Origin of the sequence: Paracoccus sp. S-4012, from assembly GCF_009674885.1 — a bacterium.
GTDB lineage: Bacteria > Pseudomonadota > Alphaproteobacteria > Rhodobacterales > Rhodobacteraceae > Paracoccus.
Map to the genome: position 1 here is coordinate 1 of NZ_WKKA01000014.1, position 57,352 is coordinate 57,352.

A 57,352-nucleotide genomic window follows, 5' to 3' on the forward strand; every position below is an offset into this window, starting at 1 on the left:
ATGGTCGAGGCCTTCGCCCAGATCGACAAGGAGGAGATCGACCCCATCCTCAGCATCACGGCCAAGGCCGCCTGATCATGATCTCAGGCCATCTCACGATTTACACCACGTTGACGGACGTGACCTCAGATATTTGTGGACGTCGCCCAGGATGTCGTCGTCATTTGCGCGATCCCTCGAGAAATTAAACTCTTCCCGGCTGAAGATGTTGATGAGCGGGGTGGGCGTACTGACCATCTTCTGCCCGCGCCCGAACTTTTCAGGATCGTTGAAGAAGGCACGATCGATGACGCCACTGAGGTCGTTTTCCTCGGCGACGCGGGCGACGATGATGTCCATCCCCTCGCCGATGTTCATCGATCCGCGCCGCCTTCATGTCTGTAAAGGAAGCGCCGGCAGGCACCTCGATCAACGCGTCCGCTGGCCGGAGCGGTCGGACACAAACTTCACGAACAGAAGGGTGAGGATGTAGTCCTTGTAGAGCCAGGCATCCATGCCGCCCCGCAGCTGATCACAGCTCTCCCACATCGACCGGTAGATGTCGCTGTTCTTATGGCCATCAGCCGCCGTTCCAAATCGTGCCTTCCCCTGCGTTCACCAGGTCTCCTGGTGAACTCAGGCGGCGTGGCTTCTCACATACAGCCCGGGTGTTCGCTGAAATCGAGCACGAGGAAAAGCCTCGCTGGTCCTGATCGACAACATGCGATGGTGGGGGGCATGCAGTTCGGGCAAGGTGCCCCGCGCGGCGGCGCGCCGCTTGCGCAGTCCTGAAAACGCCGCAGCATCGCGGACCAGCTCCTCCGGGGTGAGTGAGAAAAATCCGGCGGTCTGCTCTTCTCATCGGAAAGTCTTGACAGCTCACGTTTTCGGCATGAACGTTCAGACCTGTCGGCTGGGTGCTGGGCGAGGACGTGCGGGAGGTATTCGACAAGCTTGACCGCAGACTCTCCCGGATCTTGTCCGAGGACGGCGACGCTTCGGTTAACGCACTGGCGTCGCGGCTTCAGATCAGTCCGCCGACAGTCCGCGCTCGGATGAAATCGCTTGTCGAAGGCAACCTGCTCAAGATCGTCGGTGTGCTGAACGTCTCGGAACGGCCGGAACTGATCAGCGCCATCATCGGTATCCATGCCAACGGCCGCGGCAGGTTGAGCGAGATCGCGCAGCGAATGTCGGAACTGCCGTTCGTGACCTCTGTCGGCATCGTCACCGGGCGCTACGACATCATCGCCGAGGTGCTGGTTGAGGGCGACATGGAGGAGCTTTACCGCGTCACCAGCGAGCTTCTGCCGGGGGTCGCCGAGCCGGGCGTGATTCATGGCAGCGAGACCTTCGTGGTGATGAAATCGCACAACCGGTGGCTCGGCGTGCCGAAAGGCGTCTGGGAGGAGGACGCCTGCGTGCCGGGTCCCGGCAAGAGCGGCAAGGGCAGCCGAGTCCGGTCCGCAGGAAGACAGGAGGGCGGAGCGTCTCCGGCCCTCGCAACAGGGGAGGAAGGAAGAAGATGACAAGCCTCAATGCGCTCGCGGGGGCCGCGATCGTCGCGGGCATGGCGGCGGTGGCGACGCCGGCCGCGGCGGGAACGCTTGACGACATTCTCGCGCGCGGCGAGTTGCGCGTGGCGGTGCAGACACAGGGCCCTCCGTTCTCGTTCATGGACAAGAACGGCCAGCGGACCGGCAGCGCCATCGAGCTGACCACGCTGATGGCCGAAGAAATGGGCGTGAAGGTCGTCTATCTCGATTTCGACTGGGACGGGCTTCTGCCGGCGCTGATGTCGGGCAAGGCCGACATTCTGGCAGCCGACATGACGCCGACACTTGCCCGCGCCACCAAGGTCGCCTTCACCAAGCCGTTCATGTATGTCGGCGCCGTCGCCTTCGCCAAGCAGGGCGGCGATATTGCTTCAGTCGATGATTGCCGCAAGCCCGGTGCAACCGTCGCGGTCCTGCTGGGTTCCACCGGCGAGAAGCTTGCGCCCACCGTGTTCCCCGAGGCCGAGATCAAGTCCTACAAGGGCGGCGGCACGCTGCTTCTGGACGCGGTTGCCTCGGGTCAGGCGAACTGCGGGCTGAACGACAACTCGGCGGTGAAGGCGCAGGCAGCCGCCTATCCCGAGGGCACCTTCACCATCTTCGAGGAATTGCTGTCCAAGGAGCCGCTGGCCTATGCGGTCCGCTATGACTCGATGGACCTGCTGACCTGGGGGAATCTGTTCATCGACACCGTCGAACTCGATGGCCGGCTCGAGGCCAACCTCGACTACTGGGTGAACTCGGACGCCTGGAAGGCCGATCACTGATCCTCGGGCGGCACCGCGGGCAGTCGTTTGCGGTGCCACCCCTTTCGGCAAGCCACGGTGAGCGATGCTGGGCGGACTGAACACGCGCGTGATGATGGAATACCTGCCCGAGATCTGGCAGGGATTCCTCGCGACGCTGTTCCTGTCGACCGTCGGCTTCGTCGGTGCGATGGCTTTGGGCGTGCTGGCCTGCGCGCTGACGATCCAGCCGCTGCGCTGGCTGCGCGCGCCGGCGGTGATCTATGTCGATACGATCCGGGCAACGCCGCTGCTGGCACAGCTCTACTTTCTCTATTTCGGGCTGCCCCGGCTGGGAATCGTCCTGCCCGAGATGCTGATCGGCATCATCGCGCTGTCGCTGAACTCGGGCGCTTACATGGCCGAGATCATCCGCTCGGGCATCCTGTCGATCCCGCGCGGCCAGGTCGAGGCGGGGATGAGCACGGGGCTGAGCTACATGCAGCGGATGCGCCTGATCGTGCTGCCACAGGCCTTGCGAACCACGGTGTCGCCGCTGATCGGGCAGGCCATCGTTCTGGTGAAGGATAGCTCGCTTCTGTCGCTGATCTCCGTGGTGGAACTGACGCGGGCAGGCCAGCGGATCGCCATAGACCGCTTCATGCCCGTCGAGGGGCTAGTGGCGACGGCGCTGGGGTATCTGATGCTATATTACGCGCTGAAATCGGCGGCCGGCGCATGGCAGGCGCGCAACAGCATTCCGGGCCGGGGATAGGCGCATGGTCTGGTTCTATCTCGAACGCATCTTCGGCTACTGGCCGGTCCTGCTGAAGGGCATGGGCATGACCATCGGGCTGTCGCTGCTGTCGCTGGTGATCGGGGTAGTGATCGGCTTCGGCTTCGGCATAATCCGCGCGGGTCACAACCGCTGGCTGTCCCGCGTCCTTGGTCTTTACATCGACTTCTTCCGCGGTACGCCCTTCCTGGTGCAGGTCTTCATCGCCTTCTTCATCCTGCCGGTGATCGGGATCGAGCTTTCGGCTTTCGCCGCTGGGGTGGTCGCGCTGTCGAACATGGCCGCCTGCTTCATCGGCGAGATCGTGGCGGCGGGGCTGAAGGCGGTGCCCTCCGGCCAGTCCGAAGCGGCGATCGCGTCCGGCATGACCCGCGCCCAGCAGATGCGGCTGGTGGTGATGCCGCAAGCGGTGCGGATCATCACCCCGTCGCTGGTCGGGCAGTTCGTGCTGCTCATCAAGGATTCCTCGGTCGTCTCAGCCATCGGGCTTCTCGACCTCACCCGCGCGGGCTGGCTGATCGTGCAGTCGGTGCCGAACGGCCTTTTGGTCTTCGGCATCGTAGGGCTTGGCTATTTCATCATCTGCTATCCGCTGATCCACTTGTCGCGGCGGCTCGAGCGGCGCAGTCAGGCCGCCTTCCTGTGACCTTGGGAAAAACGCACGCATGATCGAATTCTCCGGCGTCAACAAATGGTTCGGCTCGCTGCATGTCCTGCAGGACATCAGCCTGACCGTTGCCAAGGGCGAGGTGGTCGTGGTCTGTGGCCCCTCGGGTTCCGGCAAGAGCACGCTCATCCGCTGCATCAACGGGCTGGAGCCGTTCGAGTCCGGCCGGCTGCTGGTCGATGGCACTGACCTGTCGAACCGCAAGGCGCTTCTGAAGCTGCGGTCTGAGGTCGGCTTCGTCTTCCAGAGCTTCAATCTCTATCCCCACAAGACGGCGCTGGAGAACGTGACGCTGGCGCCCATCCACGTGCGGCGGCTGGGCCGGGCGCAGGCCGAGGAACGGGGCAGGGCGCTGCTGGAGAAGGTCGGGCTGGCCGACAAGATGGGCAGCTATCCGCATCAGCTTTCGGGCGGCCAGCAGCAGCGTGTGGCGATCGCGCGATCCTTGTGCATGCAACCAAAGATCATGCTCTTCGACGAGCCGACCTCGGCGCTGGACCCCGAGATGATCAACGAGGTGCTGGACGTGATGGTGGGCCTCGCGCGCGAGGGGATGACGATGATGGTCGTCACGCACGAGATGGGCTTTGCCCGCAAGGTCGCCGACCGGGTCATCTTCATGGACCGGGGCGCCATCGTGGAAACCGCGCCGCCGGAGCGCTTCTTCACCGCGCCCGCCCATGCCCGCACTCGAGACTTCCTAAGCAAGATACTGCAGCACTGAACGAAATGGTAAACCACGCCCCTGCGCCGCAGGACATCGCTGTGATCGGCGCGGGGCTCGTGGGCTCGGCCTGCGCGTTGGCGCTGGCGGAGGATGGCCACCGGGTCACGCTGTTCGATCCCGACCCGCCGGGCGCGGGCACCTCGTCCGGCAACGCGGGCGGGATCGTGACCGGGGCGGTAGTGCCGACGGCGACGTCGCAGGTTCTGCGGGCGCTGCCGTCCTATGTTCTGGACCGCAACGGCCCGGCCGTCCTTCGGCTTCGCCATGCCCTGCATGCGTTGCCGTGGCTGTGGCGGTTCGTCCGCGCTGGCCGCCCCGCCGAGGTCGCGCGGATCGCGGCGGCGCTGTGGCCGCTCGTGGAGGGCAGCCTCACGGCGCATCGGCAACTTGCCCGGCTGGCGGGTGCAGACGGCATGATCACCGACGAGGGCTGGCTGAAGGTCTATGCCTCCGACGCCGAGTTCGCCGCCACCGCGCCCGACCGGCTGCTGATGGACCGCTGCGGTGTGCGCTATCAGGTCCTCGATCAGGCCGAGGTGATGGCGCTGGAGCCGGGCCTGAATCCCGATCTCGCCCGGATCGGGATGCACCAGCCGGAAAGCGGCTTCGTGCGCGATCCGCGCGGACTGGCTCAGTCCTACGCCGATGCGGCCCTGTCCCGCGGCGCGCGGCATCTGTGCCAGCGGGTGCGCGGGCTGGTCCGCCGTCCAGGCGGCGTGACGATTCATGCCGACGCCGGGCCGCAGGATTTCGACCGGCTGGTGATCGCGGCGGGGGCTTGGTCGGCAACGCTCGCGCGGCAGCTGGGCGATCGGGTCAGCCTCGATACCGAGCGCGGCTATCACCTCGGCTTCGGGGCCCAGACCGCCGGCCTGCTTCGACGTCCCGTCGGGCTGCCGGCCTTGGGAATGGTGCTGTCGCCCATGCAGGGCGGGTTGCGACTTGTCAGCGGCGACGAACTGGCCGGGCTGACGGCTCCGCCGGATTTCCGTCGCATCCGAGGGCTGGTGCCGCAGGCGCGACGCGCGGTGCCGGGACTGAGCGAGCAGCCGGTGACAAGCGAATGGATGGGGTTCCGTCCCTCGACACCCGACTCGCTGCCGGTGATCGGGGTCTCGCCGCATGGGCCCGAGGTGATCCACGCCTTCGGCCACGGCCATCTGGGGCTGACGCTCGCGGCGATCACCGCGCTGATGGTGGCCGATGCCGTCGCGGGGCGTCCACCGCGTGTCGAGCCCCGCCCTTACGTTATCGGCAGGTTCCGATGAGCGGCTTCCCGATCACGCTTGCCACGCCGCGAGAACATCATGGTCCTATGCCGGAGGCGGTGGACGTGACCGTGATCGGCGGCGGCATCGTCGGCCTGATGGCGGCCTGGGCGTTGGCGCGCGAAGGGCAGACGGTCCTTCTGTGCGAGAAGGGCCGGATGGCGGGCGAGCAGTCGGGCCGCAACTGGGGCTGGGTGCGCCAGCAGGGCCGCGATCTGGCCGAGCTGCCGATGATGATCGAAGCGCTGCGGCTCTGGCGTGACCTGCCGTCGAGCCTGCGCGCGGCGACGGGCTTCCGCCAGACCGGCATCACCTACCTGGCCCGAACCGAGGTCCAGCTTGCCGCTTACCAGCGCTGGCTGGAGGGCGCCCGGCGATACGGCGTCGACACCGTGCTGCTGTCGCGCCGGCAGACCGAGGCGATGCTGCCGAATGCCGCAGGCTGGATCGGCGCGCTGCACACGCCCTCGGACGGACAGGCCGAGCCCCTGGCCGCCGTTCCGGCGCTGGCTCGCGCCGCCGCTGCCGATGGCGTCATCCTTCGCGAAGCCTGCGCCGTTCGCGGCCTGCACCTCACGGCGGGACATGTCGCCGGGGTGGAGACCGAAGCCGGTCCGGTGCGCTGCACGCGGGTGATCCTCGCCGCTGGCGCCTGGTCGGCGCTCTTTCTCGGCGCGCATGGCGTCAGCCTGCCGCAGCTTTCGGTGACCTCCAGCGTCAGTATCACCGAGGCGCTGCCAGAGCTGCTGCCCGGCGCTGCCGCCGACGACCGCTTCGCCCTCCGCAGGCGCAGCGACGGCGGCTACACGCTGACGCCGTGGTCGCGGCACGAGTTCTTCATCGGTCCTGCCGCCTTCCGCCACCTGCCGCCCTTCCTGCCGCAATTGCTGGCCGACCCTGGCAGCACCCGTTTCCGGCTGGCGGCGCCCACGGGCTACCCCGACGCATGGCGCACCGCGCGCCATTGGCGCGTCTCGTCCGTCAGTCCCTTCGAGACCTGCCGCATCCTCGACCCGCGGCCCGACACCCGCGAACTGACCAGGATCCGCCACCACTTCGCCCGCGCGTTCCCTGAGATCGGTCTGCCTCCGATCAGCCGGACCTGGGCCGGGATGATCGACGTCACACCAGACTCGCTGCCGGTGATCGATCATGCGCCGATCCCGGGGTTGGTCGTCGCGACCGGGATGAGCGGCCACGGGTTCGGCCTGGGCCCTGGCGTTGCCGGTCCATTGGCCGACCTGGCGATGGGCCGGGCGCCGCGCCACGAACTTTCGGCTTTCCGCTTCGGCAGGTTCCGACGGTTTCGTCAACGCCCAACGTCGGCGATCTGAAGCGGCCAGCTGTCGCAGGACACGGGTAGCCCGGGAATTGGACGGAGCGTCGATCAAGGTCGCGTCCGTCAAGCTGGTGTAAATTCTCGGGTGGCCTGAGGGCATGATCAAACGGCTTTTGTGGTTATGCTGAGAATGGGATCGATCGCCTCGGTGTCGATCTGGGCGAAGGCCTCGACCATCATGTAGCGGCTGGAGGTCAGCCAGTCGTCGTTCTGCTCGAACAGCACGGCGCCGATCAGGCGCATGATGGAGGCCTCGTTCGGGAAGATTCCGACGGCGTCAGCGCGTCGCTTCACCTCCTTGTTCAGGCGCTCGATCGAATTTGTGCTGTGAAGCTTCGTACAACGAGGAACGCCCTGCTCTGACCCCCGACCTTCATCCAGCTGAAACCAGAGCCGGCGGGTGACAATCGCCCGCTTGCGCGGAGGGAGCAATGGACGGTCGGCGGAACGTTTCCATCGCGTGTAGCCGATCGCTCCTTGCGGCGAGCTGGGCGGCGTAGGCTGCGGGGGTCTGGTAGCCGAGTACCGAATGGGCCGGGCCGCGTCATAGTCGGCCACCCAACTGGCGACGATGCGGCGGGCCTGATCGAGACCGAAGAACAGCGTCTCGTTCATCAGCTCGTCCCGCATCTTCGAGTTGAACGCTTCGCAGATGCCATTCTGCATGGGCTTGCCCGGGGCGATGAAATGCCAGGACACGGCGGCCTCCTCGCACCAGGCCGGCATGGCGTTCGAAGTGCACTCGGTCCCATGATCGCTGACGATCAGGCCTGGCTTGGCCCGCACGGGCGATCAGAGCCGTCAACTCGCGCGCGACACGACGCCCCGAGATCGAGGTGTCGACCACGGCGGCGAGGCATTCCTTCGTCACGTCGTCGATCACGTTGAAGATCCGGAACCGGCGGCCGTGGGCGAACTGGTCGTGGACGAAGTCGACCGACCAGCGTGCGTTCGGCACCGCCACCGTCAGCAGTAGTGCTCGGGTGCCGATCGCCTTCTTCCGTCCCCGCCGCCTGCGCACTGACAAGCCTTCCTCCCGGTAGAGCCGCTGGGTCTTCTTGCGGTTCACGGATGGCCCTCCCGCCTGAGCAGAACGTGCAGCCGCCGGTAACCGAAGCGGCGGCGCTCGGATGCCAGCGCCCGCAGGCGCTCGCGCAGAGCGTGATCGTCGGGGCGTCGGCTGCGGTAGCGGATCGAGGTCCGCTCTGCGCCGCCAGGCGTTCTCATCCTCGAGCGCCTTCAGCCGCTTTGCGTCGGACACGTCCATGCCGCCGAACCTGGCTTTCGAGGCATACAAGGCCGCGCTGCTGATCCCGTGCCGGCGGCAGACCTCCGCCGTCTTCGCTCCGGCTTCCTGCTCGCGCAGGATCCCGATCACCTGCTCCTCGCTGAACTTCGATCTCTTCATGGTCCGGTCCTCTCGTTGGGCCAGACTCTACCGTCAGGTGGAGGACTTATCGGAGGTCAGAGCACCTCGTCGAGGTCGCGGGCTCGGCTCCCGCGCCAGCTGGACGAACGGCGCCGGCGCTACAGCGGACGAGGAGAAGGGGCGGCCTTCATCGAGGGAAGCCCTTCGAAGGTGTCAGAGCTTGATGTCGGCGGGCGCGGCTGGTTCCTTCGGCGCCGGCGCCCACAAGGGGTCGGACAAGGTGCGAGCCATCAGGTTCATGTCCGTCAGCCACACGCCGAGCCGATAGTGTCCGTTCTTGTCATCGGTGATCCGGGTCGCGATCATGGGGCCGCAACCAGCCGCCAGTTCCGGCCGGAGAGGGTCCGGTGGATTGTCTGGCCAGAAGAGGCCGTCGACCAGGCTTCGATGGTCCAGCAGAGCTCCTGCGCCTGTGGGCGAGGTCTCCGGGATCCGCAACTGAGGCGGCTGTCCCATCCAGCTGAATCCCGCCATGCAGGCGTCGTCCGACGAGGTCATTGTCCACCGCAAGGCACCCGGATCATTGTCGGAACGTTCGGTGGGCTCGCCGTATTTCCGGACGAGAGCGGATACGATCGACTCGAGGCTGGTCTGCTCTTGGGTTACCACGAGCCGGCGATAGAGCGCCAGGACAGGGCCGTCAGGACGTCCGGGTGGATGCACGGCCAGAATGGTCTGGCTGTTATCCGAACTGATGTAGCCCGATACGGTTCCGAACCTGAGGTCGAGGTCTGGGTTTGGCACCTCCAGCCGCAAGCTGGTGCCGGGCTTGAAGAGACCCTCGGCTCCGGCCAGGAACGCGTCCGACGTCATCCCGAGCCGGAGGCCCGCGACGTCGACGTCTGCAGGTGGAACGACAGGCTCGCTCGACGGTTCGGCCAGGGCGTCCGGCTCACGCTCCGGCACTGCGTCGGAGGAAGTCGCCTCCTCCGCCCCGCTGTCCGACTCCACGTCCGGCGCGGGGCTCGGCGCCTCCGCAAGGGCTGCCGGTTCGGACAGGGCAGGTGCCTGCGCCGCACCGGTCCAGAGAACCGATTCCGGGTCATCGACGGGGTGAAGGCGGAGCGGAGCCTCCGCCACCCAGTCGAGCACCAGGATGTTCGGCCGATCCTCGGGAATCCTTCCGCTCAGAGTGGCATCAAAGGACATCAGGACGGAGCGCGAATCCGGGTCACGAGGCGTGGCCACTCGATCGAGAAGGGCCTCCCCCTCCGCGGGAGGCATCACGAAGGCGCCCGGCAGGGCCGACATGTCCACGTTGTACTCCGTGTCGCCGAATATACGGAGGTTGAGGCCGGCCAGCGGGCAACTCCGGTCACCCAGGGGAAAGCCTCCGGCGTCCATGTCGTAGCGGGACAGAGTGATCTGGCAGAAGATTCTGACCTGGAGAAGCTTCAGCGTTCCCTCGGCCTCGACCAGCGACGGCAGCCGGGTCCTCACCAGGTCTGTCAGCCGGGCGATGTCGAACTCGCTCAGCCGGCGCCCGAGTTCACTTGCGACACTCTGGCCGCCAGGCTGCATGACCCCATAGTCGGAGTAGTTCGGTTCGGAGCGCGTAGCCTCCGCTACGAGGTCGGCACGGTCCCGTCCGGGAAAGAGGGCCAGGGCTTCCAGGGCTTTGCGCTCGTCCGCGAGCCAGTCCGGCCTGTTCTTGATGGCGGCCAGGGCAGCGACGGCGGCGAGAGCCTGCTCTGTTGCGGTCGCATCGACCAGCGGAAGGCCGGTTTCCTTCCGCACGGGTATGTTCCCCGACACGAACACCGGGATTCGGCCGTCCAGTAGCGTCGTGCCGCGGGGTCCTTCCGACAGGTTCGAGGCGACGGCCGGGCCGGCGTCCGGATAGGTGTGGAGAACCCGGTCGAGATGGCCCGGAAGGTGAAGGCGCCAGTGGTGGACGTCCCGGAAGCTCAGCTTGAAGCCGCTGTTCAGAGTCCTCGGCGCGTCCCCGGCGATCTCCAGCTTCGCGCGGAAGGAGACGAGGAGCACGAGCCCCGAAGGGGGCTGCGAGCCTGCAGATGCAGCTCGAACTTCGGCCTCCAGGGCTTCGGCCGCTTCTGGCGCCAGCGGCAGCTCCGCCGGGAAGCCGGGCAGGCCACCTTCGACCCTGCCCGCCCGCCGGCCAAGTTGCACCGAGCGACAATCCTGGACATGGCTCGCAACATTCGGGTCAGGAAACGCCTGCGCCGCGAAATCGTACTCCTCGAAGTGAATCCGGCAGACCACCTGCACGTCGAGCGGACCGGCTGGCACATCTGCCAGGAGGTCCGGAAGCCGGGCCCGGACCTCCCCCATGATCCGCTGACGCTCAAAGCTCGAAATCAGGTTCGTGAGCGGGTAGAGGAGGAGACCGACGTCGCCGCCTTCCCGGAACCCAGCGACCATGTTGCGGCTCGTTTCGTCGACGGCCGCATCCATCAGCGATGCAGCGAAGTCCGGGTCGAGCGCGGCAAGGACCGACATCGCTTCCTCGTCATTCGAGGTCAGCTCCGGTATGGCGACCGCCGCTCTCAGCAGGACTTGCTTGTCCGCTTCCTCGATCAGGCGCGCCTGCTCGGGAACGGCGTCTCTGAGCTTGTCGCCGAAGAGGATGACCTCAGCGGCCGGCCCCTCGTCGAGGGCCAACTCGTTCTGGCCCCGGTCCACACCTGCCGGCTCCTGGGGTGAGGCCAGCGATCCCGGCCCAACCTGCGCCGTCAGTGCCACGCGGCCCGCACCGGCACCGGCCGCCGATGGCGATCCAGAGCCTGGCTGACCAGTGGCGATCTGGTCGATGCGAGCGGCCATGCTGCTTCCGAGGCAGCCGGGATCACTGCCGCAGGCGTCGCGCGACAGGATCCAGGTGCGCTGCTGCGACAGCAGTGCTTCGGCCTGCGCACCCGATGCCCCCTGCCGCGCGGCACGGAAGCGCGCGGACATCTCGCGATCCAGGGCAGCGAGCTCGTCCGACGCGCAGATCGCGAGTTCGGACGGTTCTCGAGCCTGCACACAATCGAAGCTTGGGCCCTGCCGAAGCCTTGAGTCGTTCGACGAAGGAAGCGGATCGGCGGGTCTGGCCGCATGCGCCGCGGCGAGCCGGTCGAGGGTAGCCCGATCGAGCCTGCCGGTGGACGGCAGGCCAGCCTGGGCCTGGAACCGCGCGATCTCCTTGCGTGTTCTGGGTCCCGGATCGCCGTCGGGAGCGCCTGGCGAATATCCCAGGTCGGCCAGCATCCGCTGGACGTCGGCAACACTGGTTCGCGAGGAGGGTTCCTCGGCCTGGTCGAGGCCCTGAAGCCCGCGTCCAATGGCCAGCAACGCGTCCGCCGCGTCAGGCAACTCGAGCGCCTGCGAGATGGCAGGCTGCGCTGACATCAGGGGCAGAAAACTTGCAGCGAAGATCGAGGCGAAGAGCGCAGGACGCGAGGCCATCACGAACTCCACGCAGGAACGTGGCCAACAATGATAGCTTACGCTGCGGAAAGTGGCCGGTCAACGCGCGCTGGATCGTTGGCCCGTCTGGAGGTCGAGTGCGGGAGCGGGTCTGCCTCGAACGATCCGGCCCGGGATCGTGGGCGACCGATGCGGAGCCAGCGCTGATCTGATAGCCCTGAGGCAACGGCCATTTGACCCTGCCGCCCGGCGCAGGAGTTTTGGTGCTGTTGCCCGCACTGCCACGGGCGGCCCTGGCGATAACCTCAGTGTCGGCGACGGGGGAATCCGCGGCAGAAAGGAATTCAGTCTCGGGTTTGACCTTGTGGTCGGCCATAAGGTCGAACTTATCATCGGTGGCGAAATCCCGTCAGACGGCCACCGCCGGAGGCTTACGATTGGGCAGCGCAGCCACACGACCTTGAGGCGGCGGCCGTGAAGATGGTCATTTGCCAGGCCGAGCGGTCGCTCAGAGCCTGCGGGCAACAATCTCTGCCGAGGAGCCGCCGCGAGCTCTCGCGGCGGTCTGTTGGTTTTTGGGCCGGCACTCACTTCGTGTCCTACAGCGGAGAATGCGTCAGGAGTCCTCCCAGCCGTGGAGGGAGAGGTTAAGACGGAGCAGGCTCCGAGGCGCGACTCGCATCACGCGGGATCAGGAGTTCTGGAGCTACGCGGGCCCGTGGTCCACCTCTACGATAACTCATTGATCTGTATCGCTCGGTTGCGCTGAAGCGTGGTCCATAACGGTTCTGATTTCATTTGGTTTTCTTGCGGGTTAGTAGCCCCCTACGGGCTGCCCAGCTTCTTGCCAGAACGGTGTTTTCATTGCGTTGTTGGTGGAAAGTGTTTCACAAGTTTGAGTGTGCGGGGACACCTGGGTTCGGACGTGCCTTCTCGACCCGGCTCGGAGCCCGACAGCACAAGGCCCGCCCGCTCCACGTCTTGGCGTTGGGCGCGCTCGACTTGACGTCGGAAGGCGAAGCGCGCGGCGACCTCGAACACGCTTGCTCCGGCCTTGGCCAGCTCGTGCGCGGAGGCTTTGCGGATGCCGTGCTGCGAACGCACGGCTGTGGCCTGCAGCCGGTTTCGTGGACGCCCGGTTACGGTAGCCCGGCGCGAGCCTCGAACTGAATCGGGCTGAGGTAGCCCAGTTTCGAGTGGCCGCTTTGGATTGTAGAACCTCTCGATGTAGTCGAACACCTCGGCCCTTGCGGCATCGCGGGTGCGGTAGGTCTTGCGGGCCGAGCGCTCGGTCTTGAGCGAAGAGAAGAAGCTCTCCATGGCCGAATTGTCCCAGCGTCTCCCGACCGGCTCATCGAGCAGGTCTATTGGCTGCCCTGGTCCGCATGATGCAGCAGCACGTCCGCGCCGCCACACTGCCACCATGAGGGCATCCATGACGAGCGATGCGTCGCGCTCGGCCTTCATCGACCAGCCCACGATGTGGCGTGAGAACAGGTCCAGCACGGCGGCCAGCCCCCGGCTGTCCAGAAGGAGGTGCAATCGGCCAGCCGCTTCTGGTTGGGTCTGTCCGCCTGGAAGTTCCGATCGAGGAGGGTGTCGGCGATGACGGACTGGTCTTTCGGCAGGCCGCGACGGCGAGGCCGCGCCTTGAAGCCATTCGTCTGCATCAGCCGCTCGATGCGGTGGAGGCCGTGACCTGCCACGGGATTTTTCCTCCACAGCGATTAGAGTCCGGCCAACGATGCTCTGCCTCCTGAGAACTGGACCGTTTGAAGCTGTAGTTATCGGCTACGCTTTCCCGGCTGGGCGAGGAGCTGAGAACGATGAAGGCATCGAGGTTCACGGAGGCGCAGAAGGCGTTCATCCTGAAGCAGGGCGAGGCAGGCACGCCGGTCGCCGAGATCTGCCGCAAGGCAGGGATCGGGCAGTCGACCTACTTCGCCTGGAAGAAGAAGTATGGCGGCCTGCTGCCGGACGAGATGCGGCGGCTGAAGCAGCTTGAGGACGAGAACGCGCGGCTGAAGCGGATCTTGGCGGACCTGACGCTGGACCGAGAAATGCTCCAGGATGTCGTCCGCCGAAAGCTTTGAAGCCGGAGCGGAAGCGCGAACTGGTCGGCGGGATGTGCGCAGACTGGGCGGTCTCGATCCGCAGGGCGTGTGGGGCCCTGCGGTTCGACCGCTCGAGCTACCACTACAAGTCCGGCCGCACCGATCCGGCAGAACTGAAGCGGCGGATCAAGGAGATCTTCGAAACCCGCGTGCGGCTCACGGCTATCGCCGCGTTCACGTCATCCTCAAACGCGAAGGTCACCCGGGACTTCTCGCGGCTCGGCAAGCCCACCGACAACGGCTTCATCGAGGCGTTCAACAGCAAGCTCAGGCCCGAATGCCTGAACGCCCACTGGTTCATGAGCCTTGCTGATGCGGTCGAAAAGCTGGAGAATTAGCGCAGACACTACAATGACGATCGAACCCATAGCGCCATCGATTAAAAAGCCCCAAGCGCACTGCACTTTCCCGACGGCGCCACCGGCTTGGATGACGTCGGCGCTGCGCGGACACACCGATGCGACGGTCTCGATGGCGAGGATCGCGTCGATCACCTCCTCGCCCTGGCCGCCGTGCTCCTCGGGAATCGCGATTCCCAGAAGTCCATTCTTGGCCATCAGTTTCGCGACGTCGTAGGGATAGGAGTCGGTCTGCGCGCGTATCAGCGCCCCGTCCGCCAAATGGCGTCGACTAACTTTTCGACCGCATCCCTGGACTGATTCTGTTCCTCGCTCAGCGAAAAGCTCATGTCGAACCTCTTTATCGTGCCATGGTACTTTCAACCAGCGCGAGCGTCGTGCAAAATGTCATTCCGTTACCCCGCTTCAACGCAGTGTCGATCCTTCGAGTGATCAGAGCGTGGTGCGGTCGCCGGTGAAATCGCGCGCGACATACATCGCTCCGTGGAACTGGCGTTCCATCTCCGGTTCATCCTCGGGTTTCATGCGCGAGAGGAGCGCCAGCGCCCGCGGCATGAAGAACCGTGTGGGCGAGGTGCAGATCTGTCCCGCATTGCGGAACTTTGCCGTTACTGCCAGCGCTGCGGCGGCTTCAGGGTGGGCGTCGTCGAAAACCACGACCGGGTTACGCCCGCCCAGCTCCATCGTCGCGGGCTTCATCGTCGCCCCAGCCTGCGCGGCGAGTCTCTTGCCGATCGGGACCGAGCCGGTGAAGGTCAACCTGCGGATCTCCGGCGCCGAGATCAGCCGGGCCGAGATCAGCTCCGGGTCGCCCAGCGCCAGCGCGACCGCTCCCTCGGGGACGCCAGCATCACCATGGTCGCGACGGGCGGTGCAGGGCCCGTCCATGCCGTCGATGTCGCTCGTCGCATCGGCATCCGCCGCATACTCAGCCCGATCGCCGCAGGCGCGGGCTCCTGCCTCGGCCTCCTCGCCGCCGCTGCCCGGACCGACCGTGGCCTCTCGCGCCGCGCTCTGCTGGCGGACGTGGATTGGCCTGACCTTCGCGCCGCGCTCGCCGAACAGCGCGAAGACGCAGCCGAGGAGCTTCGCTCCAGCGGTGTGGCGGACGCGGAATGGACGGTCGGCGTACACGCCCGTTACGCCGGCCAGGGCCACGAGATCGAGTTGCATTTTCCGTATTCCAGCCTCGAAGCCGACACGGCGGCCGGGATCGAACGCATGTTCACGGCCCGCTATCGCGAGATCTACGGCATGATAGTCCCGGACGGACGGATTGAGATCGTCGCCTGGCGCCTGACCGGCGCAGCGGCCAGTGACGTGCGCGCGCTTAATTGGGGCGACGGCACGCGCACCGGGACGCCGTCGGCGCCGCGCCAGCGCCCGATCTTCCTGCCGCAGTACAACCGCTTCGGTACCGTCGACGTGTTCGACCGCTACGACCTCGCCCCCGGCACCGTGCTGCGCGCGCCCCTTATCCTGCCGGAACGCGAATCCACCATCGTCGTCGCCTTCCCGGCCAGCGTCCGAGTGCTCGACGCCTCATCGAACTCGACAGTGGAGTCGGCGTATGAAGGCCACCGATCCGATCGCGCGGGAAATCCTCTGGACGCGCATCATCAGCATCGTGGACGAAGCCGCCGCGATTTTCTGCGGACAGCCTTCTCGTCGCTGGCGCGCGAGGCCAACGACTACGCCGTGGTCCTGACCGACGCCGAGGGCCCCTCGGTTGCGCAGTCGACGGTCAGCGAGGGGCTTCAGATCCCGATGCTGAAGCTGGTCGAGGCCGGCGTGCCGAACGGCACCATCGTCGATTTCATCCGAACCAATATCTGAGTCCCCGACGCGACGATGGGCGACATCCGGGGTGAGGTGGCCGCCTGCCACAAGGTTACCGAGCGCCTGCACGACCTGCTGACCGAGACGCGCGCCAGCTTTCCCGAGCTGAGTCACGAGATCCGCACCCGCTTCGAGGCCGTCATGCAGGCGGCCATCGCAACGACACCGCCGGGCCGGTACACCTACGAGATCGAGCATGACGGGCGCGGAGCGCGCGGCATGATCGGGCACCTGCTGCCGGTCGCCGTCATGGGCGCCTTGGCGGAGGCCGGACCGTGTCTGGGCACTCGGCTCGGGCAACTCGACGTTGACCACCGCCGGGCCACACCGTGGCGCCAGCTATGCGGGCGTCTATTTTTGGAATGCGGGGCAGGGGGCGTCGGGGGCGCGGGGCGGGCTTTCGGTCATCAGCTTCCCCTCGAACCTATCCAACTCGCCCATCGAGATGATCGAGGCCTCTGCCCCGATCCGCGTCCGCCACCGGCGAATCCAGCGCGGCAGCGGCGGCGCAGGACGGCGGCGAGGTGGCGACGGGCTGGACTTCGCCTTCCGCTTCGTGGGAGACAGCCCGACGACGGCGTCCTTCATCATGACGCAGATGCGCATCGGCCCGCCGGGCCTCGCGGGAGACGGAGCGGGACAGTCCGGCCTCGTCACCATCGACGGTGTGCGCCCGAATTTGACTGAGCACGTGATCCTCAACCCCGGCGCCGAGGTCGTGATTCAGACCGCGGGCGGCGGCGGTTTCGGCGCGGGGCCGGACTGATGCTGCACCTGACCGAAGCCGACGTCGCGCGCCGGCTCGACATGGACGTCGCCATCGCCGCCGTCCTGCGCGGGTTGACCGCAGAAGCCAATGGCGCAACCGCTGCGCATCCCAAGCAGGTGCTACCCTTTTGGTGAAACCGGTGCGGCGCTGCACATGCTGGGTGCGGTCGCTCCCGGCCTCGGCGTCTGCGGCGTCAAGGTGCGGACGCAGATCGGCGCCAACGCGCAGCCGCAGCTGCTAATCTTTGACAGTGCGACCGCGCCGCCGGTTCCCCTGATTGACGCCTACGCGCTCAGTTCGCTGCGCACCGGGGTGCTCGCCGCCGTGGCGACGTACGCCCTCGCGCATCCCGAGGCCTCGATCCTTGGGGTCGTCGGGTCGGGTAAGCAGGCCCGTGCGCTCGTCGCGGCTATCGCTCGTGTCCGCCGACTCTCCGAGGTCCGGCTGTGGAGCCCGACCGCGGATAACCGAACTCGCGCGGCTGCGGAGTTGTCCGAGGCGCTCGGCCTGATTGTGCGCGCTGTGAAAACGCCGGCGGGAGTCGTGCGGGACGCAGACATCGTGAGCCTCCCGGCCCGGGCACCTGAACCGCCCATCACCAGCGGGATGTTGGCGCGGCGCGCATCTCACCGCGATCGGGGTTACCGTTCCAGACCGTCGCGAACTGCCGCTCGACGTGTTCCCCCGCTGCGCGGCGGTCTGTGCCGATACCCCTGAGACCGTGCGCGCCTCGTCGGCCGACTTTGCTGCCTGGCTGTCGGATCCGGGCGGCGGCGTCTGGTCTCACTGGCCTCGCTGATCAAGTCCGGCGGCGGCCGGCCGTCGGGCGCGGGCCTGACTCTCTACAAGGGCATAGGCAGCGCAGTTGCCGACTTCGCCGTCCGCCTCGCCGTAACGGGTGCCTCGTTGACGTGATCGCCACAACGAAGCGCGTTGGGACCGGTGTATATGGCGCGGAGCCGAGACAGGCCCTCCAGACCGTCTGCTGCAAGGTCGGCTTCCCAAAGACGATCAGCGTCGACAGGGGCAGCGAGTTCTGCTCCCGCGACCTCGTCCGGGCTATGCCAGGCAGGTCGCCATGGATGTCAATCGGCTCGCAATCGGATCCCCCGATCGGCTCGCAAAAGGGACCTCTGTCGCGCGGGTAGCCGGCCCGAGGCGGCGTGGCCTGCTGCCGGTTCGTGGACACGAAGATAAGATCGTGATCAAGGGACCGGAGCCTGCCACCACCTTGAGCTCTCGGAGAGCGTGCTGCGGCGGTGGATCCGAGAGCTGGAGAATGCTCGGCTTGGTGCGCTCCCCGGGAACGGCCGTCCGCATGCCGAGCAAACCGAGATCGTCGTATTGAGAAAGGAGGTCGCCCGTCTCAAGGCGGAGCGTGACATCCTGAAAAAGGCGAATGCGTTCTTCGCGAGGGACGCGACATGAGGTGTCATTAGCACCGCCTTGTCTGGCCAGTGGCTGGCTATGTCCGGCGCTCAGCGTCTCGCGGTCGGGTTCAATGCCTGGCTCAAACGGCCGATGAGCGCTCGGGCCGCCTACGACGAGGAGCTTGGCTCGGCGATGTGCAAGAGCTTCAAGGACAACGACCCCAACGCAGAAGGGCGGGGCCCCGTGGCCCGCCCCCTTGTCGCTCCTTCCGGCTCCCGCGTCAGTTCGACGCGGGCGCCGCGGCCGGATCGGCCTCGAGCGTGACGGGCTCGCCGCTGGTCTCCGGCATCACCGCCGGATCGGCGCCGAGCGGCGCTCCGGGCGTGGTGGCGGCCGGGTCGGTCACGGTGCCGGTCATCGGCGTCGCGGCTGGGGCTGCCGTCCGCTCGCGGAAGACGTAGCCGGGTGCCGCATCGGCCGCCTCGCGGCTCAGGTCGGTCGAGAGCCGCTGGCCGTCGAAGTCGATCTTCAGGTTGGCCCAGTCGATGGCGACCTGCTTCTCGCCGATCCCGAGGAAGCCGCCCACGCCCACGATCGCCGCGGTGATCTGGCCGGTCTCATCCATGATGAGATCGTTGATCGAGCCAATATTCTCGCCGGTGGGCGATTCCACCGTGGCCCCGGTGATCCAGTCCACGCGCAGCTCGTTCGGCGCCTGGTCGCGGACCACCACATCGGCTCCGGAGGCGACGACAGCCGCGTCGGTGGTTGCGGTGGTCGTTGCGCTGTCGGTCGTGACCGTCGTGTCCGCGCCCGCGGGGGAAGTGGTCGTAACAGTGGTGCCGGTCGCGGGATCGGTCGCCGTGGTGGTCTCGGTGGAGGTGGTCTCCGTCGTGGTGGTGCCGGTTGTCGTCATGGAGCCGGTGGCCGCGGCACCGGAATCGACGGCATCGGCCGCGGCGGCGGCCTCGTCGCCCTCGGCCTCCATCTCGTCGCCGGCCTGTTCGGCATCGCTACCGGCCGGGGCGACGGCGTCGGTGGCGGCCTCGGCGGCGTCGCCGGCGGTTTCGGCGGTCGCGGCCGCGCCCTGATCCACGGCTTCGGCCACTTCGCCCGCGCCATTCTGGTCGGCGGGCACCGGGGTGCTGGTCTGGGCGAAGCCGAAGCCCGCGCCGAGCGGCAGCACGAGGGCTGTGGTGAGGAGGATCTTGCGCATCTGTATCTCCAGTCGTTGATCGCTGAACCGTGCGCGGTGAGAGGCTCCCGCGCGTTGGACACCCTTCAAACGACGCCTGAGCCGGTCTCGTTCCCTCGCGGTCCCGGCGATGGCCGGACTCCGCCGTCTGCTGCGGTTTGCCCTCGCGGCGCCGCGTGCTAAGGGGCCGCGACTCCTGCCCGTGCCCAAAGGTGCCCGATGCCCGCCATGACCGAACCGAAGCTCATCGCCGGCAACGCCAACAGGCCGCTGGCGCAGGCCATCGCAAGGCGCATGTCGCTGCACCGGGGCATGAATGTCAGCCTGGTCGACGCGCGGGTCGAGCGGTTCAACGACCAGGAAATCTTCGTCGAGGTGTTCGAGAACGTCCGCGGCGAGGACATGTACATCATCCAGCCGACCTCGAATCCGGCGAACGACAACCTGATGGAACTGCTCATCATGGCCGACGCGCTGCGCCGCTCGTCGGCGGCGCGCATCACCGCCGTGATCCCCTATTTCGGCTATGCCCGGCAGGACCGCCGCGCCAAGGCACGCACGCCGATCAGCGCCAAGCTGGTCGCCAACCTGCTGACCGAGGCCGGGGTGCAGCGGGTCCTGACGCTCGACCTGCACGCGACCCAGATCCAGGGCTTCTTCGACATCCCCGTGGACAACCTCTACGCCGCGCCGATCTTCGCGCTCGACCTGCTGCACCACTTCAACGGCGCCGACGACCTGATGGTGGTCTCGCCGGACGTGGGCGGCGTCGGCCGGGCGCGCGAACTGGCGCAGCGGATCGGGGCGCCGCTGGCGATCGTGGACAAGCGGCGCGAGACCCCCGGCGAGGTCGCCGAGATGACCATCATCGGCGAGGTCGAGGGCCGGCGCTGCATCATCGTGGACGACATCTGCGACACTGCGGGCACGCTGACCAAGGCCGCGCAGCTCCTCTGCGACCACGGCGCCTCCGAGGTCCATGCCTACATCACGCATGGCGTTCTCTCCGGCCCGGCGGTCGAGCGGATCGAGAAATCGGTGATGAAGTCGCTGGTCATCACTGATTCGATCGAGCCGACGCCGCAGGCGCGGGCCGCGCGCAACATCCGCATCGTGCCCACGGCGCCGATCTTCGCCCAGGCGATCATGAACATCTGGAACGGGACCAGCGTGTCGAGCCTGTTCGAGCTCGAGACGCTGCGCCCGATCTATGAGGGGCTCTACGCGGGCGCGTGAGGCTCAGGCGAGGCGGCTGCCGTCGCCGTTGAGAGGCCGCCGTGGCGTTCGGCATCGAGGGCCGCTGCGATGCGCCTGAGGCTGCCCGGCCGGTAGGGCTGGAAGCCGCGGCTCTCGGCCTCGGCCTGCCAGCGGCGGATCACAGAAGGGTGCAGTTCGCGCGGCGTCGCGGGGCCCACTCGATCCTTTGCGCGCAGGCGCATGACGCGGCTGAGGAGGCTGGCCGGGGTCGTCGTGTTGCGCAGCGGTCCCATGACCTCCTGCTCGTTGCGGATGGCCTGCAACTCGGCGTCGTCGAAGACCAGCCCGGCATCCTGCGCGCCCTCGATGATCCATGCCAGCCCGATGCTGGAGAGGGCGTGCACGTCTCCGCCACCCCCGACAGAGCCGTGATCGCCCGCGAACCACTTTTGCTGATAGGGTTCGGGGCTGCCGGACGGCGCGCTCTCGCGGTTCAACTCGTCGACGTTGTCCCATAATGTCGGCTGGAACGCCGGACGTGTCTCGTCCAGTGCGACGGCATGGCGCGCCGACTTCACCATGCTGCTGAGGCTCGCGTCGTGGAACCTGTATCTGCGCGCGGCCAGGTTTCTGATGAGGGGGAGACCCACCGGCACGCCGAGCGCCCCGACCGTGTCCCAGACGCCGAGATAGCTGACCGTCAGCAGCTTCGCGTCGCCATGGCCGTTCTCGCGCCGCCAGGCGATCTCCTTCGTGCTGGTCGCGATCCGCGGCGACAGTTCGAGGCGGAAGCGGTGGCTGTCCTCGCTGGATGGATGGGTGGCAGGGTCGTTCAGCGTGCGGTAGCGGCTCAAAGCCTCGGGTACCCGGTGCAGGAAGCGCCTCTCGACAATGCCGGTGGAACGAAGCAGCCCGGCCAGCGACCGGGCCGTGTAAGCCCCGCGCGAAAACCCGAGGATATGGATCTCGTCGCCGGGCTCATACATGAAGACGAGGTGCTGGTAGGCCTCCACGAGATTGGCAAACAGGCCCTTGCCGAAGGCGCCGCCGATCAGGCTGTCCAGCCGCCGGGCGATCCCGCGGCCGGTTCCGACGCCCGCGATATAGACCGGCACCTGCGCGGTTCCATCCGGCGCCTCGCCAAGCATCGCCTGCGCAAAGCGGATCACGTTGGTGGGGTGCAGGCTGTCCGAGCGGTTCCAGGTTCCGTCGCAGAGAATCACGATCCGCTTCATCCGGCAGAGTCCCTCTTCCCGTGCGGCAGGTTTCGCTCCCGAACTAAGTCTCCCCCTTGGTCCGGTGCGGGGCAAGCTGCCGCCAGCCGATATCGCGCCGGAAGAACCCCTCGGGCCAGTCCACCGCTTCGGCCAGCGCATAGGCCCGCCGCCCGGCCTCGGCCAGCGTCGCGCCGCGTCCCGTTGCAGCCAGCACCCGTCCGCCACCGGCGAGGATGCGGCCGCCGTCCTCCACCGTTCCGGCGTGGAACATGACCTCGGAACTGGTCTCGGGCAGTCCGTCCAGCCCCCGGATCTCGGTCCCCTTCTCCACCGCTCCGGGATAGCCCCGCGCGGCCAGCACCACCGTCAGCGCGTGGTCGTCGGCCCATTGCACCGCGACCTCCGCAAGCCGCCCCTCGGCGCTGGCATGGATCAGGTCGAGCGCCTGCGCGCCCAGCCGCATCATCAGCACCTGCGCCTCGGGGTCGCCGAAGCGGGTGTTGTATTCCACCAGCCGCGCGCGGCCGTCGGCGATCATCAAGCCGGCGTAGAGAACGCCCTGGAACGGCGTGCTACGGCGGGACATCTCGGCCAGCGTCGGGCGGATGATCTCGGCCATGACTTGGCGCTCGATCGCGGGCGTCAGCACCGGGGCGGGCGAGTAGGCGCCCATGCCGCCGGTGTTGGGGCCGGAGTCGCCCTCGCCCACGCGCTTGTGGTCCTGCGCGGTGCCGATGGGCAGCGCGGTCTCGCCGTCGCAGAGGACGAAGAAGCTCGCCTCCTCGCCGGCCATGAACTCCTCCAGCACAATGGAAGCGCCCGCCGCGCCGAAGCTGCCGCCGAGGGTGTCGTCGATGGCGGCGACGGCCTCGGCCTCGGTCATGGCCACCGTGACGCCCTTGCCGGCGGCGAGGCCGTCGGCCTTGACGACGATGGGGGCGCCGTGGGCCGCGACATGGGCGCGGGCGGATTCGGCCTCGGTGAAACGCGCCCAGGCGGCGGTGGGCGCGCCGCAGGCGTCGCACACCTCCTTGGTAAAGCTCTTCGAGGCCTCCAGCATCGCCGCCGCGCGGCTCGGGCCGAAGACCGCGAAGCCCGCCTCGCGCAGCGCGTCCGACACCCCCGCGGCCAGCGGCGCCTCGGGGCCGATCACTACCAGATCGACGGCGTTGGCCTCGGCGAACTCGGTCACGTCGCCGGGCGAGCAGATGTCGATGCTCGCGCAGCGCGCGATCCCCGCGATCCCCGCATTGCCGGGGGCGACGATCAGCCGGTCGCATTTCGGGTTCTGGCGGATCGCCCAGGCGAGCGCATGCTCGCGCCCGCCGCCGCCGAGGATCAGGATGTTCATGGCCACGTCCTTTTCGCCGCCGCATAGGCCAGCCGGCGCGGAGCCGCAACGCTTGCGCCCTCCCGCCCTGCGGGCGATGAACGCGCATGGACCTCTTCGAAGACGCCGCCCCGTCGAACGCCCCCGCGCTCTCCGTCTCCGAGATCTCGGGCGCGGTGAAGCGCGTGATCGAGGGCGAATTCGGCCGCGTCCGCGTGCGGGGCGAGGTCGGGCGGGTGTCGCGGCCGTCCTCGGGGCATCTCTATTTCGACCTGAAGGACGATAACGCCTGCATCGCGGCGGTCTGCTGGCGCACGCAGGCTGCGCGGCTGGCGCATCGGCCCGAGGAGGGGATGGAGATCATCGTCTCGGGCCGGCTGACGACCTTCCCCGGCGCGTCGAAATACCAGCTTCTGGTCGAATCGGTGGAGCCCGCGGGCCTTGGCGCGCTGATGGCGATGCTGGAGCAACGCCGAAAGGCGCTGGCCGCCGAGGGGCTCTTCGACGCCGCCCGCAAGCGGGCGTTGCCGTCGCTGCCGCGGGTGATCGGCGTCGTCACCTCGCCCTCGGGCGCGGTGATCCGCGACATCCTGCACCGGCTGCGCGACCGTTTTCCGGTGCATGTGGTGATCTGGCCGGTGGCGGTGCAGGGCGCCGCCTGCGCGCCGGAGGTCGCGGCGGCGATCGCGGGCTTCAACGCGCTTGGTCCCGGCGGGCCGGTGCCGCGCCCGGACCTCATCATCGTGGCGCGCGGCGGCGGCTCGGTCGAGGACCTCTGGGGCTTCAACGACGAGGCGGTGGTGCGCGCGGTCGCGGCGGGAACGATCCCGCTGATCTCGGCCGTCGGCCACGAGACCGACACCACGCTGATCGACCACGCCGCCGACCTGCGCGCGCCGACCCCGACCGCGGCAGCCGAGTTGGCGGTCCCGGTACGGTCGGAACTGGTCGCCCGGCTGGCCGAGATCCGGGCGCGTCAGGTGCGCGCCATGCAGACGCGGGTGGCGCTGCCGGGGCAGAGGCTGCGCGACCTCGCCCGCGCGATGGGACGCCCGCAGGCGCTGACCGAGGGGGCGCGGCAGCGATTCGACCTCACCGCGGCGCGGCTGGAACCGGCCCTGCGGGGCTTCACCCGCAGCCGCCGCGACCGGCTGAACGCGCTGCCGCTGCCGCCTGCGCTGTTGCGGCAAGGGGCGACCGCGGCGCGGCGGCGGCTCGAGGAGGGGGCGCGGCTGGAACCGGCGTTGCGGCGGCGCGCGCAGATCGCCCGGAGCGAACGGGACAGCGCCGCGGCAAAGCTGCGGCCGGCCATCGCCCGCCGCCTGCGCGAGATGGCGCGTGACCTCGACGCCGGGCGCCGACGCCTCGACGCGGGCCTCTCGCGCGCCCGCATGGCGGGGCTGCGCCGGAATGCCGAGTGCCGGGCGCAGCTCGACGGGCTGGGGAAGCGCCTCGCCGCGGCCGAGGCGCGGCAAACGCGGCTCCGGCGCGAGCGGCTGGACCGCCTCGATCGCCTGCGTCAGACGCTCGGCTATCGCGAGACGCTGAAGCGCGGCTTTGCGGTGGTGCATGGGCCGGAGGGGCTGGTGGCCTCGGCCGTTGCCGGTGCGGCGCTGGCGCGGCTGGAGATCGAGTTCCACGACGGCCGCCTCGGCGCGCGGCCGGAAGGGGCGCGGGCGAAACCCGCGGCGCGACCGCCGGGCGGGCAGGGGACGCTGTTCTAGCAACCGAAACCTTCTGCGAAGTTTCGAAGCGATCCTTCGCAGAAGGATCGGCGCGCGCGAGGGTTCCCCTCGGTCGCGCCCCCGCGTAATGTCCTGCGCGCCGAGCGGAGGGTCGCCCATGTCGTTCTTTTCCAAGCTGCGCGACCGCCTGACGCGGTCCTCGACGAAGATCGGCGAGGGGCTGGACGACCTCGTGGCCGAGGCGCCCGAAGCCGCGCCCGCACCGCCGCCTGCTCCTGAACCCGCCGCCGCCGCCAGGCCGGGCCTCATGGACCGCCTGCTCGGCCGCGAGACCGCCCCGGCGCCCCCGCCCGAGCCGCGCCGCGAGCTTGACGACGAGATGCTCGAGGGGCTCGAGGAGACCCTCATTGCCGCCGACATGGGCGTGGATACGGCGTTGCGCGTGACCGCCAACATCGCAGAGGGGCGCATGGGGCGGCGCGTGTCAGCGACCGAGTTGAAAGGCTGGCTCGCGGCCGAGATCGCGCGGATCATGGCGCCGGTGGCGCGGCCGCTGCCGCTCTATGCGAGGACGCCGCAGGTGGTGCTGGTTGTGGGCGTCAACGGCTCAGGCAAGACGACGACCATCGGCAAGCTGGCGGCGCAGCTGAACGCGGCGGGCAAGAAGGTCGTGATCGCAGCGGGCGACACCTTCCGCGCGGCGGCGGTCGAGCAGCTGCAGGTCTGGGGACAGCGCGCGGGCGTGCCGGTGATGACCGCGCCGCAGGGCTCCGACCCCGCCAGTCTCGCCTTCGACGCCATGACGCGGGCCGAGGCGGAGGGGGCGGATCTGCTGCTGATCGACACCGCCGGCCGCCTCCAGAACCGCGCCGACCTGATGGAGGAACTCGCCAAGATCGTCCGCGTGATCCGCAAGAAGGACCCGAGCGCGCCGCACAACACGGTGCTGGTCCTCGATGCCACCACGGGCCAGAACGCGCTGAGCCAGGTCGAGACCTTCCAGAAGATGGCTGATGTGACGGGCCTCGTGATGACCAAGCTCGACGGCACCGCGCGCGGCGGCGTGCTGGTCGCGCTCGCCGACCGCTTCGGGCTGCCGATCCACGCGATCGGCGTGGGCGAGCAGATCGACGACCTCGACGCCTTCGACCCGGACGAGTTCGCCCGCGCGCTCGTGGGTCTGGCGTGATCCAGCTGCCCGCGGCCCTCGGGCTTGCCGATGTGGCGGCGGTGGTGCTGCACCTCGCGGCATGGATCGGAGTGGGCTGGCTGGTCGCCAATCCGCAGGGCGGGCGCGTCTCGGTCGCCGTGCTGATGGAGGAGCACCGGCGCAACTGGATGCGCGAGTTCCTGACCCGGCAGCCGCGCATCATGGACGGCGCGCTGCTGGGCATGCTGTCGCAGAGCGCGTCGTTCTTCGCCTCGGCCACGATGATCGCCATCGGCGGCGGCCTGGCCCTGATCGGCAATCCCGAGACCGTCGCCCGCGCCGCCGAGGAGGTCGTGCCGGGGCTGCTGCCGGAACTGGTCTGGCAGATCAAGCTGGCGCTCGCGCTGCTGCTGGTGGTCAACGCTTTCCTGCGCTTCGTCTGGGCGCACCGGCTGTTCGGCTATTGCGCCGTGCTGATGGGCGCGGTGCCGAACGACGCCTCGCACCCCGAGGCGATGGGGCTGGCGATGAAGGCGGCCGAGATCAACATCCACGCGGCGCGGAACTTCAACGCCGGCCTGCGCGCGGTCTATTTCGCCATCGGCGCGCTGGCTTGGCTGGCGGGACCGCTGGCGCTGACGCTCGCCACCGCGGCGGTGCTGTGGACCACCTGGCGGCGTGAGTTCGCCTCGGGCTCGCGCCGCGCGCTGCTGCGGCGCTGACCCCTCAGGGCGCCGTGTGATCCGAGAGCGTGGTCGGCCCCTCGGGGTCGAAGCCGCCATTGGCGATCTGGTCTGAGGGCGGGATCGGGTAGTCGCCCGAGAAGCAGGCATCGCAATACTGCGGGCAAGCCCCGTCACGGCCCTGCGCCTCGCCCACGGCGCGATAGAGGCCGTCGAGCGAGATGAACGAGAGGCTGTCCACGCCGATCCAGTCGCGCATCTCCTCGGGCGACATCTGCGCCGCCAGCAGCTTGTCGCGATGAGGGGTATCGACGCCGTAGAAGCACGGCCATGCGGTCGGCGGGCTGGCGATGCGGAAGTGGACCTCCGCCGCGCCCGCGGCGATGATCATGTCCTTGATCTTGCGCGAGGTCGTCCCGCGCACCACCGAATCGTCCACCAGCACCACGCGCTTGCCCTTCACGAGCGCCCGGTTGACGTTCAGCTTCAGCCGCACGCCCATGTCGCGGATCTGCTCGGTCGGCTCGATGAAGGTGCGGCCCATGTACTGGTTGCGGATGATCCCCATGGCATAGGGGATGCCGCTCTCCTGGCTGTAGCCGATCGCGGCGGGCGTGCCGGAATCGGGCACCGGGCAGACCATGTCGGCCTCGACCGGAGCCTCGCGGGCCAGTTCGACGCCGATCTGGCGCCGGGTCTCGTAGACCGAGCGGCCGCCGATGATCGAATCGGGGCGCGAGAAATAGACATGCTCGAAGATGCAGAAACGGCTCTGCGCGGGCGCGAAGGGGCGGACGCTGGCGACCTCGCCGCCCGAGATCACCACCATCTCGCCCGGCTCGATCTCGCGCAGGAACTCGGCCCCGATGATGTCGAGGGCGCAGGTCTCGGAGGCGAGCACATGCGCGCCATCATGGAGCGTGCCGAGGACCAGGGGACGCACGCCCAGCGGGTCGCGCACACCGATCAGCTTGGTGCGGGTCATGGCGATGACACTGAAGGCGCCCTCGACGCGGCGCAGGGCGTCCTTCATCCGCTCGGGAATCGAAGTCTGGATCGACCGCGCCATCAGGTGGATGATGCATTCGGTGTCCGAACCGGAGGCGAAGATCGAGCCGCGCTCGATCAGTTCGCGGCGCAGCGCGGCGGCGTTGGTGATGTTGCCGTTATGCGCGATCGCGCAACCGCCCATCGCCAGCTCGCCGAAGAAGGGCTGCACGTCGCGGATCACCGGGGCCTTGGAGCCCGCGGTCGAATAGCGGACATGGCCGATGGCGAGCGCGCCGGGCAGCGTCTCCATCAGCGAGGCCTTGGTGAAGTTGTCGCGGACATAGCCGAAGCGATGCGCGCCGTTGAAGCCGCGCTCGGGGTCATAGGCGACGATGCCGCCGGCCTCCTGGCCGCGATGCTGCAGGGCGTGGAGGCCGAGGGCCACGAAGTTCGCGGCTTCGGGGACGCCGATGACGCCAAAGACCCCGCACTCCTCGTGCAGGCTGTCGTGATCGAGGGGCTGGGAAGGGAACGGCTGCATTGGCGGCGACTCCGGCCGAGCGGGCAAGGCGCGTATGTAGGGGCGCCGGGCGCGGAAGTCACTCCCCCACGCGGGATCAATTCGTGGCGGGGGCCGGTGCGGGGGCGTCGGGCGTGGTCGCCGCCGGCGCGGTCGTCGCGGCCGGCGGCGGCGCGGTGTCGAGCGTGCCGCCCGCGGGGCCACAGCTGCGGACCAGCTCCTCGTAGCGCGCCACGGCCCAGCCGGGCGCGTCCTGCGGGATCTGCTCGTTCATCTGGGTGCGCAGGCGCGAGAAGACCTCGGCCGAGCGCGAGTTCTCGACCACCGCGATGCCGGCATTCGCGGCCACGCGGTCATAGACGATGAACGCGACGGCGACGAGGAGGATGCCGCGGGCCACGCCGAACAGGAACCCCATGCCCTGATCGACGCCGCCGAGCGCGCTGCGCTGCACCACTGACGAGAAGAGTGGCGTGATGATCGAGAAGACCACGAGGGCGATGGCGAAGACCACGGCGAAGCCGGCGATGATGCCAAGCTCGCAGCTGTCGCCGAGGAACTGGTTGAGGACCGGCACCTGCGCGATCATCGGCCTCACGGCGCCCGCGAAGAGGAAGGCGATGATCGCGGCGGCGATCCATCCGGTGATCGCCATGGCCTCGCGCGCGAAGCCGCGGGAATAGGCGAGGATCGCCGACAGGATGATGACCGCGGCCACGATGCCGTCGATGAGCGTGAAGCCGTCCATACTCGCCTTCCTGAGCCTCTGTCCTCACCGGGCTCAGCCGGCGCCGAATGTCTCGCCCACGAAGCGGGTCAGATCCGCGTGGCGGGCGAGGGCCATGCCCTCCGCCGCCTCGACCTTCTGCGCCTCCGGCACGATCGCCCGCGAGAAACCAAGTTTCCGCGCCTCTTTCAACCTGTTTTCCGCCTGCGCTACTGGACGGAGCGCGCCCGAGAGGCTGACCTCGCCGAAACAGACGGCCTCCGGGGGCAATGCCACGTCCTCGCGGGCGCTGAGGAGGGCGGCGGCAATGGCGAGGTCGGCGGCAGGTTCGGTCACGCGCATGCCGCCCGCGACGTTGAGGAACACGTCCAGGCCCGCGAAGGGGATGGCGCAGCGCGCCTCGAGAACCGCGAGGATGGTCGAGACGCGGCCGGCGTCGAGGCCGACGACCGTGCGGCGCGGGCTGGCCAGGGTGGAGGGCGCGACGAGGGCCTGCACCTCGGTCAGCAGGGGCCGGGTGCCCTCGATGCCCGCAAAGACCGCCGCGCCCGCGACAGCCTCGCCGCGCTCGGAGAGAAACAGCGCCGAGGGGTTGGGGACTTCGGCGAGGCCGCCGCCGGTCATCTCGAAGACACCGATCTCGCCCGCCGGGCCGAAGCGGTTCTTGACGCTGCGGAGGATGCGGAACTGGTGGCCGCGCTCGCCCTCAAAGTAGATCACGGTGTCGACCATGTGCTCGACCACCCGCGGGCCGGCGATCTGGCCCTCCTTGGTGACATGGCCCACGAGAATGACGGCGACCCCGCGCGACTTGGCGAAGGTCACAAGCTCGTGCGCGGCGGCGCGGACCTGTCCGACCGAGCCCGGCGCGGCGTCGACGGTGTCAGCCCAGAGGGTCTGAATCGAATCGATCACCGCGACTTCGGGGCGCTCGGCGTCGAGCGTGGTGAGGATATCGCGCAGCGCGGTCTCGGCCCCGAGCCGCACCGGGGCGTCGGAGAGGCCGAGGCGCGCGGCGCGCATCCGCACCTGCGCCGTTGCCTCCTCGCCGGAGATATAGATCGCGGGCGCCCCGTTGCGCGCGAGGGCGGCCGTGGCCTGCAAGAGCAGCGTGGACTTGCCGATCCCCGGATCGCCACCCACGAGGATCGCCGAGCCGGGGACGAGCCCGCCGCCCAGCACCCGGTCGAACTCCTCGATTCCCGAGGCCCGGCGCGGCGGCGCGGGCTCGCTGCCCGCCAGCGGATGCAGCGGCACCGCCCGCCCCTTGGCGGCCCCGAGCGCCCGCCCCGGCCCGGCCGACAGCGGCGCCTCCTCGACGACGCTGTTCCACGCGCCGCAGGAATCGCAGCGCCCGGCCCACTTGCGATGGGCGGCGCCGCAGGCGGTGCAGGTGAAGGCGGGGGCAGGGGCGCGGGCCATGGCGGTCAGGTGTGGCCCAAGTGGCGGGCGGCGTCCATGCTGTGATGGAGGCACCGCAGAACGAGGACGCTGTCGCCGTCCACACGATAGAAGATGAGGTGGCTCTCGTGGACCAGCCGGCGCAAGCCGGCGCCCAGTTCGTCGTGGCTGCGTTCGATCAGAGGGTTGTCGCCGATACGACGAAGGGCGCTTTCCAGATCGCGCGCATACCGCTTCGCCTGCGTCGGTCCCCAAGTCGTTAGCCCCGTCCAGAAGATGTCGTCGAGATCGGCGAGGGCGGTCCCGGTCAGGACCACCTCAGCCATGTCGCGCGTTCCAGCGCTCCATGCCCCTGGCGATCACGTCATCCATGTCGAGCGGGCCCGCGATCCCGCTCTCCTCGCCCTCGCGGATCAGGGTGCGCAGCCGCTCCAGCCGCTGCTCGTCCTCTTCGAGCCGACGCAGGCCCGCGCGAACCACCTCGCTGGCGGAGGCGTAGCGTCCCTCGGCGACGAGGCCGGCGATGAAACTTTCCCAATGAGCGCCGAGCGACACGCTGGTGTTGGCCATCAGTTTCCTCCGCGTGGTATTTCTTGGTATATGCGTGCGGGAGGACAGCCTGCAAGCCTTCCGCCTCGCACCGCGGCATGCCAGAACCGCACTCATCCATCTGAGCGGAGGCGATCATGACATTCGGCAAGGGCAGCCACCTGCATCTGATCGACGGATCGGCCTTCATCTTCCGCGCCTATCACGCGCTGCCGCCGCTCACGCGCAAGACGGACGGGCTGCCGGTGGGGGCGGTGGCGGGCTTCTGCAACATGCTGTGGAAGTATCTGGAGGAAGCCAGGGGCGACGAAGCGCCGACCCATGCGGCGGTGGTGTTCGACCATTCGGCGCGCACCTTCCGCAATGAGATATACAAGGACTACAAGGCCAACCGGCCCGATCCTCCGGAGGACCTGAGGCCGCAGTTCCCGCTCACGCGTGAGGCCACGCGGGCCTTCAACGTTGCCTGCCTGGAGGTCGAGGATTTCGAGGCCGACGACATCATCGCGGCGCTCGCCTGTCAGGCGCGGAATGCGGGCGGGCGGGTCACGATCGTCAGTTCGGACAAGGACCTGATGCAGCTCGTCGGTGACGGGGTCGAGATGCTCGACCCGATGAAGGACAAGCGCATCGGCCGCGAGGAGGTGCGCGAGAAGTTCGGGGTCTATCCCGAGAAGGTGACGGATGTGCAGGCGCTTGCCGGCGACAGCATCGACAATGTGCCCGGCGCACCGGGAATCGGCATCAAGACCGCCGCGCAACTTATTGAGGAGTATGGCGATCTCGAGACGCTTTTGGCCCGCGCCGGGGAGATCAAGCAGCCCAAGCGCCGCCAGACGCTGATCGACCATGCCGAGAACATCCGCGTCTCCAAGCGGCTTGTGACGCTCGACTGCGACAGCGCGCCCGTGGACATGACGCTGGAGAGTCTCGAGTTGCGCGAGCCCGATCCGGCAAAGCTGCTCGACTTCCTTGCCGAGATGCAGTTCCGCACCCTCGCCAACCGGGTCGCGCAGCGCTTCGACGCCGCGCCGCCCAAGATCGAGGAGCCGCTGCCCGCGCCCGCCGCGGGCGCGACCGCCGCCACCCCGGCGCCGGAGCTGCCGCCGATCGACCCGGCGGGTTACGTCACCATCCGCGACACCGAGGCGCTCGCGCCCTGGCTCGCGGCAATCGCGCAGCAGGGCGAGGTGGCGATCGACCTTCAGCTCGACCGGCTGGACGAGTTGCAGGCGGAGCTCATCGGCATCGCCCTTTCGCCCGGCGTTGGCCTCGGCGCCTATATCCCGCTCGGCCACAATGGCGGGGGCGACGGCCTCTTCGGCGCGGCGGCGGAGGGGCAGATGGCCCGCGCGGCGGCCCTCGCGGCGCTCAGGCCGATGCTGGAGGATGCCGCAGTCCTGAAGCTCGGGCACGACATCAAGCGCGACGCCAAGTTCCTCGCCCGCGAGGGCATCCGCCTGGCGCCCGCGGGCGACGTGATGCTGCTCTCCTACGCCCTCGCCGGGGGCGCGCATGGGCATGGGCTGGACGAACTGGCCGGGCTGCACCTGAACCACACGCGCGCACCGCTGAAGGACCTGCTCGGCAGCGGCAAGTCCGCCGTCACCTTCGCCGCGCTCGCCCCCGAGACCGCCGCCCGTCCTGCCGCCGAGGAAGCCGAGATCGTCTGGCGCCTCTGGCAGCGGCTGCGGCCGCAACTCCCCGCCTCGCGCGTCACCACCGTCTACGAGACGCTGGAGCGCCCGCTGATCCCGGTCCTCGCCCAGATGGAGTCGCGGGGCATCACCATCGAGCCGCAGCAGCTCTCGCGCATGTCGGGCGAGTTCGGCCAGAAGCTCGCGGGGATCGAGGACGAGATCTACGGCATCGCGGGCGAGCGCTTCAACATCGGCTCGCCGAAGCAGCTGGGCGAGATCCTGTTCGGCAAGCTCGGCTTCGCGCAGGGGCGCAAGGCGGGGAAGTCGGGCGCGCTCTCGACCGCCGTGGACGTGCTCGAGGACCTCGCGGCCGAGGGGCACGTGCTGCCGGGGCGCGTGCTCGACTGGCGCGCGGTCAGCAAGCTGAAGGCGACCTATACCGACGCCCTCCAGACTTATGTGAACCCGGACACCGGGCGCGTGCATACCAGCTACGCCATCGCCGGGGCCTCGACCGGGCGCCTCGCCTCGACCGAGCCGAACCTGCAGAACATTCCCATCCGCACCGAGGAGGGGCGGCGCATCCGCGAGGCCTTCGTCGCGCCGGAGGGGCGGCGGATCGTCAGCCTCGACTACAGCCAGATCGAGCTGCGCATCCTCGCCCATGTGGCCGATATCCCGGCGCTGAAGCAGGCCTTCCGCGAGGGCATCGACATCCACGCGATGACCGCGAGCCAGATGTTCGGCGTGCCGGTCGAGCGCATGGACCCCGAGACCCGCAGGCGCGCAAAGGCGATCAACTTCGGCGTGATCTACGGCATCTCCAGCTTTGGCCTCGCCCGCAACCTCCGGATCCCGCGAGCCGAGGCGCAGGCCTTCATCGACACCTATTTCCAGCGGTTCCCCGAGATCCGCGACTACATGGAGCGCACGGTGGAGGAGGCGAAGCGGCAGGGCTTCGTCACCACGCTCTTCGGGCGGCGCATCTATGTCCCCGGCATTGAGAGCAAGGGACCGGCGCAGGCGGGGGCGCGGCGACAGGCGATCAACGCGCCGATCCAGGGCGCCGCCGCCGACATTATCCGCCGCGCCATGATCCGCATGCCCGAGGCGATCGCGGGGTTGCCGGCCGAGATGCTGCTGCAGGTCCATGACGAGCTGGTGTTCGAGGCCGACGAGGCCGCGGTCGAGCCGCTGATCGAGCGGGCGCGGGCAGTCATGGCGGGGGCGGCCGAACCTGCGGTGAAGCTCTCGGTGCCGCTGGTGGTCGAGGGCGGGGCAGGACGGAGCTGGGCCGCGGCGCATTGACGCGCGGGATCACGCGCGCCCGGATGGCGCGCGTGCCGGGGCCAGAGCAAGCCCGCGAACGCGCCCTTAGCTGGCGCTGGCGTGCATCGGCTTGACTTGGGTCAATGTGGGAAACCCCCGATGCGGCGTAGCTGACCGCATGGAACATCTAGCGCAACTGACGCGCTTGGGCCTCTTCGATTCGCGGGTCCCGCGCTACACCAGCTATCCGCCCTCGACCCAGTTCAAGGCGGCCGCGACGCCGCCTGACACGGTGGAGGACTGGCTCGCCGCCATCCCGGCGGGCGATTCCGTCTCGCTCTACATCCACGTGCCCTTCTGCCGCAGGCTCTGCTGGTTCTGCGCCTGCCGAACGCAGGGCACGCAGAGCGACGACCCGGTGCGCGCCTATGCCGAGGTGCTGCTGACCGAGATCGCCATGCTGCGCGACCGCCTCGCGCCCGGTGTCACATTGTCGCGGCTGCACTGGGGCGGCGGCACGCCGACGCTGATGCCGCCCGACATGATGCGCCGCGTGGCGGGGGCGGTGTTCGACGCCTTCCCGCTGGCGCCGGGGGCCGAGTTCTCGGTCGAGATCGACCCGAGCGAGATCGACGACGCTCGCATGGACGCGCTGGCCGAGGCCGGGCTGACCCGCGCCTCGATCGGGGTGCAGGATTTCGACCCCGAGATCCAGAAGGTCATCGGCCGCGAGCAGAGCTTCGAGCTGACCGCCCGCGCGGTGGAGATGATCCGCGCCCGCGGCATCGAGAGCCTCAACGCCGACATCCTCTTCGGCCTGCCCCACCAGACGCCGGAGCGGATGGCCGCCTCGGTCCAGAAGCTGCTGGCGCTGTCGCCCGACCGCGTGGCCCTCTACGGCTACGCGCATGTGCCGTGGGTCGCCAAGCGGCAGGTGATGATCCCCGAGGACGCGCTGCCCGATTCGACCGCGCGCCTGCGTCTGTTCGAGGTGGCCGAGCAACTGTTCCTCGCCGACGGCTACGACGCCATCGGCATCGACCACTTCGCCCGTCCCGGCGACGGTCTTGCCGCCGCGCAGAAGGCGGGCCTACTGCGTCGCAACTTCCAGGGCTACACCGACGACCAGGCCCGCACGCTGATCGGCGTCGGCGCGAGCTCCATCTCGCGCTACCCGCAGGGCTATGCCCAGAACGCCCCCGCGACCGGGGCCCATACGGCCGCGATCCGCGAGGGACGGCTCTCGGTCTCGCGCGGGCACCTGTTCTCGGCCGAGGACATCTGGCGTTCGCGCATGATCGAGGCACTGATGTGCGACTTCGAGATCCGGGCCGAGGAGTTCGTGCGCGACCACCACCTCTCGCCCGCGGCGCTGCACAACCTGTTCGCCCCGGTGAAGGCGCGCTTCGGCGACATGGTCGAGGCGGACGAGCGTGGCTTCCGCATCCCGCCGCACGGCCGCCCGCTGACGCGCATGGTGGCGCATATGTTCGACGCCTACGAGATGGAGGCGCGCGGCCACTCGCCCGCCATGTGAGACGCCGCGCCCGCCGTTGTCAGGCCGCGGCGCGCGGCCTATGACCGCAGGATGGAGATGCCCGCACCCGACCCCCGCATCCTCGCCCGCCGCGACGCGATCGTGGCGGCGCTCGAGGCCGCGGCGCCGGGCGCGGTTATCCACGACCCGGCCGAGACCCGCGCCTATGAATGCGACGCGCTCTCGGCCTACCGCTGCCCGCCCTTGGCCGTGGTGCTGCCGCGCTCGACCGCGGAGGTGGCCGCCGTGCTGCGCGCCTGCGCCGCCGAGGGCGTGCCGGTGGTGCCGCGCGGGGCAGGGACCTCGCTCGCGGGCGGCTCGATGCCGACGGCGGATGCGGTGGTGGTCGGCCTCGCGCGCATGAACCGGGTGCTCGAGATCAGCGCCGAGGACCGGCTGGTCCGCGTGGAGGCGGGCCGAACCAACCTCGCCGTCAGCGATGCGGTGGTGGGCGAGGGCTTCTTCTACGCCCCCGACCCATCGTCGCAACTCGCCTGCGCGATCGGCGGCAACATCGCCATGAACTCGGGCGGCGCGCATTGCCTGAAATACGGCGTCACGACCAACAACCTGCTGGGTCTCACGGTGGTGCTGATGGACGGCTCGGTGGTCGAGCTGGGCGGGCCGATGGGCGAGAGCGGCGGCCTCGACCTGATGGGCGTCGTCTGCGGCTCCGAGGGGCAACTGGGCCTCGTGACCGAGGCGACCCTCCGCATCCTGCCGAAGCCTGCGGGGGCGCGGCCGGTGCTGGTCGCCTTCGACTCGGCCGAGACCGCGGGCGCCTGCGTCGCCGCCATCATCCGCGCCGGTGTGCTGCCAGTCGCGATCGAGTTCATGGACCGCCCCTGCATCCGCGCGACCGAGGCCTTCGCCCACGCCGGATACCCCGATTGCGAGGCGCTGCTCATCATCGAGGCCGAGGGCACCGCGCCCGAGATCGACGAGGCGCTCGGCCTCATCCGCGACATCGCCGAGGGCTTCGCGCCGCTCGAGTTCCGCGAGAGCCGCAGCGAGGACGAGAGCCGCCGCATCTGGCTCGGCCGCAAGTCGGCCTTCGGCGCAATGGGGCAGATCAACGACTACATGTGCCTCGACGGCACGATCCCCGTCTCGGCCCTGCCGCGGGTGCTGGCCCGCATCGGCCAGCTCTCGGCCGAGCACGGGCTGGAGGTGGCCAACGTCTTCCATGCGGGCGACGGCAACATGCACCCGCTGATCCTCTACGACGCCAACGCGCCCGGCGATCTGGAGCGGGCGGAGGCTTTCGGCGCGGATATCCTGCGCCTCTGCGTCGAGGCAGGCGGGTGCCTGACCGGCGAGCATGGCGTGGGCATCGAGAAGCGCGACCTGATGACGGTGCAATATGCGCCCGCCGATCTGGAGGCGCAGATGCGGGTCAAGGACGTGTTCGACCCGGAATGGCTCCTGAACCCTGCCAAGGTGTTTCCGCTGGCCGTGTCGGCGGGGCGTCGTGAACGGATGCGCGATGCCGCCTGAGGCCGTTCTCGCCGTGGCCGATGCCCTGCGCCCTGCCTCCGAGGCCGAGCTTGCGGAAGACATCCGCAGCGCTCGCGGCCCGCTCTCGATCCTCGGCGGCGGAACCCGCCTCCTGCCCGGCGAGGGGCGGGCCACGCCCCTCCGCACCGGCGGCCTTACGGGCATCACCCTCTACGAACCCGCTGCCCTCACGCTCGTCGCCCGCGCGGGAACGCCGCTGGCCGAGATCGAGGCCGCGGTCGCCGCTGAAAACCAGATGCTCGCTTTCGAGCCGCCACCCGCCGCGGGCTCCACCATCGGCGGCGTCATCGCGGCGAACGCCTCCGGCTCGCGCCGGGTGCAGGCGGGGGCGGCGCGCGACGCGCTGATCGGGGTGCGCTTCGTGGATGGCTCGGGCGAGGTGATCGCCAACGGCGGCCGAGTGATGAAGAACGTCACCGGCTACGATCTGGTGAAGCTGATGGCCGGCTCGCGCGGCACCCTCGGCGTGCTGACCGAGGTCGCGCTCAAGACCGCGCCCCTTCCCCCCGCAACCCGTGTGCTGCGCCTGTCCGGCCTCTCCGCCGCCGAGGCGATCGCGCCGCTGACCATCGCGCTGACTGGCCCGTTCGACGTGACCGCGGCGCTCTGGCTGCCGGGGCCCGGCGCGCTGATCCGGCTCGAGGGCCTGTCGCAATCGGTGGCCGTCCGGGCCGAGGCACTGAAAGCCCGCCTGCGCGGCTTTCAGATCGAGGACACCCCCCATCTTCGCCTTGACGAAAATATCCTCGGGGGTCCGGGGGCAGACAGCCCCCGGCGCGACGGCGACGTCTGGCGCATCCTCTGCCGCCCTTCGCAAGCCCCCGCGATCCTCGCCACGATCCCCGAGCCGCTGCGCCTCGACTGGGGCGGCGCGCTGATCCTCGCGCGGTTGCCCGAGGGGAGCATGCCGCCGCTTCCCCCCGGCGCCATCGCCACCCGCCTGACCGGCGCCCCCGCGCGCCTGCCGCCGCCCGACCCCGTCACGGCCCGCCTGGAGGCCGGCCTTCGCGCCCGCTTCGATCCCCGCGGCCTCTTTGCAAGCCCCGCCTGATGCAGACGACCTTCACCCCCGAGCAACTCGCCGATCCGCTCACCGCGCGCTCGAACCGCATCCTGCGCGCCTGCGTCCATTGCGGCTTCTGCACGGCGACCTGCCCGACCTACAAGCTCTTGGGCGACGAGCTCGACAGCCCGCGCGGCCGCATCTACCTCATCAAGGACATGCTCGAGAGCGGTCGGCCCGCGGACGAAAAGACCGCGCTGCATCTCGACCGCTGCCTCAGCTGCCTCAGCTGCATGACCACCTGCCCCTCGGGCGTGAACTACATGCACCTGATCGACCACGGCCGCGCGCATGTGGAGGCGACCTATCGCCGACCCTGGCGCGACCGCTGGCTGCGCGACCTGCTGGCGCGGGTGCTGCCCTATCCGGGGCGGTTCCGGGCGGCGATGGCGGCGGCCAAGCTCGCGCGGCCGTTCGCGGCGCTGATGCCGGACCGGCGGCTGCGGGCGATGCTGCGGATGGCCGGGGCGCCGCTGCCGGGGCCGTCGCGGGTCAACGATCCAGGCACGCACCCGGCCGTGGGCGCGCGCCGGATGCGCGTCGCGATCCTGCCCGGCTGCGCGCAGTCGGTGCTCGATCCCGGCATCAACGAGGCCGCGATCCGGCTGCTCAACCGTGCCGGCGCGGAGGTCGTGGTGCCGGAGGGCATCGGCTGCTGCGGCGCGCTGACGCATCACATGGGGCGCGAGGATCAGGCGCGGGAAACGGCGCTGCGGACGATCCGCGCGGTTCTGGCGGCGGAGGCGGAGGGGCCGCTCGACGCGTTTCTGGTGACGACCTCGGGTTGCGGCACGACGGTCAAGGACTACGGCGCGATCTTCGCGGGCACCCCGCATGAGGCCGAGGCGGTGCGGGTGGCGAGCCTCGCGCGAGACGTGACCGAGGTGCTGGCCGATCTCGGCCTGCCGCCCGTCACTCGGCCGCGCGCGCTGCGCGTGGCCTACCACCCGGCCTGCTCGCTCCAGCACGGGCAGCGGATCGTCGCCACGCCGAAGGAGCTGCTGGCCGCCGCGGGCTACGAGGTCGTGACGCCCGCTGACGCGCATCTCTGCTGCGGCAGCGCCGGGACCTACAACCTGTTGCAACCCGAGCTTTCCACGCAGTTGCGCGATCTCAAACTCGCGGCGCTGCACCAGACCGTGCCGCAGGTGATCGCGGCGGGCAATCTCGGCTGCATGATCCAGATCGCCTCGGGCACCGGGATTCCGGTGGTCCACACGGTCCAGCTGCTCGACTGGGCGACGGGTGGACCAGCCCCGAAAAATCTCGACGAAGCCTTCTGAACCTCTTGAAACCGAGGCGGTCGGTCTCCAGTTCTGGAACTGTCGGAAGGCCCAATGGCGCCGACGAAGACCGCCCGCCGGATGCATTCCGGGGGCAACCTGAACATCGCTTGAACCCAAGGATGGACAAGATGCGTGAACGCTTCGACCTTACCCCGCTCTACCGCGCCTCGGTCGGTTTCGACCGTATGGCCGACATGATGGATCGTGCGCTTTCGGCGGACCTCGCTGCGCCGACCTATCCCCCCTACAACATCGAGAAGACCGGCGATGACACCTACCGGATCTCGATCGCCGTCGCGGGTTTCTCGCCCGATGACCTCTCGGTAGAGATGAAGGACGGCGCCGTCGTGGTGGCCGCCTCCAAGGCGGACACGAACGAGGACGAGGGCCGCACCTTCCTCCACCGCGGCATCGCCACCCGCGCCTTCGAGCGCCGCTTCACCCTCGCCGAGCATATCCGCGTCACCGGCGCGAGCCATGAGGACGGGATGCTGCACATCGAGCTCGTGCGCGAGATCCCGGAGGCGCTGAAGCCGCGCCGGATCGCGATCGAGAAGTCGGCCGGCAGGGTCGAGAAGATCGACGCCTGACCTGCGGTCGGCGCGAGACACGGACGGGGGGCCTTCAGCGCCCCCCGTTTTCATGTCTGCCGCCGTTCCGCACCGTGGCGTCGGCCTCGATCCGCGACCGGTCCTCGACGTAGGGGCGCTTGCCGAACGTCGGGACGCCCAAGAATGGCAAGTTCAGCCGTCCGGTCATGTCCGCCCCCTCGGTCGTCGCGCCTGCGATCACGCACGCGATTGTTCTGCGAACAATCGTTCTCGATCCTTCGCAGAAGGATCGAAGCCTGCTAGGGGCGGCGCATGAAACTCTCCGACTTCGACTTCGATCTCCCCGAGGACCTGATCGCAACCCGTCCCGCGCGCCCGCGGAGCGCGGCGCGGCTGCTGCTGGCCGAGGGCGACGCGATTACCGACCGCGTGGTGGCCGACCTGCCCGCGATCCTGCGGCCGAGCGACCTGCTGGTGTTGAACGACACCCGCGTGATTCCCGCGCGGCTGTCGGGTACGCGGACCCGGGCGACGGCTGACGGCGAGGGCGTCGCGCGGATCGAGGTCACGCTGATCGAACCGGCGGCGGGCGGTCTCTGGCGCGCGCTCGCGCGGCCGATGCGGAAGCTGCGGCCGGGCGAGGTGATCCGCTTCTCCGACGCGCTTTCGGCCGAGGTCGTCGGGCTGGACGAGGCCCTGACGCTGCGCTTCGACGCCGAGGATTTCGATGCGGCCCTCGACGCCGCGGGGGCCATGCCGCTGCCGCCCTACATCGCCGCCCGCCGCGCGCCGGACGAGGCCGACCGCATAGACTACCAGACCGTCTGGGCCGAGCGTCCCGGTGCCGTGGCGGCGCCGACTGCGAGCCTGCATTTCGACGAGCCGCTGCTGGCGGCGCTCGATGCGCGCGGCGTCGAGCGCGCGCGCGTGACCCTGCATGTCGGCGCGGGCACCTTCCTGCCGGTCAAGGTTGAGGATGTCTCGACCCACCGGATGCACGCCGAATGGGGCGAGGTGGACGAAGCCGCCGCCGCCGCCATCGCCCGCGCGCGCGCCGAGGGACGGCGGGTGATCCCGGTCGGCACCACGGCGCTCAGGGTGATCGAGACCGCGGCCGCAGCCGGCGAGATCGCCCCCTTCACCGGCATGACCGACATCTTCATCCGCCCCGGCTACCGCTTCCGCGTCACCGACGCGCTGATGACGAACTTCCACCTGCCGCAATCGACGCTCATCATGCTGGTCGCGGCGCTGATGGGGCTCGACCGCACCCGGCGCATCTACGCCCATGCGGTCGAGAACCGTTACCGCTTCTTCTCCTATGGCGATGCGTCGCTGCTGATCCCCTGACGCCGCTTCCCGTCGCCCTGAGCGTGGGCGACAGTGATAGAAGGCGGGCGAAGCCTCCGAGGAACCATGCTGACCGTCCTGCGAACCACCTGGCCGCTTTTCCTCGGCATGGCGATGCTCATGGTCGGCAACGGCATGCAGGGCACGCTGCTGGGCATCCGCGGCGGCATCGAGGGCGTGCCGACGCAGCAGATGTCGATCGTCATGGCGTCGTATTTCGGCGGCTTTCTGATCGGCAGCCTCACGGTGCCGCGGATGATCCAGAAGGTCGGGCACGTCCGGGTCTTCGCGGCGCTCGGCTCGCTGATCTCGGCGATCCTCGTCCTCTATCCGGCGATGCCCTACTGGGAGTTCTGGGCCGTGGCGCGGCTGGCGATCGGCTTCAGTTTCTGCGGCGTCTACATCACCGCCGAGAGCTGGCTGAACGCGGGCGCCACCAACGAGACGCGGGGCCAGGCAATGTCGGCCTACATGATGGTGCAGATGCTGGGCATCGTCGCCGGGCAGGGGCTGCTCAACATCGGCGACCCGGCGGGGTTCATCCCCTTCGTGATCCCCTCGGTGCTCGTCTCGCTGGCGTTCACGCCGATCCTGCTCTCGACCCAGCCGGCGCCGCGGTTCGACACCATCAAGCGGATGAGCTTCGGGCGGCTCTGGCGGGTCTCGCCGCTGGGCTGCGTGGGCGTGTTCCTGATGGGCGGGGTCTTCTCGTCGCTTTTCGGCATGTCCTCGGTCTGGGGAACGGCCTCGGACATGACCACGGGCGAGATCTCGGCTTTCGTCGCGGCGATCTATGCCGGGGGGCTGCTGTTCCAGTGGCCGATCGGCAAGCTCTCGGACCACCGCGACCGCCGGCGGCTGATCCTCGGCCTGGCGGTGGCGGGCGCGGCGGTGGTGATCGCGCTGCTGTCGGCACCGGCGGGGCTCTGGGGGCTGCTGGTCGCGGCGGCGCTGATCGGGGGGGTGGCCAACCCGATCTATTCGCTGCTGCTGGCCTATACCAACGACCTTCTGGACGCCGCGGACATGGCCGCGGCCTCGGCGGGGCTGCTGTTTCTCAACGGCCTCGGCTCGGTGATGGGACCGCTCGTGACCGGCTGGCTGATGGGGGTCTTCGGGCTCGACGGCTTCTGGGTGCTGAACGCGGTGCTGTTGGCGGCGCTCGCCGGCTACACCGCCTGGCGTCTGACCCGCCGCGCGACGGCCGAGCCGACCGCGTCCTATACGCCCGTTCCGCCGGGCGCGACGCCCGTGGCAGTCGAGGCCGCAATGGACGCCGACCAGCTGCCGCCCCCGGACGAGGTCGAACGCGCGGCTTGAACCGGGCGGCGCCTCGCGCGAGGCTCGCCCGAACCAGCCGCGAGGAGCGCCCATGCCCGAGATCGTGACCCCCGACGAGATCAACCGCTTCTGGCTGGAGGAAACCGGGCCGAAGCTCTGGTATCAGCCGACTGCGGCCCTGGACCTCAGCATCCGCGACCGCTTCATGGCCGCCTGGATCGACGCGCTGAGGCTGTCGGCCGCCTGGACCGCCACACCCGAGGGCGCGCTCGCGGCGCTGATCCTGACCGATCAGTTCCCGCGCAACATGTTCCGCAACGACGCCCGCGCCTATGCGACCGACCCGCTCGCCCGGCGCATCGCCCGCGCCGCGCTCGACGCCGGGCACGACCTCGCCACGCCCGAGCCGGGGCGGCAGTTCTTCTACCTGCCCTTCGAGCACAGCGAGGAACTGGCCGACCAGCACCGCGCCGTCGCCCTCTTCGCCGAGCGGATGCCGGGCGAGAACCTGCGCCACGCCGAACTGCACCGCGACGCCATCGCGGCCTTCGGCAGGTTTCCGTGGCGCAACGAGGCGCTCGACCGTGAGAGCACGGCGGAGGAGCGCCGCATCCTCGACGCGGGTGGCTACGGCGCGCTCGTCTCGGGCAAGGTGGTGCTGCCCCCGGCGTGATCATGCAGGCGTGATCGCCGCGGCGCCGGGCGGCCTTGCGCATGGCGCGGGGCCTCTGCAGCCTTGCGCCGGTATCCCCGAGGAGTTGCGCCGCATGTCCCGACCGCCCCCCGCGCTTCTTCTGACCGCGCTCCTCGCCGCCGGGCCCGCCGCGGCCGGGGGCTATACCGTCCTTCTGGGCCAGCAACCGCTGGGCCGGATCGAGGCCAGCGGCGCCGGCATCGACATGCGCCTGCAGGGCACGCCGTTCGGGGCCTTCGACGGCAGTTTCACGGCGCGGCTGGCGCAGGAGAACGGCCCGGCCGGGGCGGGGCTGCGCTATACCGCCCACACCGACTCGGCGCGCGAGAAGCGGGACGTGTCGCTGCTGACGGTCGGCGGCGAGGTGGTGGAGGCGCGGGTCGAACCGGCCTCCGAGGCCACGGCGCTGTCGCAGCCGGGCGCCGCGCCCGCGGGCGCAATCGATCCAGTGCGCGCGCTTGCCCATCTGGCGGGGGCGGGGGGATGCCCGGCCGCGTTCCGCCTCTATGACGGCCGCCGCGTTGCGGTCCTAGCGCCCGAAAGCTCCGAGAGCGACGGCGCGGTCCTGACCTGCCGCATGCGCTATCAGGTGACAGAGGGCCCCGGCCATGCCGGCCCGCTGCGCCTGCGCGGCGCACGGGTGGAACTGGTCTACCCGCTCGGCGGCGGCGCCATGTCCGAGGCGCGGATCAAGGCCGGTCCGATCACCCTGCGGCTCGCCGCGGACGGCTGATCACGGCGGCGCTTGCCGCCTCCCGGCCTGCCGTCCTAGGGTTCGCCGGACGATCTTCGACAAGGGACGGGCGGCATGGCGCAGAGCTTCGACATGGTGGTGATCGGCGCGGGTCCGGGCGGCTACGTCTGCGCCATCCGCGGCGCGCAGCTGGGCCTCAAGGTCGCCTGCATCGAGCGCGAGGCGCTCGGCGGCATCTGCCTCAACTGGGGTTGCATCCCGACCAAGGCGATGCTGCGCTCGGCCGAGGTGCTGCACCTGATGGAACGCGCCACGGAGTTCGGGCTGAAGGCGGAGGGTCTGGGCTACGACCTCGACGCGGTGGTGAAACGCTCGCGCGGGGTGGCGAAGCAGCTTTCCGGCGGGGTGGGGCACCTGCTGAAGAAGAACAAGGTAACGGTGCTGATGGGCGAGGCGAAGTTCGCCGGGCCGGGCAAGCTGACCGTGACGGGCGAGAAGGGCACCGAAGAGGTGACGGCGAAAGCGGTGGTCATCGCCACCGGCGCCCGCGCCCGCGTCCTGCCGGGGATGGAGCCTGACGGCGAGGCAGTGTGGACCTACCGCGAGGCGCTCGTGCCCAAGCGGATGCCGAAGAAGCTGCTGGTGATCGGCTCGGGCGCCATCGGCATCGAGTTCGCGAGCTTCTTCAACACGCTCGGCGCCGAGACCACGGTGGTCGAGGTAATGGACCGCATCCTGCCGGTCGAGGACGCCGAGATCGCCGCCTTGGCGAAGAAGCAGTTCGTCAAGCAGGGGATGACGATCCTGGAAGGCGCGACGGTGAAGAAGCTCGACCGCAAGGGCGGCACTGTCACCGCGCATATCGAGGTGGACGGCAAGACCGAGACCCGCGACTTCGACACCGTCATCAGCGCCGTGGGGATTGTCGGCAATGTCGAGGGCCTCGGGCTCGAGGAGATCGGCGTGACGGTGGACCGCACGCATATCGTCGTGGACGAATACTGCCGCACGGGCGTCGAGGGCGTCTGGGCGATCGGCGACGTGGCCGGCGCGCCCTGGCTCGCCCACAAGGCAAGCCACGAGGGCGTCATGGTGGCCGAGATGATCGCGGGCGGCCAGCCGCATCCCGTCCGCCCCGAATCGATCCCAGGCTGCACCTACTGCCAGCCGCAGATCGCGAGCGTGGGGCTGACCGAGGCGAAGGCGAAGGAGGCTGGCCACGAGGTCAAGATCGGCCGCTTCCCCTTCCTCGGCAACGGCAAGGCCATCGCGCTCGGCGAGCCGGAGGGGATGGTCAAGACGGTGTTCGACGCGAAGTCGGGCGAGCTTCTCGGCGCGCATATGGTCGGGGCCGAGGTGACGGAGCTGATCCAGGGCTATGTCATCGGCCGCACGCTGGAGACGACCGAAGCCGAGCTGATGCAGGCTGTCTTCCCGCACCCGACGCTGAGCGAGATGATGCACGAATCGGTCCTCGACGCCTACGGGCGGACGATCCACTTCTGACGCCGCGACGCCGGGGGCTTTCCGCCCCCGGACCCCCCGCCAAGACGTCATGAGCCTGAACACGTTCTTGGCCGAATCCAGGCCGATAATGCTGACCTCTTCCATGGACGCTCCCGCGCCCGACGGTGCTTCAACGCCCCCCACCTTTGCACATCGATACCGGCCGAGGGCGTCCACTCCATCGCTTGCCCCGCGGCCGCATCCCGCGGCGGCTACCCCCCGTTAGATCCGGCCCTACTTCTTACGACGCCGTTGAAGCTCTCGAAGCGCACGCTGCCAAGCGCGCAGGCGCTCGAGCGGTGCTGCGGCGACGCTCTGCATGACGGAGCTTCGGCGCATCTGCCTAGGCAGCGTTGCCGGGATTCGAGTTGGCTTTGGGTCTGCGGAACAAAGTCGTGCTCCTGTGACAGACCGACAGATCGATGCCTGTACCCGTCAGGTGGGCGTCGGGCGGCGGCACACGCTTGACGTCGTTCCAGTTGATAACGCGCCGAAGCTCTTGCCCTTCCCGCAACCATCCTGCGGGTGATCGGCGTCGACCCCACCTCCGATCGGCATTGCCAAACCGGCCCAATCATGCAGGCTGACGCGGGCGGGGGTAGAGCATCGCGTGACCTGCGGCCGCGAAGGAAATCCTCCATAGTGGAGCAGGCCGATGCCGGACGATCCATCGAAAGACGAGGGATCCAGTGCTGTTCAGGCGGACGTAGCCGGGTCGGCTGTGCCTCCCCGGTCGCGTCCGCCGCTCGAGCGTCGCCGCTTCGGAGGCACCGACAGGCCACATCAGCGCGCCGCAGAGGATGACACGCCGGTGTCGCGCAGCGACCTGAGCAAGGGTCCCGAGGAGTTGCTTGAGCATCGTGCCGACCGCGTCAACTGGCGCGTCCTTGCGGTGTCCACGGCAGTGATCCTTGCCTTCTCGATCTGGGCCATCACCACACCGGCCGACGCTCGGGACACCATGCACTCCGCCGTCATCTGGATCGCCACGAGCCTCGGCTGGTATTACGTGCTGACGGTCACGCTGGTGGTCGGATTCATCCTCTGGGTCGCTTTCTCCAAGGAAGGCGACGTGCGGCTCGGTCCGGACCATTCGCGGCCGCAATACAAGCTGATGACCTGGGTGGCGATGCTGTTCGCTGCGGGCGTGGGCATCGACATGCTCTTCTATTCGGTCACTGGCCCGGTCGCGCATTACCTTTATCCGCCTTCGGGCGCAGGCGGCACACCCGCGGCGCTGCAGGATGCCGTGGTCTGGACGATGTTCCACTATGGCATCGCCGGCTGGTCCATGTATGCGCTGCTCGGCATGGCGATGGGCTACTTCGCCTACCGCTGGGGAATGCCGCTGTCGATCAGGGCGGCTCTCTATCCCCTCTTTGGAAAGCGTGTCCGTGGCCCCCTGGGCGACGGCATCAGCATCATCGCGCTGGTCGGGACGGTGTTCGGCGTCGCCACCTCGATGGGCATCGGCGTCGTGCTTCTGAGCGTCGGCTTCTCGCTGCTCTTCGGCCTGCCGCAGGGACTGCCGCTGCAGGTCGCGCTGGTTCTGGGGGCCGTGGTCCTGACCATCCTGGCCACCACGTCGGGCGTCGATCGCGGCATCCGCCTGATCTCAGAACTGAACCTCTGGAGCGCGCTGGCGATGATGGTCTACATCCTCGTCACCGGCCAGACCGCATTCCTTCTGAACGCGCTGGTCGAGAACATCGGCCGCTTCATCCTGACACTTCCCGAACGCACGTTGCAGACCCTTGCCTATGAGCCGCAAGGTGCTCAGTGGATGGGCGGCTGGACGCTGTTCTTCTGGGCATTCTGGCTTGCCTGGGGACCATTCGTCGGTGTCTTCCTCGCCCGCATCTCGCGCGGGCGCACGCTGCGCGAGTTCGTGATCGCGGCGATCACCGCGCCGGTGCTGTGCGACTTTATTATCGTCTCGCTGTTCGGCAACTCCGCCTTGTTCCAGGTCTTGCAGGGCAACACCGCATTCGCCCAGCTGGCCGTCGAAAGCCCCGAACAGGGCTGGTATGCCCTGCTGGGGATGTTCCCCGGCCCGATGATCCTGATCGCTCTGGCCACGCTCTCCGGGCTGCTCTTCTATCTGACCAGCGCCAATTCCGGCGCCATGGTGACGGCGAACTTCTCGGCCTCGATCCCGGAGCCGTCGCATGACGGGCCCAAGTGGCTGCGCATCTTCTGGGCGGCGATCACCGCAGTGCTGACCATTGCAATGCTGCTGGCGGGCGGCGTGACCACGATGGAATATGCGACGCTGATCTTTGCCCTGCCGGTGACGATCATCGCCTATCTGGTCATGGCGTCTTTCTACAAGGTGCTGCGGATGGAGCGGGCGGAACGCGAGGGCCAGGTGCTGCTGCGGCGCTCCATGGCCCCGACCGGCGGCCATGCGCCTGAGCGATCGTGGAAGCAGCGGCTCGAACGACTGCGGTCCTACCCGTCCCTGCGCCAGGCGACCCAGTTTCTCGACCGCACGGTCCGGCCGGCGCTTGATGACGTGGCCGCCGAATTCCGTGGCCAGGGCTATGAGGTCGAGCAGAGCGCCATGCTCAACGCCTATGGTGTTCAGGAGCCGCTGCTGCGCGTATCGATGGAGAGGTTCCGCGCCTTTCACTACCAGGTTGCGATTGTCGAGGCGCCCGTGCCGATGTTCAGCGGTCGCATGACCCGCGAGACAGACGTCTACTATCGGCTTGAGGTTTTCACCCAGACCGGCTCCGGCGGCTATGATCTGATGGGCCTCACAAAGCAGCAGGTGATTGACGACGTGCTGGACCGATATGAGGCGCACCTGGCGTTTCTCACGTATTCGACGGAAACCGATACGGCCTCGGTCCTCACGCCGGCGCCGCAAGGGCAGCAATCGGTGGTCCCGACGGACGCCGCAGACGTTGAAGATATCGAGGAGAAGATTCGATAGAGGGACACCTCCGCTTACCGCCCGTAGCGGCGCTTTGGGTCTGAGCAAGAAGACAGTGCCGGTCGGGAGCGGCGCTCGGGCCCTTTCAGTCGCTTATCGGGTCGGATCGGAAGTCGACCGCCGTCAGGCAGGGCGCGGGTCGGCTGTCGAGCCAGCGCCAGCGGGTCATGTTGTAGGCCATATTGGCGAGCGTGATCGCGCGCCCGCGCCCGCCAGTCCAAAGGTGCGGATGGCCAGTTCTATGAGGGCCTTCCGGCTCGGGCGAAGAGATGCTCGACCTTCGAGCGCACCGCCGATTTGGCCGCGTTGGCGCGGCGGGTCCGCTCCGGCCTCGGACGGCGACGGGGCTTCCTGCGATGGATGCGGCTGACATGCCGCGGGCGTCGAGCCATGCCTCGTTCTCCGCCGAGCGACAGGCGCTGTCGGCCTAGACCCGTCGCGACGTGTTGGTGCGGGCGATCAGCCCCTCGTGGAGCTGCCCGCCATCGTGCCGCGCGGCATCGGCGATGACCTGGCGCCGGATCAGCCCATGCATCCGGTAAATCGAGACATGGATTTTCAGTCTCGGTCAGGTAACCCCACCATTCCCCCGGCACGCCGCCGACCCGACCCATACTTTGATCGCACTCCGCGCCTTCCGGAATTGACGCAAGCCGTCGCTGCCGCGTGAGATGGCGGGAGCCCGGAGCATGCGCGCAGGAGGGGAGGTGCGCTTGCCGGGGCAGGGGGATGGCGGCTGCGCGGGATGCGCGGCTCCGAAACGGCTAGCGGAGGAGAGTCATGAGAAAGCTGCTGATGTCCAGCGTCGCGCTCGCGATGCTCGGGGGGGCGGGCTGGGCGAACGACAGCGTCACGGCGCTGATCGCCGACCCGACCCAGTTTGCCATCCAGACGCAGGATTATGCCAACACGCGCTATTCGACGCTCGACCAGATCAATCGCGAGAACGTGGGCGATCTGCGCGTGGCATGGACCTTCTCGACCGGGGTGCTGCGCGGGCATGAGGGGGCGCCGCTGGTCATCGACGACGTCATGTATGTCCATACGCCTTACCCGAACAACGTCTTCGCGCTCGACCTCAACAACGATGGCCGCATCCTCTGGCGCTACGAGCCGCAGCAGAACCCGGACGTGATCGCGGTCATGTGCTGCGACACCGTCAACCGCGGCCTCGCCTATGCCGACGGGATGATCTTCCTGCACCAGGCCGACACGACGCTGGTGGCGCTCGACGCCAAGACCGGCGAGGTGAAGTGGTCGGTCGTGAACGGCGACCCGTCCCGGTCCGAGACCAATACCGCCACCGTGATGCCGGTCAAGGACAAGGTCATCGTGGGCGTCTCGGGCGGCGAATACGGCATCCGCGGCAATGTCACCGCCTACAACATCGCCGACGGCAGCATGGCCTGGCGGGCCTATTCCACCGGGCCGGACGAGGAGATGTTGGTCGATCCCGAGAAGACCACCCAGCTCGGCAAGCCGATCGGCGCCGACAGCTCGCTCAACTCGTGGGAGGGCGACGAGTGGATGACCGGCGGCGGCCCCACCTGGGGCTGGTATTCCTATGACCCGGACCTCGACTTGATCTATTACGGCACCGGCAACCCCGGAACCTGGAACCCGGCGCAGCGGCCGGGCGACAACAAGTGGTCGATGACCATCATGGCCCGCGATCCCGACGACGGGATGGCCAAGTGGTTCTACCAGATGACCCCGCATGACGAGTGGGACTACGACGGCGTCAACGAGATGATCCTGACGGATCAGGAAGTCGACGGGCAGATGCGCAAGCTGCTGACGCATTTCGACCGCAACGGCCTCGCCTACACGCTGGACCGCGAGACCGGCGAGCTGCTGGTGGCCGAGAAGTTCGACCCGGTGGTCAACTGGACCAGCGGCGTCGACATGGACCCCAACAGCGAGACCTATGGCCGCCCCGCGGTCGTGGCCGAGTATTCGACCGAGCAGAACGGCGAGGACACCAACACCACCGGCATCTGCCCGGCGGCGCTCGGCTCGAAGGACCAGCAGCCGGCCGCCTACTCGCCCGAGACCAACCTGTTCTACGTGCCGACCAACCACGTCTGCATGGACTACGAGCCGTTCCGCGTCTCCTACACCGCCGGCCAGCCTTATGTCGGCGCGACGGTTTCCATGTATCCGGCGCCGGGCAGCCATGGCGGCATGGGCAACTTCATCGCCTGGGACAACATCGCGGGCGAGATCAAGTGGTCACTGCCCGAGCGGTTCTCGGTCTGGTCCGGCGCGCTCGCGACCGCGGGCGACGTGGTCTTCTACGGCACGCTCGAGGGTTACCTGAAGGCAATCGACGCCCAGACCGGCGAGGAGCTCTACCGCTTCAAGACCCCCTCGGGGATCATCGGCAACGTGATGACCTACGAACACGGCGGCAAGCAGTATATCGGTGTGCTGTCGGGCACCGGCGGCTGGGCCGGCATCGGCCTCGCGGCGGGGCTGCTCTCGCCCGAGAACGCCCAGGCCTGGCAGGAGGCGGCCGGGCGCCAGCAGGAGACCGAGGAGCAGACGGTGGGCACGGCCGGCCTCGGCGCGGTCGGCGGCTATGCCGGGCTGTCGGACTTCACCGCGCTTGGCGGCTCGCTGACGGTGTTCGAGCTGCCGGGCGAGGGCAGCGGGGCGGCGGCGGTGACACCGGCCGCGGCGACGACCACCGGCACGGCGGGCACGACGGCGATGCCGGCTGACACCGCAGGCGCGGCCGCGGCGGCCGGGGGGGGCGCGGCTCCATCCGCGGCGACGGACTCCGCTGCGGCGTCCGGCAATGCGACGGGGGCGCCAAGCGATCCCTCGGCGCCGGCTGAGGGCGAGGGCGCGGGCAAGACCGAAGCGACCGGCGCCGTTCCGATGGAGCCGTCCGCTGCGACCCCGGCGCCGGCCGATGCGGCGGCCGCCCCGAGCGATCCTTCAGCCCCGGCTGAGGGCGAGGGCGCGGGCAAGACCGAGGCGACCGGCGCCGTTCCGATGGAGCCGTCTGCTGCGGCCCCGGCTCCGGCCGATGCGGCGGCCGCCCCGAGCGATCCCTCTGCCCCGGCCGCAGGCGAGGGCGCGGGCAAGTCCGAGGCGACCGGCGGCGTTCCGATGGAGCCCGGGGCCGATGCCGCCACGCAGGGCGAGGGCCAGCCCGCGCCGGCGTCCAACTGACGCCGACGCCCACCCAGCCCGGCTGACCAGATCCGCCCCAAGCGTCAACCTTGGGGCGGAGACATGAAGGGGACGCCCGTCCCCGCGCAGCGAGGATGACGATGATCCGCACGTCCCAGCGTTCCGCGATGCGCCTCTCGGCCGCCGCAGTCCTGACCCTCTCCCTGGCGCTGCCTGTCGCGGCCCAGACCACCCCTCCGGCCGCCCCCGGCGTCGCCGCCGCGATCTCCGGCGCACCCACCCCGGCCGCCGCCGCCTCCGAGGGCGTCACGTTCCCCGAACCGGGAACCATCAGTGAGGGCCTGCCGCCGGACCTGACCGCGGTGACCTTCGAGAACGGACGCTGGTACAACGCCGAGGGCCTGCCGACCTTCAAGATCGAGGACGGCGTCGTCGATTACGCCACCTTCTCGGGCTACCGCCGTTATCACTCCGAATGCCACGTCTGCCACGGACCCGACGGCGAGGGTTCGACCTATGCCCCCGCGCTGAAGAACTCGGTGATGCGGGTGACGGATTACTACGCGTTCATGGAGATCGTGGCGTCCGGCAAGCAGGACGTGAACGCGGCGGCGAACCAGGTGATGCCGGCCTTCGGCACCAACCGCAACGTCTGGTGCTATATCGACGACATCTACACCTATCTGCTGGCCCGCGGTGTGGACGCGGTCCCGCGCGGCCGCCCGCCCGAGCGCGCCGACAAGTCGGAGGAATACGCGGCCCTCGAAGACAGCTGCATGGAGAACTGATGCGCGCGCCGATCCTTGCGGCCATGCTGGCGCTCGCCGCGCTTCCCGCGGGGGCGCAGCCGGTGCCCTTCACGCCCGGCGGCCCCGGCCCGGAGCCTGCGGCCGAGCTGGCCTCGACCACCGCCTTCCGCGTCTGCGCCGACCCGGCCAACGCGCCCATGTCGGTGAAGGACGGCTCGGGCTTCGAGAACCGCATTGCCGAACTCTTCGCCGAGAGGCTGGGCCGGCCGCTGGAATACACCTGGTTCCCGCAATCGACCGGCTTCATCCGCCGGACCCTCGCCGCCGGGCTCTGCGACGTGGTGATCGGCTACGCGCAGGGCGACGAGCTGGTGCAGAACACCAACCATTACTACAGCTCTGCCTATGTGCTGGTGACGCCAGCGGAGGACGAGCTGGCGGAGGTCACGACCCTCTCCGATCCGCGGCTGCAGGGGCTGCGCCTTGGCGTCATCGGCGGCTCGCCCGCCACCGACCACCTGCTGCGGCACGGGTTGCTGGCGCGCGCGGTGTCCTATCCGCTGTTCGTGGACCGGCGCGTTGACGATCCCACGGGGCGCATGCTGGCCGACCTGAAGGCGGGCCGCATCGACGCCGCGGTCCTCTGGGGACCGCTTGCCGGGCCGGCGGTGAAGGCCGACGCCTCGCTGCATCTCGCGCCGCTGATCGCCGCCGAGCCGGGAATGCCGCGGCTGGTCTATCGCATCACGATGGGGGTGCGGCCCTCGGACCAGGCATGGAAGCGCGAGCTGAACAGCCTGATCCGCCGCAACCAGGCCGAGATCGACGCGATCCTGCGCGAGGCGGGGGTGCCGCTGGTCGATGACGAGGGCACGGCGATGAAGCCCGAGGGGTGAGGCGGTTCTCGCTCCGGGGCTGGTCCTGCTGCTTGCGGGCGCGCCTGCGCCGAGGTGGCCGAGCCACCGGGCCATCGCGGCCGGCCCGCGCGGGTCATAGGCGCCAACGAGGCCCACGCGCTCCAGGCGCCGGTGGCCACCTTCAGCGACGTCCACCCCCGCGTCCGCCGCCGCCGGCTTGCCGCCGGGCACCGTCTCGCGGCAACCGGGCCACGGGGCCGGCTCACTCCCTGTCGAGGGCGATCACCGCCTCCGCCAGAAGCTCCGCACCGAGGGCGATGTCGGCCGTCTCCGCCCATTCCTCGGGACAGTGCGAGCGGCCGCCCAGGCAAGGCACGAACACCATGGCCGCGGGCGCAATGCGGGCGATCCAGGCGGCGTCGTGGCCGGCGCCCGAAACCATGCGGCGGCGGCTCGCGCCGATCCGGTCGGCCGCGCCCTCGAGTTCCGCCACGAGACCCGCATCCATGGCGGTCGGCATGTTGTCCGAGAGCCGCCGTGTCTCGGCCATGATCCCGGTGGGCAGGGCGGCAAGCCGGGCGTCGAGCCATCCCGCGAAATCCTCCATCTCCGGGCGCTCGGCGGCACGGGCGTCGATCAGCAGCCGCGCGCGCGAGGGGACCACATTGGCCGCCCCTGGCTCGATCGAGAACTCGCCCACCGTGGCCGTGAAATGGCGCTGCGCGGCGCGGGCCGTCGCCGCGGCGTCGATGTCGGTGATGAGCGCGGCGGCGGCCACGAGCGCATCGGCGCGCGCGCCCATCGGAACGGTGCCCGCGTGATCGGGGCGGCCGGTCAGCACGACCTCGATCCGGGTGATCCCGGCGACGGTGGTGACGAGCCCCGCATCGGTGCCGCTGCTCTCCAGCACGGTGCCCTGCTCGATATGCAGCTCGAGGAAGGCCTTGATCCCGCCGCGGGCCGCGATGGCCGCCGGGTTGCCGCCGACGTCGCGCATTGCCTGCCCGAGGCTGCGGCCGTCGTGCTGCAACTCCAGCCAGGCCTCGGGCAGCAGGCCCGCCATGCTGCGCGAGCCGATGCAGGAGACGCCGAAGGGCGAGACCTCCTCGGCCAGAAAATCGACCACGGCGAGGCCGTGGCGCAGGCGGATGCCGCGCTCGTCCAGCATCCGCGCCACCTCGAGCGCGGCGATGACGCCGGCGGGACCGTCGAAGCGGCCGCCGTCGGGGACCGTGTCGGAATGGCTGCCGAGCATGATCGTTGCGGCGGCGGGGTCGCTGCCCGAACGGGTGCCGATCAGGTTGCCGCCGGGGTCTAGCGCGACCTCCAGCCCGGCGCGGGTGAAGGCGTCGGTGAGCCAGCGGCGGCCCTCGTCGAAGCGGGGCGAGAACGCGCTGCGGGTCCAAGGCCGGCCGGGGTCGGTGATCCGGGCGAGGGCCTCGAGATCGGCCGCGATGCGGTCGGGGTTGACGCGGGTGTTTCGCATGGGGGCCTCGGCTCCGGGATCGCGCCTCCGGCGTAACGCCCGGCCGGGGCTGCGGCAAGCAGGCCGGGCCGCGCCCGTCAGTTCAGCCCGCCGCCGCTCCCGGAACCAGCGCCAGCACTCTCAGCGGACTGCCCGAGCCCTCATGCACCTTCAGGGGCGCGGTCACGAGGACCGCGCCGGTCGGGGGCAACTGGTCGAGCGCGGTGAGGCATTGCAGCCCGTAGCGCCCGGCGCCGTGGAGGAAGTGGTGGGCGGGGAAGGGGGGCGAGAAGTGGCTGCCCTGACCCGCGTCGGTGCCGATGGTCTCGGTCCCGAAGCCGAGGATGCCGCGGTCGTGGACCAGCCACTCCATCACCTCGGCATCCGGCCCCGGCGTATGCGCGCCGTCCTCGCGCAGGTTGGCATAGGCCGCGCCCTGCCGCCGTGACCAGCCCGTGCGCATCAGCACCCAGGACCGCGCGGGGACTGGGCCATGTTCCATCTCCCACGTCTCGACGGCCTCGCGGGTCAGCAGATAATCGTCGTCCACCGCCGTCCCTTCGGTGCAGTCGATCACGCAGGCAGGCGCGATCATGTCGGCCGCGGGCATCGTGTCCACGGTCCCGAGGGGCCGGTCGCGGCCGGTGAACCAGTGCGCCGGGGCGTCGAAATGCGTGCCGGTATGCTCGCCGAAGGACAGGTTGTTCCAGTACCACGCGGGCCCGGCGGCGTCGTAGCGCGACAACCGCTCGATCCGCACGGTGGCGGATTGCGCGAATTCGGGCGGCAGCACGATGGTCGGGAAGTCCTCGGTCAGCGTCTGGGTCAGGTCCACCACGCGGACCGATCCGGCGCCGAGGGCATCCATGAGCAGCGGAAGTGCGGACATCATGCGCCTCTCAATACTGGCCGCGGGCGAGCTCGGCCTCGAGCGCGCGGGGGTTCTCGGCATGGCGCTTCAGCCAGTCGCGGGCGAGATCGCCGATGACGAGTTCCTCGCGGCCGGCCTTCAGCGCCGCGACGATCTCGGTGGCGATGGCGCGGCCGGTGAGCTTCGGGTGCGGGAAGGCGTCGAACCAGTCGGTGTCGGTCGGGCCGGTGAAGGCGGTCATCAGCCGCACGCCGCCGGTGCCGAGCGTCTGGCGCAAGGCGGGCGCGAGCGCGAGGGCCGCGGCATGGGCGGTGCCGTAGCCGGTGAAGCGGGGATGGGGGACGCGCGCTATGACCGGCGTAACGTTGACCCAGGCGGCCGCGGGCGCCGTGCCGTCGGCGCCCCGGCTGGCCATCGCAGGCGCGAACTCGCGCATCAGCCGCATGAGGCCGAAGGCGGCGACCTCCATCATCTCGCGGGTCTGCGCCGGGACCGATGGCGCGAAAGCCATTCCGGGCCGCAGCAGGTCGGCGGTGTTGACCAGGATCTCGACCTTCCCGCCGAGGTCGCGCGCCAGATCGCCGACCGAACGGTCGGAGCGCAGGTCGAGCGGCACCAGTTCCGCGCCTTCGAGCGCGCGGATCGCATCGGCCCCGGCAAACGGCTTCCACGCCTCGTCCAAGCCCAGCCACACCTGCCGCGCCCCCGCCGCCAGAAGCGCCTGCGCCAAAGGCAGCGCGGCCACGTGGCGCGCATCGGTAATGAGGACGCGGCGCCGGCGGGGATCGGCGGCCATCTCCTGCCATTGCGGGTCGCTGGCCATGTCCCTCTCCCCCTCCGGCGCCGCGTGCAGCACCGCCTGCCCGGCGCGGTCCAGCACCAGCGACAGCCGCACCCGGTCGCCTTGCCCCGCCTCGGGATGCAGATGCACGAGCGCCTGCGGCCCGCAATCCATCGCCACGAGCCCCACGCGCCACGGCGCACGCTCGCGGAAGTAGAGATCGGCGGGCACTTCGGCGGTCGTGGCCGAGATCACTTCTCCGCCGCGCGGGGCGGCGGTCAGCGGCAGGTCGGGCGAGAGGCACACCGGGCAGGCCTCCGGCACCGGCCAGGCGAAGGCGCCGCAGGCGGCGCAGCGGGGCAGGGCGAACTCGCCCCGGCCGGCGGGCGGGATCAGCAGATGCGCCTTGCGGCTGCGGGCGGCGGGGGGCAGCAGCGCCGTGCGGGTCTTCTTCAGCGGGTTCTTGCGGATCGGGTCCTGCATCACGCGCCCTCCAGCACCACGGCGCCCGAGCCGAGGCCGCGGTCGAAGTTGATCATGCCGAAGCCCGAGACGAGGGCGCGACGGGCGCCCTCCACCTGCGTCGGCCCGGCCGCGCCCGTCACCTGCCGCAACGCCTCGACCAGCCCGATATGCCCCCCCGCGCAGCCCGCCTGACCCGCCGAAAGCTGGCCGCCATTCGTGTTGTGCGGCAGGTCGCCCGTCACCGTCAGATCGCGGTCGCGCAGGAACGCCGCCGCCTCGCCCTTGGCGCAGAAGCCGAGGTCCTCGAACTGCATCATCGAGATGAAGGGATAATCGTCATAGGTCTGGACGAGGTCCATGTCCGCGGGCCGCATCCCGGCCATGGCCCAGAGATCGTCCACATCCCGCGCCCAGCCGCCGCGCAGCATCACGCGGTCCTCGGGGAAGGCGTTGTGGCGCTCGATTGAGGCGGCGAGGCGGGCGAAGGGCAGGCCCTGCGCCCGCGCGGTCTCCTCGCGCATGACGAGGAACGCCTCGGCCCCGGCGCAGGGCATGACGCAGTCGAAGAGGTGGATCGGCGGCGCGATCGGGCGCGAGCCGAGGTAGTCCTCGAGGCTCAGCGGCTTCCTCATCAGCGCATGCGGGTTCCGCAGCCCGTTCTGCCGCTGGGCCACGGCGATGCGGCCGAAATCCTCGCGCGTGGCGCCGGTCGCGGCCATGTATGCCTGCGCGATCAGCGCGAAGC

At 69.3% G+C, this 57,352-nt stretch carries 46 protein-coding genes and 7 pseudogenes (1 of these 53 cut by a window edge); 32 read left to right on the top strand and 21 right to left on the bottom strand.

The window, feature by feature from the left end:
• Nucleotides 1-93: 93 nt before the first annotated feature.
• Both GI374_RS14925 and GI374_RS19865 read right to left on the bottom strand, forming a co-directional pair.
• Nucleotides 94-357, bottom strand: coding sequence for a hypothetical protein (locus GI374_RS14925; RefSeq protein WP_195759952.1), 264 nt, complete (start codon nt 355-357; stop codon nt 94-96).
• A 51-nt stretch (nt 358-408) separates the two neighbouring features.
• Entirely contained in the window at nt 409-528 is a 120-nt protein-coding gene (locus tag GI374_RS19865) for a type I restriction-modification system subunit M N-terminal domain-containing protein (RefSeq protein WP_370515386.1), read from the bottom strand.
• Nucleotides 529-896: 368 nt separating this feature from the next.
• Between GI374_RS19865 and GI374_RS14935 the strand changes: the two genes are divergently transcribed.
• The 7 genes from GI374_RS14935 to GI374_RS14965 all read left to right on the top strand — a co-directional run bounded on the left by GI374_RS14935 (nt 897) and on the right by GI374_RS14965 (nt 7,052).
• On the top strand, nt 897-1,508 hold the full coding sequence (locus tag GI374_RS14935) for an Lrp/AsnC family transcriptional regulator (RefSeq protein ID WP_370515387.1): 612 nt from the start codon (nt 897-899) through the stop codon (nt 1,506-1,508).
• Nucleotides 1,505-2,302 carry an ABC transporter substrate-binding protein gene (locus GI374_RS14940; RefSeq protein WP_154337860.1) on the top strand — a complete coding sequence of 266 codons (798 nt, stop codon included), beginning with the start codon at nt 1,505-1,507 and terminating at the stop codon, nt 2,300-2,302. The genes GI374_RS14935 and GI374_RS14940 overlap by 4 nt, the downstream gene beginning before the upstream one ends.
• A 64-nt stretch (nt 2,303-2,366) precedes the next feature.
• Nucleotides 2,367-3,035, top strand: coding sequence for an amino acid ABC transporter permease (locus tag GI374_RS14945; RefSeq protein ID WP_154337861.1), 669 nt, complete (start codon nt 2,367-2,369; stop codon nt 3,033-3,035).
• A gap of 4 nt (nt 3,036-3,039) precedes the next feature.
• Nucleotides 3,040-3,702 (top strand): amino acid ABC transporter permease, encoded by a 663-nt coding sequence (locus tag GI374_RS14950; RefSeq protein WP_154337862.1) that lies wholly within the window; start codon nt 3,040-3,042, stop codon nt 3,700-3,702.
• A gap of 19 nt (nt 3,703-3,721) precedes the next feature.
• Nucleotides 3,722-4,447: an amino acid ABC transporter ATP-binding protein gene (locus tag GI374_RS14955; RefSeq protein ID WP_154337863.1), complete on the top strand. Its 726-nt coding sequence runs from the start codon at nt 3,722-3,724 to the stop codon at nt 4,445-4,447.
• 5 nt (nt 4,448-4,452) lie between these two features.
• Entirely contained in the window at nt 4,453-5,718 is a 1,266-nt protein-coding gene (locus tag GI374_RS14960; RefSeq protein ID WP_154337864.1) for an FAD-binding oxidoreductase, read from the top strand.
• Nucleotides 5,715-7,052: an FAD-binding oxidoreductase gene (locus GI374_RS14965; RefSeq protein ID WP_154337865.1), complete on the top strand. Its 1,338-nt coding sequence runs from the start codon at nt 5,715-5,717 to the stop codon at nt 7,050-7,052. The genes GI374_RS14960 and GI374_RS14965 overlap by 4 nt, the downstream gene beginning before the upstream one ends.
• A gap of 107 nt (nt 7,053-7,159) precedes the next feature.
• Here the strand turns inward: GI374_RS14965 and GI374_RS14970 are convergent.
• The 4 genes and pseudogenes from GI374_RS14970 to GI374_RS14985 all read right to left on the bottom strand — a co-directional run.
• Nucleotides 7,160-7,396, bottom strand: a pseudogene (locus GI374_RS14970) (transposase); the annotation flags it as partial.
• Between the two features lie 34 nt (nt 7,397-7,430).
• Nucleotides 7,431-8,465, bottom strand: a pseudogene (locus tag GI374_RS14975) (IS3 family transposase).
• Nucleotides 8,466-8,639: 174 nt separating this feature from the next.
• Complete coding sequence (locus tag GI374_RS14980; RefSeq protein WP_154337866.1) at nt 8,640-11,906, bottom strand: peptidoglycan-binding protein; 3,267 nt, start codon at nt 11,904-11,906, stop codon at nt 8,640-8,642.
• 1,088 nt (nt 11,907-12,994) lie between these two features.
• Nucleotides 12,995-13,549, bottom strand: a pseudogene (locus tag GI374_RS14985) (IS3 family transposase); the annotation flags it as partial.
• Between the two features lie 132 nt (nt 13,550-13,681).
• On the opposite strand from GI374_RS14985, the pseudogene GI374_RS14990 reads away from it, so the two are divergent.
• Nucleotides 13,682-14,352: pseudogene (locus GI374_RS14990) on the top strand (transposase).
• A gap of 51 nt (nt 14,353-14,403) precedes the next feature.
• Here the strand turns inward: GI374_RS14990 and GI374_RS19680 are convergent.
• A pseudogene (locus GI374_RS19680) lies at nt 14,404-14,691 on the bottom strand (acyl-CoA dehydrogenase family protein); the annotation flags it as partial.
• A gap of 69 nt (nt 14,692-14,760) precedes the next feature.
• On the bottom strand, nt 14,761-15,216 hold the full coding sequence (locus GI374_RS19365) for an aldehyde dehydrogenase family protein (protein ID WP_229583372.1): 456 nt from the start codon (nt 15,214-15,216) through the stop codon (nt 14,761-14,763).
• On the opposite strand from GI374_RS19365, the gene GI374_RS15005 reads away from it, so the two are divergent.
• The 5 genes and pseudogenes from GI374_RS15005 to GI374_RS19870 form a co-directional block, all read left to right on the top strand.
• Nucleotides 15,184-16,164 (top strand): hydantoinase/oxoprolinase family protein, encoded by a 981-nt coding sequence (locus GI374_RS15005; RefSeq protein WP_229583374.1) that lies wholly within the window; start codon nt 15,184-15,186, stop codon nt 16,162-16,164. The two genes, GI374_RS19365 and GI374_RS15005, sit on opposite strands and share 33 nt — an antisense overlap.
• Nucleotides 16,165-16,447: 283 nt before the next feature.
• Nucleotides 16,448-16,933, top strand: a pseudogene (locus tag GI374_RS19370) (hydantoinase B/oxoprolinase family protein); the annotation flags it as partial.
• Nucleotides 16,933-17,070, top strand: a complete 138-nt coding sequence (locus GI374_RS15015) for a hypothetical protein (RefSeq protein ID WP_154337870.1) — start codon at nt 16,933-16,935, stop codon at nt 17,068-17,070. The pseudogene GI374_RS19370 and the gene GI374_RS15015, both read left to right, overlap by 1 nt.
• Nucleotides 17,024-17,653 (top strand): hypothetical protein, encoded by a 630-nt coding sequence (locus GI374_RS15020; RefSeq protein ID WP_154337871.1) that lies wholly within the window; start codon nt 17,024-17,026, stop codon nt 17,651-17,653. Before GI374_RS15015 ends, GI374_RS15020 begins: the two co-directional genes overlap by 47 nt.
• Nucleotides 17,654-18,166: 513 nt before the next feature.
• Nucleotides 18,167-18,364 (top strand): annotated as a pseudogene (locus GI374_RS19870) (transposase); the annotation flags it as partial.
• Between the two features lie 223 nt (nt 18,365-18,587).
• Here GI374_RS19870 and GI374_RS15030 read toward each other — a convergent pair.
• The gene (locus GI374_RS15030) at nt 18,588-19,523 is read right to left on the bottom strand and encodes a PRC-barrel domain-containing protein (RefSeq protein WP_154337873.1); all 936 of its coding nucleotides are present in this window, start codon (nt 19,521-19,523) and stop codon (nt 18,588-18,590) included.
• A 198-nt stretch (nt 19,524-19,721) separates the two neighbouring features.
• Between GI374_RS15030 and GI374_RS15035 the strand changes: the two genes are divergently transcribed.
• On the top strand, nt 19,722-20,738 hold the full coding sequence (locus GI374_RS15035) for a ribose-phosphate pyrophosphokinase (RefSeq protein ID WP_154337874.1): 1,017 nt from the start codon (nt 19,722-19,724) through the stop codon (nt 20,736-20,738).
• Here GI374_RS15035 and GI374_RS15040 read toward each other — a convergent pair.
• Nucleotides 20,723-21,934 carry a DUF2235 domain-containing protein gene (locus GI374_RS15040; protein ID WP_195759947.1) on the bottom strand — a complete coding sequence of 404 codons (1,212 nt, stop codon included), beginning with the start codon at nt 21,932-21,934 and terminating at the stop codon, nt 20,723-20,725. The two genes, GI374_RS15035 and GI374_RS15040, sit on opposite strands and share 16 nt — an antisense overlap.
• 43 nt (nt 21,935-21,977) lie before the next feature.
• A complete protein-coding gene (gene purD, locus GI374_RS15045) occupies nt 21,978-23,267 on the bottom strand; it encodes a phosphoribosylamine--glycine ligase (protein ID WP_154337876.1) in 1,290 nt (429 codons plus the stop codon).
• An 86-nt stretch (nt 23,268-23,353) separates the two neighbouring features.
• On the opposite strand from purD, the gene xseA reads away from it, so the two are divergent.
• The 3 genes from xseA (at nt 23,354) to GI374_RS15060 (ending at nt 26,803) form a co-directional block, all read left to right on the top strand.
• On the top strand, nt 23,354-24,970 hold the full coding sequence (gene xseA, locus GI374_RS15050) for an exodeoxyribonuclease VII large subunit (RefSeq protein ID WP_154337877.1): 1,617 nt from the start codon (nt 23,354-23,356) through the stop codon (nt 24,968-24,970).
• A gap of 118 nt (nt 24,971-25,088) precedes the next feature.
• Nucleotides 25,089-26,120 (top strand): signal recognition particle-docking protein FtsY, encoded by a 1,032-nt coding sequence (gene ftsY, locus GI374_RS15055; protein WP_154337878.1) that lies wholly within the window; start codon nt 25,089-25,091, stop codon nt 26,118-26,120.
• On the top strand, nt 26,117-26,803 hold the full coding sequence (locus GI374_RS15060; RefSeq protein WP_370515388.1) for a DUF599 domain-containing protein: 687 nt from the start codon (nt 26,117-26,119) through the stop codon (nt 26,801-26,803). Before ftsY ends, GI374_RS15060 begins: the two co-directional genes overlap by 4 nt.
• 4 nt (nt 26,804-26,807) lie before the next feature.
• On the opposite strand, the gene purF is transcribed toward GI374_RS15060, so the two are convergent.
• From purF to GI374_RS15085, 5 genes are all read right to left on the bottom strand, one after another.
• Nucleotides 26,808-28,295, bottom strand: a complete 1,488-nt coding sequence (gene purF / locus GI374_RS15065) for an amidophosphoribosyltransferase (protein ID WP_154337879.1) — start codon at nt 28,293-28,295, stop codon at nt 26,808-26,810.
• Between the two features lie 76 nt (nt 28,296-28,371).
• Nucleotides 28,372-29,022: a CvpA family protein gene (locus tag GI374_RS15070; protein ID WP_154337880.1), complete on the bottom strand. Its 651-nt coding sequence runs from the start codon at nt 29,020-29,022 to the stop codon at nt 28,372-28,374.
• Between the two features lie 33 nt (nt 29,023-29,055).
• Nucleotides 29,056-30,423 carry a DNA repair protein RadA gene (radA, locus tag GI374_RS15075; RefSeq protein ID WP_154337881.1) on the bottom strand — a complete coding sequence of 456 codons (1,368 nt, stop codon included), beginning with the start codon at nt 30,421-30,423 and terminating at the stop codon, nt 29,056-29,058.
• A gap of 5 nt (nt 30,424-30,428) precedes the next feature.
• A complete protein-coding gene (locus tag GI374_RS15080; protein ID WP_154337882.1) occupies nt 30,429-30,728 on the bottom strand; it encodes a type II toxin-antitoxin system RelE/ParE family toxin in 300 nt (99 codons plus the stop codon).
• Nucleotides 30,721-30,972, bottom strand: coding sequence for a type II toxin-antitoxin system ParD family antitoxin (locus GI374_RS15085; protein WP_195759948.1), 252 nt, complete (start codon nt 30,970-30,972; stop codon nt 30,721-30,723). Before GI374_RS15085 ends, GI374_RS15080 begins: the two co-directional genes overlap by 8 nt.
• A 116-nt stretch (nt 30,973-31,088) precedes the next feature.
• Here GI374_RS15085 and polA point away from each other — a divergent pair, with 116 nt between their 5' ends.
• From polA to GI374_RS15115, 6 genes are all read left to right on the top strand, one after another.
• Entirely contained in the window at nt 31,089-33,899 is a 2,811-nt protein-coding gene (gene polA / locus GI374_RS15090; RefSeq protein ID WP_154337883.1) for a DNA polymerase I, read from the top strand.
• A 139-nt stretch (nt 33,900-34,038) separates the two neighbouring features.
• Nucleotides 34,039-35,397, top strand: a complete 1,359-nt coding sequence (gene hemN / locus GI374_RS15095; protein WP_154337884.1) for an oxygen-independent coproporphyrinogen III oxidase — start codon at nt 34,039-34,041, stop codon at nt 35,395-35,397.
• Nucleotides 35,398-35,448: 51 nt separating this feature from the next.
• Complete coding sequence (locus GI374_RS15100; RefSeq protein WP_154337885.1) at nt 35,449-36,894, top strand: FAD-linked oxidase C-terminal domain-containing protein; 1,446 nt, start codon at nt 35,449-35,451, stop codon at nt 36,892-36,894.
• Between the two features lie 25 nt (nt 36,895-36,919).
• The gene (locus tag GI374_RS15105) at nt 36,920-37,966 is read left to right on the top strand and encodes an FAD-binding protein (protein WP_154337923.1); all 1,047 of its coding nucleotides are present in this window, start codon (nt 36,920-36,922) and stop codon (nt 37,964-37,966) included.
• Nucleotides 37,966-39,261, top strand: coding sequence for a glycolate oxidase subunit GlcF (glcF, locus tag GI374_RS15110; RefSeq protein WP_154337886.1), 1,296 nt, complete (start codon nt 37,966-37,968; stop codon nt 39,259-39,261). The genes GI374_RS15105 and glcF overlap by 1 nt, the downstream gene beginning before the upstream one ends.
• A 131-nt stretch (nt 39,262-39,392) precedes the next feature.
• A complete protein-coding gene (locus GI374_RS15115; protein WP_154337887.1) occupies nt 39,393-39,854 on the top strand; it encodes an Hsp20 family protein in 462 nt (153 codons plus the stop codon).
• 34 nt (nt 39,855-39,888) lie between these two features.
• Here the strand turns inward: GI374_RS15115 and GI374_RS19375 are convergent, their stop codons facing one another.
• On the bottom strand, nt 39,889-40,023 hold the full coding sequence (locus GI374_RS19375) for a hypothetical protein (protein WP_370515389.1): 135 nt from the start codon (nt 40,021-40,023) through the stop codon (nt 39,889-39,891).
• 104 nt (nt 40,024-40,127) lie between these two features.
• Here GI374_RS19375 and queA point away from each other — a divergent pair, with 104 nt between their 5' ends.
• From queA to GI374_RS15160, 9 genes are all read left to right on the top strand, one after another.
• Entirely contained in the window at nt 40,128-41,165 is a 1,038-nt protein-coding gene (gene queA / locus GI374_RS15120) for a tRNA preQ1(34) S-adenosylmethionine ribosyltransferase-isomerase QueA (RefSeq protein WP_154337888.1), read from the top strand.
• Between the two features lie 66 nt (nt 41,166-41,231).
• Nucleotides 41,232-42,485, top strand: coding sequence for an MFS transporter (locus tag GI374_RS15125; protein ID WP_154337889.1), 1,254 nt, complete (start codon nt 41,232-41,234; stop codon nt 42,483-42,485).
• Between the two features lie 52 nt (nt 42,486-42,537).
• Nucleotides 42,538-43,119: a DUF924 family protein gene (locus tag GI374_RS15130; RefSeq protein WP_154337890.1), complete on the top strand. Its 582-nt coding sequence runs from the start codon at nt 42,538-42,540 to the stop codon at nt 43,117-43,119.
• Nucleotides 43,120-43,213: 94 nt separating this feature from the next.
• Nucleotides 43,214-43,873, top strand: coding sequence for a hypothetical protein (locus GI374_RS15135; protein ID WP_154337891.1), 660 nt, complete (start codon nt 43,214-43,216; stop codon nt 43,871-43,873).
• A 75-nt stretch (nt 43,874-43,948) separates the two neighbouring features.
• A complete protein-coding gene (gene lpdA / locus GI374_RS15140; protein WP_154337892.1) occupies nt 43,949-45,340 on the top strand; it encodes a dihydrolipoyl dehydrogenase in 1,392 nt (463 codons plus the stop codon).
• Between the two features lie 655 nt (nt 45,341-45,995).
• Nucleotides 45,996-48,278 carry a choline BCCT transporter BetT gene (gene betT / locus GI374_RS15145; RefSeq protein WP_154337893.1) on the top strand — a complete coding sequence of 761 codons (2,283 nt, stop codon included), beginning with the start codon at nt 45,996-45,998 and terminating at the stop codon, nt 48,276-48,278.
• A gap of 780 nt (nt 48,279-49,058) precedes the next feature.
• Entirely contained in the window at nt 49,059-51,458 is a 2,400-nt protein-coding gene (locus GI374_RS15150; RefSeq protein WP_370515390.1) for a methanol/ethanol family PQQ-dependent dehydrogenase, read from the top strand.
• 95 nt (nt 51,459-51,553) lie between these two features.
• A complete protein-coding gene (locus GI374_RS15155) occupies nt 51,554-52,207 on the top strand; it encodes a c-type cytochrome, methanol metabolism-related (protein ID WP_154337894.1) in 654 nt (217 codons plus the stop codon).
• Nucleotides 52,207-53,064: a substrate-binding domain-containing protein gene (locus tag GI374_RS15160; protein ID WP_154337895.1), complete on the top strand. Its 858-nt coding sequence runs from the start codon at nt 52,207-52,209 to the stop codon at nt 53,062-53,064. Before GI374_RS15155 ends, GI374_RS15160 begins: the two co-directional genes overlap by 1 nt.
• 223 nt (nt 53,065-53,287) lie before the next feature.
• Here the strand turns inward: GI374_RS15160 and GI374_RS15165 are convergent, their stop codons facing one another.
• The 4 genes from GI374_RS15165 to GI374_RS15180 all read right to left on the bottom strand — a co-directional run.
• Nucleotides 53,288-54,511: a Zn-dependent hydrolase gene (locus tag GI374_RS15165; RefSeq protein ID WP_154337896.1), complete on the bottom strand. Its 1,224-nt coding sequence runs from the start codon at nt 54,509-54,511 to the stop codon at nt 53,288-53,290.
• An 82-nt stretch (nt 54,512-54,593) separates the two neighbouring features.
• Nucleotides 54,594-55,379 carry a cyclase family protein gene (locus tag GI374_RS15170; RefSeq protein WP_154337897.1) on the bottom strand — a complete coding sequence of 262 codons (786 nt, stop codon included), beginning with the start codon at nt 55,377-55,379 and terminating at the stop codon, nt 54,594-54,596.
• 10 nt (nt 55,380-55,389) lie between these two features.
• A complete protein-coding gene (locus tag GI374_RS15175) occupies nt 55,390-56,625 on the bottom strand; it encodes an SDR family NAD(P)-dependent oxidoreductase (protein ID WP_154337898.1) in 1,236 nt (411 codons plus the stop codon).
• Nucleotides 56,625-57,352: the 3' portion of a thiolase family protein gene (locus tag GI374_RS15180; protein ID WP_154337899.1), read on the bottom strand. It continues 436 nt past the right edge of the window; the window shows 728 of its 1,164 coding nt (coding positions 437-1,164); its start codon lies beyond the right edge, outside the window — the gene reads right to left on this strand; the stop codon is at nt 56,625-56,627. Before GI374_RS15180 ends, GI374_RS15175 begins: the two co-directional genes overlap by 1 nt.

Bases quoted from the DNA above. Each gene is read 5' to 3' on its own strand.
- GI374_RS15085 (WP_195759948.1), bottom strand. From the start codon at position 30,972: ATGGCCAACACCAGCGTGTCGCTCGGCGCTCATTGGGAAAGTTTCATC.
- GI374_RS19865 (WP_370515386.1), bottom strand. From the start codon at position 528: ATGTGGGAGAGCTGTGATCAGCTGCGGGGCGGCATGGATGCCTGGCTC.
- GI374_RS14960 (WP_154337864.1), top strand. From the start codon at position 4,453: ATGGTAAACCACGCCCCTGCGCCGCAGGACATCGCTGTGATCGGCGCG.
- glcF (WP_154337886.1), top strand. From the start codon at position 37,966: ATGCAGACGACCTTCACCCCCGAGCAACTCGCCGATCCGCTCACCGCG.
- ftsY (WP_154337878.1), top strand. From the start codon at position 25,089: ATGTCGTTCTTTTCCAAGCTGCGCGACCGCCTGACGCGGTCCTCGACG.
- GI374_RS15160 (WP_154337895.1), top strand. From the start codon at position 52,207: ATGCGCGCGCCGATCCTTGCGGCCATGCTGGCGCTCGCCGCGCTTCCC.
- GI374_RS15115 (WP_154337887.1), top strand. From the start codon at position 39,393: ATGCGTGAACGCTTCGACCTTACCCCGCTCTACCGCGCCTCGGTCGGT.
- purF (WP_154337879.1), bottom strand. From the start codon at position 28,295: ATGCAGCCGTTCCCTTCCCAGCCCCTCGATCACGACAGCCTGCACGAG.
- GI374_RS15165 (WP_154337896.1), bottom strand. From the start codon at position 54,511: ATGCGAAACACCCGCGTCAACCCCGACCGCATCGCGGCCGATCTCGAG.
- GI374_RS19365 (WP_229583372.1), bottom strand. From the start codon at position 15,216: ATGGACGGGCCCTGCACCGCCCGTCGCGACCATGGTGATGCTGGCGTC.
- GI374_RS15150 (WP_370515390.1), top strand. From the start codon at position 49,059: ATGAGAAAGCTGCTGATGTCCAGCGTCGCGCTCGCGATGCTCGGGGGG.
- purD (WP_154337876.1), bottom strand. From the start codon at position 23,267: ATGAACATCCTGATCCTCGGCGGCGGCGGGCGCGAGCATGCGCTCGCC.
- GI374_RS14925 (WP_195759952.1), bottom strand. From the start codon at position 357: ATGAACATCGGCGAGGGGATGGACATCATCGTCGCCCGCGTCGCCGAG.
- lpdA (WP_154337892.1), top strand. From the start codon at position 43,949: ATGGCGCAGAGCTTCGACATGGTGGTGATCGGCGCGGGTCCGGGCGGC.
- GI374_RS14950 (WP_154337862.1), top strand. From the start codon at position 3,040: ATGGTCTGGTTCTATCTCGAACGCATCTTCGGCTACTGGCCGGTCCTG.
- GI374_RS15005 (WP_229583374.1), top strand. From the start codon at position 15,184: ATGGTCGCGACGGGCGGTGCAGGGCCCGTCCATGCCGTCGATGTCGCT.
- GI374_RS15130 (WP_154337890.1), top strand. From the start codon at position 42,538: ATGCCCGAGATCGTGACCCCCGACGAGATCAACCGCTTCTGGCTGGAG.
- GI374_RS15020 (WP_154337871.1), top strand. From the start codon at position 17,024: ATGGCGCAACCGCTGCGCATCCCAAGCAGGTGCTACCCTTTTGGTGAA.
- GI374_RS14965 (WP_154337865.1), top strand. From the start codon at position 5,715: ATGAGCGGCTTCCCGATCACGCTTGCCACGCCGCGAGAACATCATGGT.
- polA (WP_154337883.1), top strand. From the start codon at position 31,089: ATGACATTCGGCAAGGGCAGCCACCTGCATCTGATCGACGGATCGGCC.
- queA (WP_154337888.1), top strand. From the start codon at position 40,128: ATGAAACTCTCCGACTTCGACTTCGATCTCCCCGAGGACCTGATCGCA.
- GI374_RS15125 (WP_154337889.1), top strand. From the start codon at position 41,232: ATGCTGACCGTCCTGCGAACCACCTGGCCGCTTTTCCTCGGCATGGCG.
- GI374_RS15135 (WP_154337891.1), top strand. From the start codon at position 43,214: ATGTCCCGACCGCCCCCCGCGCTTCTTCTGACCGCGCTCCTCGCCGCC.
- GI374_RS15155 (WP_154337894.1), top strand. From the start codon at position 51,554: ATGACGATGATCCGCACGTCCCAGCGTTCCGCGATGCGCCTCTCGGCC.
- GI374_RS15040 (WP_195759947.1), bottom strand. From the start codon at position 21,934: ATGAAGCGGATCGTGATTCTCTGCGACGGAACCTGGAACCGCTCGGAC.
- radA (WP_154337881.1), bottom strand. From the start codon at position 30,423: ATGGCCCGCGCCCCTGCCCCCGCCTTCACCTGCACCGCCTGCGGCGCC.
- GI374_RS14940 (WP_154337860.1), top strand. From the start codon at position 1,505: ATGACAAGCCTCAATGCGCTCGCGGGGGCCGCGATCGTCGCGGGCATG.
- GI374_RS15015 (WP_154337870.1), top strand. From the start codon at position 16,933: ATGCTGCACCTGACCGAAGCCGACGTCGCGCGCCGGCTCGACATGGAC.
- GI374_RS14945 (WP_154337861.1), top strand. From the start codon at position 2,367: ATGCTGGGCGGACTGAACACGCGCGTGATGATGGAATACCTGCCCGAG.
- betT (WP_154337893.1), top strand. From the start codon at position 45,996: ATGCCGGACGATCCATCGAAAGACGAGGGATCCAGTGCTGTTCAGGCG.
- GI374_RS15170 (WP_154337897.1), bottom strand. From the start codon at position 55,379: ATGTCCGCACTTCCGCTGCTCATGGATGCCCTCGGCGCCGGATCGGTC.
- xseA (WP_154337877.1), top strand. From the start codon at position 23,354: ATGGACCTCTTCGAAGACGCCGCCCCGTCGAACGCCCCCGCGCTCTCC.
- hemN (WP_154337884.1), top strand. From the start codon at position 34,039: ATGGAACATCTAGCGCAACTGACGCGCTTGGGCCTCTTCGATTCGCGG.
- GI374_RS15035 (WP_154337874.1), top strand. From the start codon at position 19,722: ATGCCCGCCATGACCGAACCGAAGCTCATCGCCGGCAACGCCAACAGG.
- GI374_RS15100 (WP_154337885.1), top strand. From the start codon at position 35,449: ATGGAGATGCCCGCACCCGACCCCCGCATCCTCGCCCGCCGCGACGCG.
- GI374_RS15030 (WP_154337873.1), bottom strand. From the start codon at position 19,523: ATGCGCAAGATCCTCCTCACCACAGCCCTCGTGCTGCCGCTCGGCGCG.
- GI374_RS15080 (WP_154337882.1), bottom strand. From the start codon at position 30,728: ATGGCTGAGGTGGTCCTGACCGGGACCGCCCTCGCCGATCTCGACGAC.
- GI374_RS15070 (WP_154337880.1), bottom strand. From the start codon at position 29,022: ATGGACGGCTTCACGCTCATCGACGGCATCGTGGCCGCGGTCATCATC.
- GI374_RS15175 (WP_154337898.1), bottom strand. From the start codon at position 56,625: ATGCAGGACCCGATCCGCAAGAACCCGCTGAAGAAGACCCGCACGGCG.
- GI374_RS14955 (WP_154337863.1), top strand. From the start codon at position 3,722: ATGATCGAATTCTCCGGCGTCAACAAATGGTTCGGCTCGCTGCATGTC.
- GI374_RS19375 (WP_370515389.1), bottom strand. From the start codon at position 40,023: ATGACCGGACGGCTGAACTTGCCATTCTTGGGCGTCCCGACGTTCGGC.